General features: G+C 64.7%; 47 protein-coding genes, 1 tRNA gene and 4 pseudogenes (1 of these 52 running past the window's edge). 24 read left to right on the top strand and 28 right to left on the bottom strand.

What is annotated here, in order from left to right:
• Positions 1-131: the end of a recombination mediator RecR gene (gene recR / locus BO39_RS18715; protein WP_084698247.1), read on the top strand. 514 nt of this gene lie to the left of the window's left edge; the window shows 131 of its 645 coding nt (coding positions 515-645); its start codon lies beyond the left edge, outside the window; its stop codon occupies positions 129-131.
• A gap of 9 nt (positions 132-140) precedes the next feature.
• Here the strand turns inward: recR and BO39_RS18710 are convergent, their stop codons facing one another.
• From BO39_RS18710 to BO39_RS18685, 6 genes are all read right to left on the bottom strand, one after another.
• Positions 141-1,343: a NupC/NupG family nucleoside CNT transporter gene (locus BO39_RS18710; protein WP_281175576.1), complete on the bottom strand. Its 1,203-nt coding sequence runs from the start codon at positions 1,341-1,343 to the stop codon at positions 141-143.
• A 32-nt stretch (positions 1,344-1,375) separates the two neighbouring features.
• Positions 1,376-1,747, bottom strand: coding sequence for a gamma-butyrobetaine hydroxylase family protein (locus BO39_RS18705; RefSeq protein ID WP_043836243.1), 372 nt, complete (start codon positions 1,745-1,747; stop codon positions 1,376-1,378).
• A 6-nt stretch (positions 1,748-1,753) separates the two neighbouring features.
• Positions 1,754-1,966, bottom strand: coding sequence for a Trm112 family protein (locus tag BO39_RS18700; RefSeq protein WP_043836240.1), 213 nt, complete (start codon positions 1,964-1,966; stop codon positions 1,754-1,756).
• A gap of 22 nt (positions 1,967-1,988) precedes the next feature.
• On the bottom strand, positions 1,989-2,651 hold the full coding sequence (locus BO39_RS18695) for an LON peptidase substrate-binding domain-containing protein (protein ID WP_043836239.1): 663 nt from the start codon (positions 2,649-2,651) through the stop codon (positions 1,989-1,991).
• Between the two features lie 156 nt (positions 2,652-2,807).
• Positions 2,808-3,734, bottom strand: coding sequence for a tetratricopeptide repeat protein (locus BO39_RS18690; protein ID WP_043836237.1), 927 nt, complete (start codon positions 3,732-3,734; stop codon positions 2,808-2,810).
• 72 nt (positions 3,735-3,806) lie between these two features.
• Positions 3,807-4,328: a prolyl-tRNA synthetase associated domain-containing protein gene (locus BO39_RS18685; RefSeq protein ID WP_043836236.1), complete on the bottom strand. Its 522-nt coding sequence runs from the start codon at positions 4,326-4,328 to the stop codon at positions 3,807-3,809.
• Between the two features lie 75 nt (positions 4,329-4,403).
• Between BO39_RS18685 and BO39_RS18680 the strand changes: the two genes are divergently transcribed.
• From BO39_RS18680 to BO39_RS31230, 3 genes are all read left to right on the top strand, one after another.
• Positions 4,404-4,478: transfer RNA gene (locus tag BO39_RS18680), tRNA-Gly, on the top strand.
• Positions 4,479-5,069: 591 nt separating this feature from the next.
• Positions 5,070-5,309, top strand: a complete 240-nt coding sequence (locus BO39_RS18675; RefSeq protein ID WP_156963753.1) for a hypothetical protein — start codon at positions 5,070-5,072, stop codon at positions 5,307-5,309.
• Between the two features lie 1,478 nt (positions 5,310-6,787).
• Positions 6,788-7,240: a DDE-type integrase/transposase/recombinase gene (locus tag BO39_RS31230; RefSeq protein ID WP_084698246.1), complete on the top strand. Its 453-nt coding sequence runs from the start codon at positions 6,788-6,790 to the stop codon at positions 7,238-7,240.
• Between the two features lie 248 nt (positions 7,241-7,488).
• Here the strand turns inward: BO39_RS31230 and BO39_RS32710 are convergent, their stop codons facing one another.
• From BO39_RS32710 to BO39_RS18655, 5 genes are all read right to left on the bottom strand, one after another.
• On the bottom strand, positions 7,489-7,824 hold the full coding sequence (locus BO39_RS32710; RefSeq protein WP_156963752.1) for an NYN domain-containing protein: 336 nt from the start codon (positions 7,822-7,824) through the stop codon (positions 7,489-7,491).
• 17 nt (positions 7,825-7,841) lie between these two features.
• Positions 7,842-8,720 carry a DDE-type integrase/transposase/recombinase gene (locus BO39_RS18665; protein WP_043836364.1) on the bottom strand — a complete coding sequence of 293 codons (879 nt, stop codon included), beginning with the start codon at positions 8,718-8,720 and terminating at the stop codon, positions 7,842-7,844.
• 46 nt (positions 8,721-8,766) lie between these two features.
• Entirely contained in the window at positions 8,767-9,882 is a 1,116-nt protein-coding gene (locus BO39_RS18660; protein ID WP_084698244.1) for an XRE family transcriptional regulator, read from the bottom strand.
• Between the two features lie 3 nt (positions 9,883-9,885).
• Complete coding sequence (locus BO39_RS32705; protein WP_156963751.1) at positions 9,886-10,431, bottom strand: hypothetical protein; 546 nt, start codon at positions 10,429-10,431, stop codon at positions 9,886-9,888.
• 79 nt (positions 10,432-10,510) lie between these two features.
• On the bottom strand, positions 10,511-10,741 hold the full coding sequence (locus BO39_RS18655; protein WP_043836228.1) for a hypothetical protein: 231 nt from the start codon (positions 10,739-10,741) through the stop codon (positions 10,511-10,513).
• 820 nt (positions 10,742-11,561) lie between these two features.
• On the opposite strand from BO39_RS18655, the gene BO39_RS31225 reads away from it, so the two are divergent.
• Both BO39_RS31225 and BO39_RS18645 read left to right on the top strand, forming a co-directional pair.
• A complete protein-coding gene (locus tag BO39_RS31225) occupies positions 11,562-14,582 on the top strand; it encodes a site-specific DNA-methyltransferase (protein ID WP_169742786.1) in 3,021 nt (1,006 codons plus the stop codon).
• A 4-nt stretch (positions 14,583-14,586) separates the two neighbouring features.
• Positions 14,587-17,775, top strand: a complete 3,189-nt coding sequence (locus BO39_RS18645; protein WP_052402298.1) for a DEAD/DEAH box helicase — start codon at positions 14,587-14,589, stop codon at positions 17,773-17,775.
• A gap of 423 nt (positions 17,776-18,198) precedes the next feature.
• Here BO39_RS18645 and BO39_RS18640 read toward each other — a convergent pair whose 3' ends face one another.
• The 4 genes from BO39_RS18640 to BO39_RS18625 form a co-directional block, all read right to left on the bottom strand.
• Positions 18,199-20,658 carry an SIR2 family protein gene (locus BO39_RS18640; protein ID WP_052402297.1) on the bottom strand — a complete coding sequence of 820 codons (2,460 nt, stop codon included), beginning with the start codon at positions 20,656-20,658 and terminating at the stop codon, positions 18,199-18,201.
• Between the two features lie 162 nt (positions 20,659-20,820).
• On the bottom strand, positions 20,821-21,276 hold the full coding sequence (locus BO39_RS18635) for a hypothetical protein (protein ID WP_052402296.1): 456 nt from the start codon (positions 21,274-21,276) through the stop codon (positions 20,821-20,823).
• Positions 21,273-22,637, bottom strand: a complete 1,365-nt coding sequence (locus tag BO39_RS18630) for a recombinase family protein (protein ID WP_156963750.1) — start codon at positions 22,635-22,637, stop codon at positions 21,273-21,275. Before BO39_RS18630 ends, BO39_RS18635 begins: the two co-directional genes overlap by 4 nt.
• Positions 22,634-23,098: a DUF2924 domain-containing protein gene (locus tag BO39_RS18625; RefSeq protein WP_245615258.1), complete on the bottom strand. Its 465-nt coding sequence runs from the start codon at positions 23,096-23,098 to the stop codon at positions 22,634-22,636. Before BO39_RS18625 ends, BO39_RS18630 begins: the two co-directional genes overlap by 4 nt.
• Before the next feature lie 439 nt (positions 23,099-23,537).
• Between BO39_RS18625 and BO39_RS32700 the strand changes: the two genes are divergently transcribed.
• From BO39_RS32700 to BO39_RS18605, 4 genes are all read left to right on the top strand, one after another.
• The gene (locus BO39_RS32700) at positions 23,538-24,374 is read left to right on the top strand and encodes a hypothetical protein (RefSeq protein ID WP_156963749.1); all 837 of its coding nucleotides are present in this window, start codon (positions 23,538-23,540) and stop codon (positions 24,372-24,374) included.
• Between the two features lie 103 nt (positions 24,375-24,477).
• The gene (locus BO39_RS18615) at positions 24,478-25,884 is read left to right on the top strand and encodes a phage/plasmid primase, P4 family (protein WP_052402295.1); all 1,407 of its coding nucleotides are present in this window, start codon (positions 24,478-24,480) and stop codon (positions 25,882-25,884) included.
• Between the two features lie 205 nt (positions 25,885-26,089).
• On the top strand, positions 26,090-27,355 hold the full coding sequence (locus BO39_RS18610) for a site-specific DNA-methyltransferase (RefSeq protein WP_043836225.1): 1,266 nt from the start codon (positions 26,090-26,092) through the stop codon (positions 27,353-27,355).
• Between the two features lie 58 nt (positions 27,356-27,413).
• Positions 27,414-27,758, top strand: a complete 345-nt coding sequence (locus BO39_RS18605; RefSeq protein ID WP_052402294.1) for a hypothetical protein — start codon at positions 27,414-27,416, stop codon at positions 27,756-27,758.
• Positions 27,759-28,051: 293 nt separating this feature from the next.
• Here the strand turns inward: BO39_RS18605 and BO39_RS18600 are convergent, their stop codons facing one another.
• On the bottom strand, positions 28,052-28,276 hold the full coding sequence (locus BO39_RS18600; protein WP_043836224.1) for a hypothetical protein: 225 nt from the start codon (positions 28,274-28,276) through the stop codon (positions 28,052-28,054).
• 167 nt (positions 28,277-28,443) lie between these two features.
• Between BO39_RS18600 and BO39_RS18595 the strand changes: the two genes are divergently transcribed.
• A complete protein-coding gene (locus tag BO39_RS18595; RefSeq protein WP_043836222.1) occupies positions 28,444-29,439 on the top strand; it encodes an IS481 family transposase in 996 nt (331 codons plus the stop codon).
• 165 nt (positions 29,440-29,604) lie between these two features.
• Here the strand turns inward: BO39_RS18595 and BO39_RS18590 are convergent, their stop codons facing one another.
• The 4 genes from BO39_RS18590 to BO39_RS18575 all read right to left on the bottom strand — a co-directional run bounded on the left by BO39_RS18590 (position 29,605) and on the right by BO39_RS18575 (position 33,652).
• A complete protein-coding gene (locus BO39_RS18590) occupies positions 29,605-30,342 on the bottom strand; it encodes a Crp/Fnr family transcriptional regulator (protein ID WP_052402293.1) in 738 nt (245 codons plus the stop codon).
• 88 nt (positions 30,343-30,430) lie between these two features.
• Positions 30,431-30,619: a hypothetical protein gene (locus BO39_RS18585; RefSeq protein ID WP_043836220.1), complete on the bottom strand. Its 189-nt coding sequence runs from the start codon at positions 30,617-30,619 to the stop codon at positions 30,431-30,433.
• A 218-nt stretch (positions 30,620-30,837) separates the two neighbouring features.
• Entirely contained in the window at positions 30,838-31,893 is a 1,056-nt protein-coding gene (locus tag BO39_RS30165; RefSeq protein ID WP_169742785.1) for a phosphatase PAP2 family protein, read from the bottom strand.
• Between the two features lie 31 nt (positions 31,894-31,924).
• On the bottom strand, positions 31,925-33,652 hold the full coding sequence (locus BO39_RS18575; protein ID WP_043836219.1) for an adenylate/guanylate cyclase domain-containing protein: 1,728 nt from the start codon (positions 33,650-33,652) through the stop codon (positions 31,925-31,927).
• Positions 33,653-33,835: 183 nt separating this feature from the next.
• Here BO39_RS18575 and BO39_RS30160 point away from each other — a divergent pair, with 183 nt between their 5' ends.
• Positions 33,836-35,302, top strand: a complete 1,467-nt coding sequence (locus tag BO39_RS30160) for a S8 family serine peptidase (RefSeq protein ID WP_156963748.1) — start codon at positions 33,836-33,838, stop codon at positions 35,300-35,302.
• Between the two features lie 407 nt (positions 35,303-35,709).
• Here BO39_RS30160 and BO39_RS18565 read toward each other — a convergent pair whose 3' ends face one another.
• The gene (locus BO39_RS18565) at positions 35,710-36,414 is read right to left on the bottom strand and encodes a recombinase family protein (RefSeq protein ID WP_052402290.1); all 705 of its coding nucleotides are present in this window, start codon (positions 36,412-36,414) and stop codon (positions 35,710-35,712) included.
• On the bottom strand, positions 36,414-37,157 hold the full coding sequence (locus tag BO39_RS30155) for a DUF3489 domain-containing protein (protein ID WP_052402289.1): 744 nt from the start codon (positions 37,155-37,157) through the stop codon (positions 36,414-36,416). Before BO39_RS30155 ends, BO39_RS18565 begins: the two co-directional genes overlap by 1 nt.
• A 457-nt stretch (positions 37,158-37,614) precedes the next feature.
• Between BO39_RS30155 and BO39_RS18555 the strand changes: the two genes are divergently transcribed.
• A complete protein-coding gene (locus BO39_RS18555; protein WP_084698240.1) occupies positions 37,615-38,601 on the top strand; it encodes a cyclase family protein in 987 nt (328 codons plus the stop codon).
• 176 nt (positions 38,602-38,777) lie between these two features.
• On the opposite strand, the gene BO39_RS30150 is transcribed toward BO39_RS18555, so the two are convergent.
• On the bottom strand, positions 38,778-39,530 hold the full coding sequence (locus BO39_RS30150) for a DUF3489 domain-containing protein (RefSeq protein WP_052402288.1): 753 nt from the start codon (positions 39,528-39,530) through the stop codon (positions 38,778-38,780).
• A gap of 543 nt (positions 39,531-40,073) precedes the next feature.
• Between BO39_RS30150 and BO39_RS18545 the strand changes: the two genes are divergently transcribed.
• Positions 40,074-40,895 carry a Bug family tripartite tricarboxylate transporter substrate binding protein gene (locus tag BO39_RS18545; protein ID WP_169742784.1) on the top strand — a complete coding sequence of 274 codons (822 nt, stop codon included), beginning with the start codon at positions 40,074-40,076 and terminating at the stop codon, positions 40,893-40,895.
• 20 nt (positions 40,896-40,915) lie between these two features.
• On the opposite strand, the gene BO39_RS30145 is transcribed toward BO39_RS18545, so the two are convergent.
• Together BO39_RS30145 and BO39_RS31215 are read right to left on the bottom strand one after the other, a co-directional pair.
• Entirely contained in the window at positions 40,916-41,725 is an 810-nt protein-coding gene (locus BO39_RS30145; protein ID WP_052402286.1) for an alpha/beta fold hydrolase, read from the bottom strand.
• Between the two features lie 191 nt (positions 41,726-41,916).
• Positions 41,917-42,207: pseudogene (locus tag BO39_RS31215) on the bottom strand (DUF3489 domain-containing protein); the annotation flags it as partial.
• An 836-nt stretch (positions 42,208-43,043) separates the two neighbouring features.
• Between BO39_RS31215 and BO39_RS18535 the strand changes: the two are divergent.
• Positions 43,044-44,510, top strand: a complete 1,467-nt coding sequence (locus BO39_RS18535) for an oligosaccharide flippase family protein (protein ID WP_281175570.1) — start codon at positions 43,044-43,046, stop codon at positions 44,508-44,510.
• Between the two features lie 135 nt (positions 44,511-44,645).
• Here the strand turns inward: BO39_RS18535 and BO39_RS18530 are convergent, their stop codons facing one another.
• Positions 44,646-44,948, bottom strand: coding sequence for a transposase (locus BO39_RS18530; protein ID WP_281175575.1), 303 nt, complete (start codon positions 44,946-44,948; stop codon positions 44,646-44,648).
• Between the two features lie 245 nt (positions 44,949-45,193).
• On the opposite strand from BO39_RS18530, the pseudogene BO39_RS33670 reads away from it, so the two are divergent.
• Positions 45,194-45,376: pseudogene (locus BO39_RS33670) on the top strand (IS5/IS1182 family transposase); the annotation flags it as partial.
• 237 nt (positions 45,377-45,613) lie between these two features.
• Here BO39_RS33670 and BO39_RS32690 read toward each other — a convergent pair.
• Positions 45,614-46,594: a hypothetical protein gene (locus BO39_RS32690; RefSeq protein ID WP_156963746.1), complete on the bottom strand. Its 981-nt coding sequence runs from the start codon at positions 46,592-46,594 to the stop codon at positions 45,614-45,616.
• 352 nt (positions 46,595-46,946) lie between these two features.
• Between BO39_RS32690 and BO39_RS32685 the strand changes: the two genes are divergently transcribed.
• From BO39_RS32685 to BO39_RS18495, 7 genes and pseudogenes are all read left to right on the top strand, one after another.
• Positions 46,947-47,084, top strand: a complete 138-nt coding sequence (locus BO39_RS32685) for a hypothetical protein (protein WP_156963745.1) — start codon at positions 46,947-46,949, stop codon at positions 47,082-47,084.
• A 178-nt stretch (positions 47,085-47,262) separates the two neighbouring features.
• Positions 47,263-49,347 carry a hypothetical protein gene (locus BO39_RS18520; RefSeq protein ID WP_043836211.1) on the top strand — a complete coding sequence of 695 codons (2,085 nt, stop codon included), beginning with the start codon at positions 47,263-47,265 and terminating at the stop codon, positions 49,345-49,347.
• A gap of 227 nt (positions 49,348-49,574) precedes the next feature.
• Positions 49,575-50,761 (top strand): annotated as a pseudogene (locus BO39_RS31210) (transposase).
• 214 nt (positions 50,762-50,975) lie between these two features.
• Positions 50,976-51,762 (top strand): annotated as a pseudogene (locus BO39_RS31205) (IS5 family transposase).
• A 529-nt stretch (positions 51,763-52,291) separates the two neighbouring features.
• A complete protein-coding gene (locus tag BO39_RS18505) occupies positions 52,292-52,531 on the top strand; it encodes a hypothetical protein (RefSeq protein WP_043836209.1) in 240 nt (79 codons plus the stop codon).
• A 222-nt stretch (positions 52,532-52,753) separates the two neighbouring features.
• Positions 52,754-53,857: a mandelate racemase/muconate lactonizing enzyme family protein gene (locus tag BO39_RS30130; protein WP_156963744.1), complete on the top strand. Its 1,104-nt coding sequence runs from the start codon at positions 52,754-52,756 to the stop codon at positions 53,855-53,857.
• 62 nt (positions 53,858-53,919) lie between these two features.
• Positions 53,920-54,876: a tripartite tricarboxylate transporter substrate binding protein gene (locus tag BO39_RS18495; protein ID WP_043836207.1), complete on the top strand. Its 957-nt coding sequence runs from the start codon at positions 53,920-53,922 to the stop codon at positions 54,874-54,876.
• 362 nt (positions 54,877-55,238) lie between these two features.
• On the opposite strand, the gene BO39_RS18490 is transcribed toward BO39_RS18495, so the two are convergent.
• Positions 55,239-55,715: an NYN domain-containing protein gene (locus BO39_RS18490; RefSeq protein WP_169742783.1), complete on the bottom strand. Its 477-nt coding sequence runs from the start codon at positions 55,713-55,715 to the stop codon at positions 55,239-55,241.
• A gap of 151 nt (positions 55,716-55,866) precedes the next feature.
• Here BO39_RS18490 and recD2 point away from each other — a divergent pair.
• A partial coding sequence (gene recD2 / locus BO39_RS18485) for an SF1B family DNA helicase RecD2 (protein WP_043836203.1) occupies positions 55,867-57,671 on the top strand: 1,805 nt, incomplete at its 3' end.

Raw genomic sequence — 57,671 nt, 5'->3', positions numbered from 1 at the left:
TGGTGGACCGCCTGCGGCCGCTCTCCGTGCCCGTCACGCGGCTGGCGCAGGGCGTGCCGATGGGCGGGGCGCTGGACGTGCTGGACGATGGCACACTGGCGGCGGCGCTGAGGGCGCGGCGGCCGGCCTGAGCGGAGGCCTCAGGGCGACAGCAGGCCCACCGTCGCGCCGGTCATGCAGCAGGCAATGGTGGCGGCGAGCAGCGAGGGCAGGCCGAGGCGCACGATCTCGGCCCGGCGCTCCGGGCAGAGGGCGCCCATGCCGGAGACCATGATCCCGACGCTCGCGAAGTTCGCGAAGCCGCAGAGCGCCCAGGAGAGAATGAGCTTCGTGCGCGGGGCTAGCGCCGTGCCGCCCTCCCCGGCCATGTCGAGATAGGCGACGAACTCGTTCACCACGCCGCGGATGCCGAGCAGGCGGGCGGCGGCGGTGGCGTCCTCGGGGGCGATGCCCATGGCGAAGGCGAGCGGCCAGAGGAGGACGCCGGCGATCGCCTCCAGCGTCGTGCCCGCGAGGGGTTGGAGGATCATGTTGATGAGTGCGACGAGCGCCACGAAGACGATCAGCCCGGCCATGATGTTCAGCAGCAGCGAAAGCCCGTCCGAGATGCCGCGGGTGAGCGCGTCCATGCTGCTGTCGTAGAGGCGCGGGGCCTCGATGTCGGCGGCCTCGGGCGCGGTCTCGCCGGGGATCATGAGGCGGGCGGCGAGGATGGCGGCAGGGGCGCTGACGAGGCTGGCGGCCAGGAGCTGGCCGGCGGCGTCGGGCACGGCGTTGGCGAGCATGGCGGCGTAGACGACGAGCATGTTGCCGCTGATGGTCGCGAGGCCCGCGGTCATGACCACCAGCAATTCGGAGCGGGAGAGGCTGGCCAGCCAGGGGCGGATGAAGAGCGTGGCCTCCACCATGCCGGTGAAGACATTCGCCGCGACCGAGACTCCGCAGGCGCCGGAGATGCCGAAGGCCGAGCGCAGCGCACGGGACATAAGCCGCACGAGCCCCGGCAGCACCCGCCAGTGGTAGAGCAGTGCGGAGAGGGCGCCGACCAGCAGGACGATCGGCAGGGCCCCGAAGAAGAGGATGAAGGTGCCACCCGGCCGCGCTTCCGCGAAGGGCAGCGGTGCGCCGCCGAGATAGCCGAAGACGAGGCTCGTGCCCGCCTGGGTCGCGCGCGCGAGGGCGTTTACCGCGTCACCGACGAGGGAGAAGGCGGCACGGAGCGGCGGGATGTGCAGGAGGGCGGCGCCGAGGGCGATTTGCAAGGCGAGGCCCGCCGCCACCGCCCGCCAGGGAATGGGGCGCGCAGCGCCGCCTGCTACCCAGGCGAGGGCGGCCAGGGCCAGCAGGCCGAGGGCGGATTGGAGCTGGAGCGGGATCAGCCCCTCCCCCTCCCGCGGAGGTCGCGCGACAGGCCCTGGGCGGCCAGCGCCGCCTCGTATTCCGCCCAGCGCGCGGGGTATTCGCGCCCGAGGCGGTGCAGGGTGTCCCAGGTATAGATGCCGGTGTCGTGGCGGTCGTCAAAGACGAGGCGCACGGCGTAGTGGCCGACCGGCTCCACCGCAACGATCCCCACTTCCCGCTTGCCGTGGACGAGCGTCTTCTGCCCGGGGCCGTGGCCCTGCACCTCGGCGGAGGGGCTCTCCACGCGCAGGTACTCGGCCGGCAGCTGGAAGCGGCTGCCGTCGTCGAAGGCCACGTCCAGCCGGCGTTCGGCGCGGTTCAGGCGGATCTCGGTGGGGGTAGGCACGACGCCTCAGTCAGCGAGGCGGCGGGCCTCGTCGGGCAGCATGATGGGGATGCCGTCGCGGATGGGGTAGGCGAGGCCCGCGCCCTCGCTCACCAGTTCGCCGGCGCCGCGGTCGTAGCGCAGCGGGCCCTTGGTGACGGGGCAGACGAGGATCTCCAGCAGGCGGGGATCGACGGCGGGGGATTCGGTGCCCGCGGACGGACCGGATGTCTGGCTCATGGGTTCTCTCTCGGCTTTCGCCTCAGCTCGGACGCACGTCTTGGCCCGTGCCGGGCAAGCTGTCCATCCGGAGCATCGCAACCAGCATCGTGGCGCGGGCGGCGGGGTCGGGCGCCTCCAGCAGTGCCTGCTTCTCCAGGGGCTCGAAGGGGCAGACCATGCAGAGGGTAGTGACGAGGGCATCGTCCTCCAGCCGCTCGATCGCTTCCCAGTTCGCGTCGATTCCCTGGGTGCGGAAATAGGCGCGGAGCGCGTCGAGCAGCGCGGGGCGGTCGAGCTCGGCCGAGGAGGCGGGATCGTCCAGGTCCGCCGCGAAGGTCGAGTAGTCGGCGCGCACCCGGCGGTAGCCGTCGCGCCCGGGCAGTTCGGCCGCCACCTGGAAGCGGATGGTGCCGGTGAGGCTGATCAGGAAGCGGCCGTCATCGGTCTCGGAGAAGGAGGAGAGGCGGCCGAGGCAGCCGACCTTGTAGAGGCCGGGTGCACCGGCCTGGGCGGCGGCGGCGGGGTCGGGCTGGATCATGCCGAAGGACCGGCCCTGGGCGAGGCTCGCCTCCACGAGCGCGAGGTAGCGCGGCTCAAAGATGTTCAGCGGCAGGCGGCCACCGGGGAGGAGAAGCGCGCCCGTCAGGGGGAACACCGCGATCTCCGCCGGCAGGGCCGCGAGGCCGGAGGGCTTGAAAGGCATGGCCGGTCTTCCCGTTCGCCTGCGTGTAGGTGGGGCAGATGCGCCGGATGGGCGGCTTGTCCAGGGCACTGGCCGCTGCCCAGCGCCGCCTCCGCCCGGGTTGATCGCCGGGCGGTTGCCCGGGTGCCTTCGTTGGGGCACCCGGGCGGGGCTGCCTCAGCTGAAGAGCATCGAGGAGAGCTTGCGGCGGCCGGCCTTGGTCGCCGGATCCTCGAAGCCCCAGGCCTCGAAGAACTTCAGCAGCTGCTTGCGGGCGGCCTGGTCGTTCCAGGCGCGGTCGCGGCGGAAGGCCTCCAGCAGGGCGTCGGTGGCGCCGGCGCGGTCGTCGGCGGCGTTGAGGGCGATGGCGAGGTCGATGCGGGCCTGGTGGTCGTCCGGGTCGGCGGCCAGGCGGGCCTCGTACTCGGCCAGCTTGCCGCGTGCCTCCCGCCCAGCCGCGGCCAGCTCCAACGCGCTGCGGACGGCGCTGACATCGGGGTGTTCGCTCAGCTTCGGAGAGAGGCTTTCCAGCACCTGGGTGGCCTGCTCCTCCTCGCCCAGTTCCATCAGGCTGCGAGCGACGCCGGCATAGGCGGCGGCGTTCTCCGGCTCCTGCTGGACAAGGGCGCCGTAGAGCTCGAGCGCGCCCTGGTGGTCGCCTTCTTCCGCCGCCTGCTTGGCCTCGGCCAGGAGGTCGGCGGAGGGCATCTGGCCGCCCGCCATCTTCAGGAGGGTCTCGGTGAAGCGCTTCACCTCGCTCTCGGGCAGGGCGCCCTGGAACATGTCGGCGATCTGGCCCTGCCAGAAGGCGGCGACCGTCGGCACGGATTGCAGTGGCAGGCCGAGCTGGGCGAGCTGCTGGACGAGGGCGCGGTTCTTGTCGATGTCGATCTTGACCAGCCGGACGCGGCCGCCGGCGGCGCGGACCACCTTCTCCAGCGTGGGCGTGAGCTGCTTGCAGGGGCCGCACCAGGTGGCCCAGAAGTCCACCAGCACCGGCACCTCGCGCGAGGCCGCGACGACGTCCTGCATGAAGGTGCGCTGGTCGCCGTCCTTGATCAGGTCGTCGGCCGTGGGCTGGGTTTGGTCGAGAGAGGTGCTCATAGCGGTTCCAACCTGGTCGTGAGGAGCGTTTCGGGCGATCTGCTCGCCCCCATAGATGCGCCGCGCGGGCTCTCAGGCAAGCGGGGACGCGGGGGCCTCCGCAAGGTCTATCGCCTCGGGCGGGTGGCCCAGGCTTTCAAGGAAGCGCCGAAGATCAGGAGCCGCGATCGCGGTGGTGGCCGTGTTGGTGAGGGGGTGGAGGTTCACCGGCCCCTCCCCTTCCAGAAGGCGTCGGTCCATCACCAGGCGGACGCTGCCGGCAGGGGCGTTCACCAGGGCGAACGGGGTGACGGAACCGGGGCGCACGCCTAGCCGGTCCCACAGTTCCACCTCGCTCGCCATCGAGAGGCGGCCGGTGTCGAGGCGGCGGGCGAGGCCGTTGATCGAGAGCGGCGTGTCCTCTTCTGCGACGACGAGAAGGAAGGGGTGCGGGGGCCTCGCGCGGAGGAAGAGGTTTTTCACGTGCAGGCCAGGCAAAGCGCCGCGCAGCACCTTGCTCTCCGCGACCGTGTGGAGTGGTGGGTGTCGGTGCGTGGTGGCTCGGATGCCCGCGGCTTCGAGGCGGGCGAGGAGGTCTTCTGGAGTTTGCGGCATTTCCAGCGATTTTCCTGCGCAGAGAGGGGGTTGCAAGCCCCGGCAGCCCGTGTCATACGCCGCCCCACACGGAGCGCGGGCGTAGCTCAGGGGTAGAGCACGACCTTGCCAAGGTCGGGGTCGAGGGTTCGAATCCCTTCGCCCGCTCCAACTTTCCACGAGACAACTATTCTCTGGCAGGTTGGGATCGCGCTTCTCCGTGTGTTCTGGCCTCATTTTCCGCACATAGCTTGATACTTCGATCTCGGAACGATCGCCGTTTTCTCTCTCCGGAGAGGCCGTTGTCTCCAAAGCTTGGGACTTGGGCGATTTAGTCTACAAGGTTTATTGCCTTGTAATCGTGTGATTTTCTACCGCCGCGTTCGTGCAAAGTTGGAGATGCTGTCGCTCAGGCGATTGCGCCTTCAGCACAAGCAGACGCTTCAGCCCCGAGCCCTGACGTTGCGATCTTCACGCCTAACCACGGCGTGGTTGCTTCGTTTTCTCCGTCATCCCCCACCGCCTTCACGAGACACCATCATGGCCAACCTCCCTCCCCTTCCGCCCGCCGGCCGCGCCCCTCAGGGCGGCAAGAGCGCCCCTGGCGGTAAGGCTAATCCAAAGGACGCTCGTGCGGGTGGCAGCAGCGGCAAGGGCAACCAGGGCGGCGTAAGCAAGGCCACGCAGAGTGGCCGCAGCCAGGGCGACCGCTGAGCAATGCGGCGCCAGTGGTCTTCACATACACCGGTAGGGTTCTGACAGATGGTCAAGCGTCGCAAGCAGGAAGAGATTGCCGGGGTGCTCGAGTTCGCGGGGAGCTCCGCTGAGGACCCGACGTTCAAGCGCTGGGTGGCCGAGCACCGGGCCCAGAACGGCGGGAACCTCCGGATGAGCAAGGGCGCTACCGGCGTTCGGGTGATGTTCAGCAAGGAGGCGGATATGATCTTCTGGAAGGAACGCTCGGAGATGGAGGCGAAGGGCCGCAAGCCTCACGCCGCCTGAGCCTCGGGGCGGCTACTCGTGCGGTGTTAGCGGTGTGCGGTGCGGCGCAGACATGGGTAAGGATCGCACTCAGGCCCTTCCATCCAGGCGCTGGTGTACGAACCGAATGGCGGCACGCCTTCGGCCCGATGGTCAGACGAGCGCCAGATCTGCGATGTAGGGATTCAAGCTGTGAAAGGCTGTAGCTGCCCCCCGCAGCTCACGACTGGCATGCGCCCAGTATAGCACCATCACCGCGAAGCCGTCTGCACGAGCTGCGTCATCGTGTAGGCCCGTGGTCGCTGTCGCCGGCCACCAACGTGATCCGGTCCCGCCGCCACCGAGCGGAAACCCCAATGGACAGGGGTCCCGCAGGCGCCGCGACACTCAACTAGCAAGTGAGCCGCGTGATAGTGGCCTAGCGAGCGACTTCCTGATTACATAGTTAGCCATCTTCTGCCACGGATCCTCTGCGGGTTCGGAGCCGCATCGAGCAACCAGTCCAAGTGCAAAAACTCGGAGTCGCCCGGGCGATAGACCCAGTAGTCGTAGCTGTTCCCACCAGTGTGTAGCATGCGAAGAATTGCTGGGCGTGGAGGCCCAGCATCGCCAACCTCGACAGTCCAGTTGTGATCATGCAACACAACTTGCCTTTCCTCGGCAAGCCCACCATTCTTCTGGTCGCTCAAGACAAACGAAGGAAGATAATCACCGCCGGCGTCTAGATCGATTTCGAAATAATTTGCCCACACGTTCTTGGGTGGTTGTACCTGAGTGACTCTCCTACCGCCCTGCTCGAAGGTCAAATCCATAATAAGCGTTTTCATGTTCTGGCTCTCGTCACCGTATCTTTTCCGTCACCACCCCCGAGGGTAGGCGTAGCCCGATTCCCTTGGACGCCGCTTCTAGATGAATGACAAATTTTTCTGTGAGCAACAAGCGTGCTGGCAGCGGGCCGGACCTGGCGAGCTCGACCAACCTGAGGGTGGGATGCTCGAAGCAACTAGCTGTTTAGTTGCGAATCATCGTTGGGACTCGGTCTGCCTGGCCCCTGGCCATAGTAGACTGCGCCTACCAATTCCAGCGCCTGAAGAACGCTGTGTAGGGAGGAAGGTGAGCCAAGCTCCAGATCCATCCCGATGCCCCCCTGCCGTCCGGACCGAGACCGCTTCCCCCATCAAGGCTTTGGGTGTCCTGGCTCTCCACTTCGGGATAAGCAGCGAGACCAACCGCAAATGGCGCAAGCGAGGACAGTTGGACTGCCTCGACCACTCGGCCCGGCCTCACAAGCTGCCCTTGAAGGCCTCGGAAGAGGAGCGCGCCGTGGTGTGCGCCCTACGCCGGGTCACCAACTTTCCCCTCAATTACCTCATCTTCGTCGTCAATCACTTCTTGCCGCACCTGAACCGCGACAGCGTCTGGCGCATTCTCAGGATGGAGGACCTCAGCCGCGGGCGCCCTCCCACCTCTGACCGGTCCATCCGAAGTAAAGGCACCTTTTGGGGGAATACGACCTCGGCTTCGTCCACATCGACATCAAGCACGTTCATAAGCTGCAGAACGCTTATGGCGAGCGCCACAAATGCTACCTCTATGTCGCCATCGATCGCCGATCCCGCTCCGTTCACCTGGCCGTCAAGGACGATGATACAAAGCGCAGCGCCACTGCCTTCTTGCGCGAGGCCGCAGAAGCTTTCCCCTTCCGCCTCACTCATGTGCTGACCGATAACGGCAGCTGCCTCACCCTAACTTTCGCCGAGGTCTGCCCCAAACTTGGTGCCGAGTACCGCCACACAAGGCCCTACTCGCCCCAGACGAGCGGTATGGTGGAGAGGTTCAACGGCCGAGTGGGTAGTGAGGCCATCGGCATCACCATCTGGCCGCACGCCGAACTGGTAGTGTCTCAGTCTGAAAGTTGGATCAGTGCCGAGACGACGCGTTCTTGTGCATGAAATGTGTCGCCCTGGTACCTGTGCTCCCCGCCCTTCACGAAAGTCACTGACCAATAGTACGGGTCCAAAGAATTGACATGAACGCGTCCCGGCGCCTGGCGGGCAAGAGGAGCGTATCTTGCTGTCAGCTGTTCATGCCAGGACCAGACTTCCACCGACCATCCATGTTTGAGAGGCCGAGCAGCCTGCTCCGTAAAGCTAGTATTGTAATCCGACACTTTACCGTCGCCGCTGGCGATCACCAGTGTTTAGGGTGCGGGGTAGTCCAGGATGGTATTTGCGATCTTGAGGTGCAGCATCTCGTCAACACCCTGCTCGCCAAGCCTGCCGTTATCGCGTTCGACCTTGCGCAGTAAGTCGGTGTTATATCCGAGGTCGCGTGCAGTCTGCCACAGCAATTCATTCTCGGGTGGCACTGAACCACTAAGAACTCGCGTTTTGACATCACCCTGACCCTCAATAAGGCGAAACAAGTTACGGTAATAGATGCGGACTGCAATCCAAGGCGCATTGGGTTCTATGGTTTCGGCGGCTCGTCGCGATCCACCGTATATATTCGAATTATCAAAGAAAATATGCCTCAACGGACGCTCCTCTCTAGCTAAGCAGTCTTCTTTTTGTACGAGCCCCGCTTGGTCGGGGCCGCTTCTCTCGTCTGGAGGAGCGCCACCACGTCCTCCATGCTCCACAGCCGATCCGTAAGGCCGGCGGCCATGGCGGGCGTGCAGCGCAGCGTCTTGTGAATGCGCACGAAATTGTACCAGCAAGTGTAGAGCGCCACCATGTGAGCGTGGTTCAACGCCTTCTTGCTGAACCCGTTGGTCAGCCGCGTGAACCGGCGCATCTGCATGCGCATGGTGAGGTTCTGGCGCTCTACGTAGGACGTAGAGACGTGCTTGGCGTCAGGTCGGCCCTCAATCGTGAGCTTGCGGATGCCGGTGCACTCGGCCGGGCTGTAGCGGCCCTTGGCGCTCTCAGGCAGGTCGCCATAAAGCTTGATGAGCTGCGCGTAGTCCACGTCGCCGCCAAAGGCTGCCTCGGTCGCATCGAGGTAGGCGCGGAGCCCGTCGGTGGTGAGCTGCACGCGATCGGCGAGACGATCCGCCACGTCCTGCATGAAGACCTGCGCATAACCCGCATCACGTCCACCGATGAGGTAGGAGATGATGAGCTTGCTGTCGGCATCGAGGGCGGTCCACGTCCAAGTGTCGCCCGCCGCGTCCGGCGCAGCTTTGGCAGTGGGGACGTTCTTCGCCTTGGCATAGGTGAAGGACCAAATCTCGTCGCACTGGACGCGCTTAGCCTTCACGCCCCGCACCGCCTCGTCATGGTGCGCCGCGCATGCCTCTCCGGCGTCCACCAGCAGCTTCGCCACTGTGTTGATAGACAGGCCCACCACCCGCGACACCGAACGCATCGAGGAACCCTCGCAAAGCATCGAGAGAGCCTGGACGCGCTTGGCGAGGGGGAGCTTGTTCATGCCGGTCATGATGCTGCATCCTATGCTTGCCGGCAAGCATAAATGTTCACTCTACGAGACGCAGCGTTGGCCGTTGAGGTGCAGCGGCCTCCGACGCCCCAAGCATCTCCGGCCCGTACATCCGGTCAAACTCAGGTAGATTGATAAATAAGGCAGATGCCAATTCCTCTCGCGAATATTTCAGCACACTGAGATGGTGATCGATCAACCGGCTGATTTTCCGCGGCAGCTCCTTTTTCGGCTCATACGGTTCCGCTTTTCTGTATCCAAGTTTGCTCATTTCCATAAAGAATGACTTCTTCTGATGAGGAGAAATCATACCAAGGCGGTCGGCTCTCATCGCAATGGACGACATGGATACTTTCCAGTGTTTCTTGAGAAGCGCAATCTGCCTCAGGTCAAATCTGGTCAATTGAGCGCGCATGCTTTTTGCTGGAACGAGAAAAGACCCCGCAAAGATGTCAGCCTCTTCCTCCATCATCTCGTCATCGAGCAAGGTCGTTGTGTGCAAAACCATATGAGCCAGCTCATGACAAAGAGTGTGGCGTATACGGTCAGCGGGCGCATTCATGTTCACGAAAAACAACACCGGAAACCCGTCGATTCTTTGGCTGACGGCATCTATCAAGTCACTGTCGAAGTTGCACGGCACAACAATGCCGCCATGTTCCTCAAGCAGGTCTGTCACGTTATCAATTGGTCCGTCCGGCAGCATCCATAGCTCCCGAAGGTGCCGGGCCGCATCCTCAACGTTGAACGCGCGCGCCGTGGAACCTTGGTATTCATCTCGGTCGATTTCCGGGATGAAGCCGTTTGTCCTACCGTCATAGGATCGCAACAGGATGCGCAGCTGAATTCGCCGAATGTTCATTTCGGCGATCATCCTATCTAGAGGCTTTTGACCAAGCTTCTTCCGCCGCCGATAGTGGAACGGAGGCATTCCATACGGCCGGCCCGTCTCATAGAAAAACTCGGGCCGGTATTTCAGCACACCCGCCAGATCTTCGATGAACTCTCGCGGCGGATCATTCACGCCCGCTTCAAATTTGGAAATGGTGCCTTGTGCCACATTCATACTATGCGCAAGCGCGGACTGAGTTAGTCCGCGCGAATCCCGCGCAAGGGCCATCATGTGGCGGTTAAACTGCTCTACCGCTTTCATCTTCTACAACATTCGACTTTGCCGGGTGACCTCGTACCAAGCCGCCTCGTCAGCTTCGCGGGTCGCAACCGGTATGATGGCAGCGCACCACATGGCGCCGCGGTTTGTGGGAAGCGATATCTGCGAACGCATATAACCCAAACCGGTCGCGTCAAGCAAATACCCGGCAGTGACACGAGTTGGCTGCTGCGGCAGGCCGGGAATTTCGTCGCCCAAATCGAATGCCTGCGCTTGCGACGTTGGGTAGTTTGACGAAACGCCGTCCTCATCCGTTTTCTTGAAGCGCAAAACGGTGTTGGCTGTTTCGATCAGCCAGAGATTTTGACCCCTTAGCTCGATGTGCCGAATGTTCGGAAGGCCGTCCAGGACCCGATGCGCTTCAGCGAGCGCATGCCGGTTGGTGCAATGCGCCTGCGTACTAGCGTCGTGGTCGAGGGTAATTTCTGGCGAGTAGGTTTCGTATACGGAGTGACCATGCCGAAGGATCGCGTCCAGCCGATCCAGATAGGGAGACAGCGTTCCCATGACGACATCGATATCAGTTTCCACGGCGAGCCTCCAAGAGCCTGTCTGCTCCCGCTGAGGATACGCCGACGAACGACCAAAAAGAAGAAAATTATTCCGAAAATTATTCCTGGGGCGCCGCCCACCGCTTCGCCGCCGCCTTCCTGGCGATCTCCGCTCGTCGCTCCGGCGTCATGGCCTTGGCCCGCGCCTCGCCGCCCTTCCGCCCCAGCTCGGCGGCGGGGCTGAGCGGGGGCGGGTTTTCCTCAACCTCGCCGGTGGCGATCCGCATGACCGCCACGGCGTTGCCGATCAGGTCGGCGGGACGCTTCTCTCCTCGGGGACCTTTGGGCATGGCTACTTCCCCATCTTGCCGATAAGCCGCTCCAGAGCCCGAACGTCGTAGATCTCGCCACTTCCTACCTCTTGCGCCTTAACGTCGAGCACCCCTCCAGAGGAACGACGAAGCTCATCCAGCGCCTCGGACGCAGTAAACGTGCTCCCGCCGGCAACGACCCCAACTGAAGACGCTCGAACAATTCGGAAAAGCATGTGCGTGCCTCGTTGCTTGCCGCCAAGCATATAGAACGTGCAGGCGGCATGACGAGGCCGATGAGGGGAGCGGCCTGTCAGGGGCCAATTTTAAACTGAGACACTACCGCCGAACTTGAGCAGTTGCTTCGCGGCGTCAACGCCACCTACAACGCTCGCCGTCAGCGCGGGCTCGACGGCAAGACACCCGACCAAGTCGTTAAGGAGCGCCTCGGAGCACGACGAAAGCTCGCCCGTGCCAAGTCCGACCAGCCCGAGGTACGCGCCGGACCCGACGATGTCGCCCCCGCACGCCTCATCGCTGAAGCTGCCAAGGATGTCTCACCACCAGACACACGACACTATCCGATGTCTTGCCGAACAAGAGCGGTCCAGCCTTCTCCCAAACCGCATCGCGCACCCCAGACCGGTCCTGATCCATCCTGCCGCCACCTCCCAAAGGCAAGGTTGAAGCACAGCTTGGCGGCGACAGGAATCCTGGATGTCAACGGACCCTAGGATCTAGCTGGTGGACGGCGCATGCCGCGGAGCTTACGCGATGCCCGAAGAGCACCACTCCCGAGATGAGAGAAAATGCGGTACCGTCTCGCCCTGCGCAGAGATGCATCAGAGGCAGTACGCGAATGGCAGCACCGAAGAGACGCAGCTCAGTGACTCGGCACGACCAGTTTCCGATCGATGACTACCGCCATCCGACTGCCAAGCGTTCTAACAACCCGCCGGCCGCCCTTGCCGCGGAGGGACGCAGTCCAGCTTCACCACGCATTTCTTACGACTACTCTCCCCGCCTCGATCCAACATTGCGGTTCGATGCCAGCGGTCAAGCGGACGCCCTACAAGATCTCCTGGAAAAGGCGACGCGGGAAACGCTGACCAGGGACGAGGTAGCCGCTCTTGCTGAAGCTTTGCGACGGCATGAACCCTGGTTGGAATGGGCGGGCAAGCGAGAGAAGCTGGGCTTTGCCGTAGATCCGGTCGCGCTACATATTCATGAGCGTGTCAGCACCCAGGCAATCCTGCGCGCCGCTGCTCGCCAGGACGTGACGCGAGATCTTTTCGCTGACCCTGCGCTTTCGTACGCAAAGGCAGTGAAGTTCTACCAGCACGATGTAGACTGGTCGAACCGGTTAATCCTGGGCGACAGCCTACAGGTGATGGCGAGCTTAACACATCGCGAGAATCTCGCCGGCAAGGTCCAGATGATTTATCTGGACCCACCTTATGGCATCCGGTTCGGTTCGAACTGGCAGCCGACCACGAAGCGCGAGCAAGTTAACGACAACGCTGCCCACCTTTCACGCGAACCTGAAATGATTCGGGCCTATCGCGACACATGGCAACTTGGCGTTCACTCCTATCTCGAATACTTACGGCAGCGCCTTGTCGCTGCGCGAGCGCTCCTCACGCCCACCGGAAGTCTTTTTCTGCAGATCGGCGACGACAACGCCCACCTAATTCGCTCAATGCTCGACGAAGTATTTGGCAGTCGGAACCATATCGCTTCGATCGTCGTGCAAAAAAAGGGTAGCCAGAAGGGTGACTTCCTCCCGCCCATCAATGATCATCTTTTCTGGTATGCGCGCGATCGCGATCGCGCAGCTTATTACCCCGTGCTCGAACCGAAGGCCGAGGATGGCGAAGAGTACGATTGGATTGAACTTCCGAGCGGCGCGGAGCAGCCGCGACCAGAAGAGCTGCCAGTCGACGCCCGCGAATTCGTCCCGAACCCGCTTACTAGCGGAGGCGACCGCGCCAACCAGTCGCTTCCATTTGAGTTTAACGGCCGCACGTTCAATCCTGGCGAAGGTAACTGCTGGAAAACGACTGCACGTCCGGTCGGAGAGTCCCAGCTCTCGGGTATGGATCGCCTCGCCGGCGCAAATCGACTTTGGATCGGCAAAAACCAACTCCGGATAAAGTCATATCGTTCCGATCTTGGCGCGAGAAAGCTCACCAATCTGTGGACAGGTCTGGGTGGGCCCAAGGACCCCGTCTATGTCGTACAGACGAATCATGTCGTCATTGAACGCTGCCTGCTGATGACGACGAAAGCGGGCGACTTGGTGCTCGACCCGACATGTGGCTCTGGCACAACCGCGTTTGTTGCAGAAGAATGGGGGCGCCGTTGGATCACAATTGATACATCGCGGGTTGCCATCGCCATCACCCGACAGCGTTTGATGACGAAATGCGATTATCCCTACTATCGATTGAAGGACGACGCGAAGGGCGTTGCGGGGGGATTTGTCTGCAAAACCGTCCGGCACGTTACGTTGGAATCAATTGCTCAAAACGCGGCGCTCGATCCGATCTTCACGAAGCACGATCCAGTCCTGGACGATCTCCTCCTCTCCTTAGACGATGCGGCGCGCGCGGTTACTGATACGCTGCGCATAGCATTACTGGGTAAGCTCGCGGCAAAACAGAAAACCTCTGGCAAGCGGTCAGTCACCGAAGCGGATCGGCGCCGCTGGAATTTACCGAAGGCATCCGAGCGGTTCCGCCACTGGACGGTACCATTCGACTCTGACTCCGACTATCCTACCCCAATGGTCGCAGCCATCGCCGCGTACCGCGCCGCTTGGCGTGCCAAACAGGACGATGTCGACCGCGCGGTTGCTGCCGCGGCAAAGCCGGTCGATTTGCTTACGGAACCCGAAGCGATCCGAGGCATCACGCGGGTCTCCGGCCCATTCACGGTGGAAGCCGTGCAGCCCGCCGAAACTAGCCTCGACGAGGCCGCGCACGAAAGCCCGATCGACGGCGCGCCGGAAACCCTTGATGAAACGTTCGCCGGCGATGCCGCAGAGCGTGCAGCGGCGGAGCCCCAGAACGCGGAAGCTTATCTTGACCAGATGCTACGCCTACTGAAAATGGACGGAGTGCGCTTCCTCGACAACCGCGTGATGAAGTTCTCCCGCCTTGAACCGCTGGGCACCCGCTCGCAGGCCATTCACGCTGAAGGGCGGTGGGTACTGGAAGGCGACACGGACGCGGACCCCGAAGGGCGCGCCACGGTCGCCATCGCCTTCGGGCCTCAGTACGGGCCGGTCACTGCCAAGCAGGTTGAGCAACTGATTCGCGCCACGTCCCGCCGCGGCTATGACGAGTTGGTCATTGCCGGCTTCGCCTTCGACGGCGCTGCGCAGGCGGCGATTGAGGAAGCCGAGCACCCCGAGCTCCGCGTTCACATGGCGAACATCCGGCCTGACGTAAATCCGGGTATGGCTGGCCTGCTGAAGGATGCGCCAGCCGCGCAGCTCTTCACCGTCTTCGGCAAGCCGCGCTCGACGTTAGAGTCGGTCGGCAAGGACGAATGGCGCGTGGTGATGGAGGGTGTGGATATCTACGATCCCGTCTCCAACACAGTCACGCCAAGCCGCGCCGACAAGGTGGCTGCCTGGTTCGTGGACAGCGATTATGACGGCCGCAGCTTCTGCATCACCCAGGCCTTCTTTCCGGATAAGAATGCTTGGTCAAAGCTGAGCGCAGCGCTTAAGGGCATCGTGGATGAGGAAACCTTTGTCGCTCTCTCCGGCACAGTCAGCCTACCCTTTCCGAAAGGGGAGCATGCCTGCGTGGCGGTGAAGGTGATCGACCCGCGCGGCAATGAGGTGATGCGCCTACATCGGCTGGGGAGCTGAGGCGGTGGCGAAGGCTCCTCCACAGCAGCAGGATATCCCAATCCAGCCGGTCGAGCGGCCCATCCTCTGCTCGCCCTACAAGGAACCGAACCAGCACTGGAAGTACGATACCCTCACCGGTGTCGCGCGAAAGGAGCCAGGCCGCCGCCCCGCATCCTATTGGTACAAGACGGAGCGAACCGGCAGCGCGCAGATGTCGCTGCTGGCGCAGGAACAGCAGGACGACCTTCCTTTGCCCAACCTGCTACGTGATGATGTGCGCCGCTGGCGGGAGGCCGACTACCGCGGTGCCACGCTGGTGACGCGCGAATTGCTTCGCCATTGGGGGCGCGAGGATCGCGAGCGCCGCCTGTTCTTCGGCCAGCGCGAGGCAGTGGAAACGATCATCTACCTGGCGGAAATGCGCTTCACCGGCCGTACCAGCCGCCTGCGCTTCGCACCGAAGATGACAGAGGAGGATCTCGGTAGGCTGTTAACCGGCGTCAGACCCGGCCCAGCATTTCAGTTACCGCAAGGCGCGGATTTCTTCCCGACCCTGGTGGATAAGCCCGCCGACTTGTCACTGAGGCCACTACGGCGACTGGCCACTAAGCTCGCGACCGGAAGCGGCAAAACGCTGGTCGCAGCCATGATCATCACCTGGGCCTTCGTGAACCGCGGCATCAGCCCGGAGAGCCGAGAGTACCCGGACGTCGCGCTGCTCTGCGCGCCGAACCTGACAGTGAAGGAACGCCTCGGCGTGCTGCGGCCGGACGCGCCGGACAACTACTACGACGCCTTCGACCTTGTGCCAGCGAAGTGGCGGCTGCTGCTCCAGCGCGGCACCGTCATCGTCGAAAACTGGCATCGCTTTGCACCGGAAAGCCCGCACAAGGAGGGCGACAAGACCTATGCCGTCGTGGACAAGGGCGAGGAAACACCAGCGGATTTCCTGCATCGCATTCTGGGCAGTGTGTCGGACCGGCTGCCAATTTTGGTCATCAACGATGAGGGTCACCATTGCTGGCGGCCGGCGGCCGGTGCGGCGGTCGGCTCAGGTCTGACCGGCGACGACAGAGCGGCGTTCGAGGATCAAGCGCAGGAGGCGACCGTTTGGGTCGACGGGCTCGATCGGCTGAACGCGGCCGGTGGCGATGCGCCAGGCATTTCCATGGTGGTGGACCTCTCGGCCACGCCCTTCCGCATCAAAGGCAGTGGGTATCCCGAGGGCCAACCCTTCCCCTGGATTGTCTCCGACTTCGGACTCGTGGACGCGATCGAGAGCGGCATCACCAAGATCCCCCGCCTGCCGGTGCAGGACACGACGGGCCGGCCGGATCCGCGCTACTTCCGCCTCTGGGAAGCGATCCGTGACGGGCTACAGCCTGGCGAGAAGTTGCCCGGGCGCTCCGGTAAGCCAAAGCCGGCTGTGGTCTGGCGCGAAGCGCAGGGCGCTCTGGTGCAGATCATGGGCCAGTGGAAAGAGCGCTTCGAGCGCATCCGGGCAGCGCAGCCTGGCGTGGACCGGACGCCCCCCTGCATCATCATCGTCTGCGATAATACGGACATCGCCGAGGAGTTCTACCGTCGAATCAGCGGCGAGCAAGTGATCGAGACGGTCACAGAGGCCGAGGTGCAGGAAGTCCTCGAAGAGCACGACAGCGAAGAAGAGGCGCCTGCCAACAAGCGCGGGAAGAAGCTGAGGCCACGCATCGTCTATGGGCGGGGCGAAGTGTTCTCCGACATCTTCAGCAACACGGCAGAGCGGAAGGTCACCATCCGCATCGATAGCAAGCTGCTGGCGCAGGCCGAAGCTGGCGGCAGCGGGACAGGCAAGAAGAAGGCCGACACGGCAGAGGAGCTGCGCCGCGTCGTTGCCACAGTCGGCAAGGCTGGCGAGCCCGGCGAGCACGTTCGCTGCGTCGTTTCGGTGGCCATGCTGACCGAAGGTTGGGATGCCAACACAGTCACGCAGATCCTCGGGCTGCGTGCCTTCACGAGCCAGCTTCTGTGCGAACAGGTGGTGGGTCGTGGTCTGCGGCGGATGGACTACAGGCCTGACCCCGCTACCGGGCTACTGACTGAGGAATACTGCGACGTCTACGGCGTGCCTTTCTCCGTCATCCCGTTCCGCGGGAGGCCGGTGAACAAACCCGAGCCCGACGATACCCCGCTCAACTTAGTGAAGGCGCTGCCTGAAAGGGCTGCGATGGAGATTCGCTTCCCGGTCGTGGAGGGCTATGCCTTCGCGCTCCGCCGCAACCTGATCCGCTGTGATATCGGCGCGATGGAGCCGCTGCGCATTGAGCCGAACCGCGAGCCCACCGGCACCTTCGTGCGGCCACAGGTAGGCGTGCAGGTCGGTGGTAGCATGGCGGAGACACAGTCGCCCTTCGGCTTTCACCAGCAGGACCGGGAGGCCTACTACGCGTCGGTCCATCTCCAGACGATCCTGTTCCAGGCGGCGCAACGCATTGTCGAGGAGTTGACACAGGCGGGTACGGCCGGCGCGGAGGGACGCAAACAGCGCGTCTTCGCACTGCAATCACGCCACGCACTATTCCCGCAGGTGTTCCGCGTAGTCGAAGAATACGTGCGTCGGAAAGTGGACTTTAACGGCGCTCCGAAGCCTGAGCTTGGTCTCGAGAAGTATGCACGGCAGGTAGTAGAGCGGGTGCGCGACGCTATCCAGCCGGACGACTCATCGGGCGAGGCGCCGCTACTGCCCTTGTTAAACCGAACGCAGGAGATCGGCAGCACCATCGGAGTGGAATTCCGTACGAAGCGCCCGGTTTTCGCGACAATGGCGAGCCACATCGGGCATGTCGTCGCCGACACGGCAGCGTGGGAGCAAAGCGCGGCGTTTCGTCTGGAGCAGGCGGCGCAGCAGGGGCTGATCCGCTTCTATGCACGGAATGAGGGGATGGATCTCAGCATCCCCTATGAGTTCCTCGGGGTCGATCATGGCTACGAGCCCGACTTCATCGTGCGCATGGCGATGCCGGATAGCGAGATGGACCTGACGCTGGTGCTGGAGGTGAAGGGCTTTGAGGACAACCAGACAACTGCCAAGCACGAAGGCGCGCGACGCTGGGTCCGGGCAGTGAACAACTGGGGGAAGCTCGGGCGATGGGCATTTCATGTGTGCCGGAACCCGCAGGTATTGGAGAAGGAGCTGTCCTATCTCCTGGAGCAATCTCGAAAGGCAGCCTGAGACAGGTCGGACACGACAGAGAACTTCCGGGATCTCTATGTGCTTCTTGGGGTGCGATCCGAAGCGCTATTTGGCGAAGTAAAGGTGCGTTCCGCTGCATGTCGAAGCGTTACCAGCGTCACCTGAATCCGGCTGAGGCGGAAGGTTCGGCCGCGCGGTTCCGCCTTCCCACCGAGGCATTTGAGTTGCTCTCCGATCCCACTTGGCGCCGACACTATGACCAGGAACGGCAACGAGCCCGCGATTGCGAGAATTCACCTGAGCCAAGGGCTCAGCGGGGTAGAGATCAGGGAACTTCAACGGGCTGGCGCAGCTTCAATAGAAGCCACCCTGCAGCAGATAGATCGCCTCCTCCCGAGCCATGCTGGCTAGACCAGATGTCCGTCTGAGGCGGGGGGCCGCCAAGGTCGACACCCCGACCATTTAGGTCCCAAACCGAACGCCTGCCTTCTCCAGCCGCGTTAGGCAGTCAAGGGCGCGGGCCCGCTGCATGCCGTCGACGACCACACCGCTCCGTTGCCGCGCGTACTCGCATATCTGAAGGAAGAGCTTCAGAAGTGCGTCAAGCTGGACGGATTCGAGGAGCGTTCCCTTCCTCTCAAGGAGAGTGAAGACCATCTCGATCGTCAGGTACGGATGGTGACTGATTTCACGCTCCCCAAGCAAGCGGCGGACGACATCCAAGGCTTCCCTTGTATCCCTAAACACGTCCGATCCGGGCCGCTGTTCCTGTGTGGCCCGTTCGATTAGGAACTTGGATCTGCGGTCCTCCAACTGCTTCCGGTTGTATTTTTGTTCTGATCTCTGATCGAAATTGTCTGCCGCCGTGTGGCCCATCCTGAGGTAATCCTCGGCCTTGCTCCATCTCTTCTGTGCCGCCATCGCCATGTGCCATTGCAGCCAGAATAGCGGCATTCTTCGAAACTGATCGATCTTGGAGATGTGGTCGAAGAAGCGGTCGATCTCTTGCTCGTCGAACACCACGGTCTGAAGAATTGAGTAGCGCATCAACTGCCTGAAGATGTGCGACTGTAGGTCCGACCGGTTTGGCAAATCGGCGAGCTTTTCCAGAATCAGAACGGTCGCGTCGACAACGTGCCGCGGAGCTACGACGTGGCCCAGCAGATTGCGCGCACCGATGGACGGCACGGCCTGTACTAAGCCGCCATTCACCGTGACGAGTCTCAACGCGCCACTACGAGCGGAAATACGCTCCAGCGTCGCCGCGAAGTCCACCTCAAGAATGTCGCTCAAAAGGAATACGGGGACGCTGAGACCGATGTTCGCCAAGAGCAAGGAACCGAGGACCACGTTACGTTCATGGTCATCCTTGTAGACGACTTTGTTATATTCTTCCTTGTATCTAGCCTGAACATAGGAGGAGCGGAGGAGGTGAAGAAGAACGGACGGGATCAGCCCGTTGCATTGGGTCATGACAAAGTCGCGCCGTTGCATAGGCGAGAACGCGCGAAACTCACGCCATCCGGCAATCTGGTCGAGCAGAATGATCAGCGCGTCTACCTCCGATACCTGTAGCGCCCCCACCCGAACCTCGGAGAATGCTGGGATATCACGTAGCGCCTTGAGCTTGGTGGCATCTCCCTCCGCCGAGATGTTCCGCGCCGTCAGAATCAGCCCACCGCCACTCGCCGTCACCTGACGCGCCACACCCAGGAGTCGGTTCTCATGCAAGGCGAAGCAGTTCTCAGCGACAAAAACGGCATTGGGGTACACTGATAGGATCGCTGACGTCTCGTCGAGCAGATCCATGTAAGAGTTGTGGAGGCGAAAAATCGGCCTGCTCGCGAAGAGGCCATTGATGGCGTCCGTCACGACGAGTGTTTTACCATCGCAAATATCACCGTGCACTAGAACCACCGCGCCCGGCTTGGAAAGACGCTCAGTGACAACGGGGGTCTCACCCCGAAGCACGTGGTAGTCGGAGGTGGAAAGGCTTTGATCCCGCCTGAGATGGGCGTCCACTACGGTTCCCCAGATGAACAATTCCTCAATGTGCTGCGTGGACGGGATGGCAGTGCTGGGCAGGACGGCCTCATATCTCTGGAATGACATCAGCGCCAGCTCGGCGGAGGCACGATCTTCGGCGGCGCGGACTGCGCAGGCCGCAAACTCATCGCGACCGATGTAGAGCGGCTGGCCGAACTCCTCCTGTGTCGCGTGCTCGTCAACGTCCGGCGTAATCGTGGGGCGATTGATGAAGAACGCTTTAGAACGTAGCCCCGACGTATCGAAGAACACCCGACTAAGATGAAAGTCCGCAGCGCTGAAGCCCACGAAAACCACGACGCTGGCGCGCTCGATGTCGTAGCGGAGCTGCTCAAGCCAATTCTTCACGCCAGAAAGTCGGTGATACGATCTCGAATCAAGCACGCAGCTGTCTTCGAACGTCGCACCGGTCCATTTCTCGGCGTGGCCGTGCAGATGGATCACCGGCGTCCCGGTGACATCCGCATTGGGCGCGTCGAGATTGTTGAGCGGAGTGTATCTGCGCCCTGCAGTGCGCAGAGCGATCTCGATACCGCTGTCGTAGTTGGTCGTGTAGATCCTGCTCCAGGGGTAGCGCATGATGTCGACAATGGACGCTGAGACGTTTTTGAGGTGAAACCGCTCCTTGAGGAGGTTCATTAGCCGATGGGCGCCGAAATCGCTCCGGAACCGCTGTGCCGCGTTCTTGATCTCCCTGTAACCACTCGCCCTTCCTTGCACGTGGAGCTCCTCATTCAAGAGCTTCAGCAAATGCGCCGTGACGCCAATGGTCGCGTCGTCCTCGAAGCTGAGGCAATCCGCCGTCAAACCAGCGCCGCAGAAGAGAATGGGATGGCCCTTCCGGCCACGGCTCAGGGACGACACCAGCATGTCCATCGACGCGTATCCGTTTTTCGGCTCTGTTGATGCTACTGGCCTGGCATAAAAAACTGAAGCCGTCCTCCGAACAAAGCCAGTTGCGGCAGTTCTACGCCAGCTCTCAACCCCTCCGCCCCGGAGTATGGCAAGGGATGCGTGTCCGCTTTTCAGCGGCGCCGGTTATTGCTCGTGCGTCAGCTTCGGGCACGACTGGGCAGCCGACAAATCTGCAGCGCCCTGTGAAGGTTCTACTCGGCCCTGGCGCTCCCAGCTTAATGGGAGTGGCTTCAGCAATGACGACAGGCCGAGCTGTTCGGGCTGCCGCCCATCCAGCAGTGCTTCGACGAGGTTTGGCGCGAGCAGCGTCAGCTGCAGTAGCCGCCCCATGTAGCCGCGGTCCAGCTTCTCCGCTTCGGCCATCTCGGTGATGGACGCGTGGCGCCCCTCGTCCAGCAGCTTCTGGTACCGAAAGGCACGGGCCAGTGCCTTCACCAGCGCAGGATCAGCGCGGGTTGGGATAGTTGGCGCCGGCGTGGTTGCACCCACCATCCCTTCTGGTGTGACTACCGTCTTGCGTCCTGGCCGCCGCCGTATGGCCAGGGGCACCTGTACCGTGAGGCTGGCAAGGGTACTCATTCCACAGCCTCCAGGACGGGGGCCCTGTCCGTGCCTAAGTCCCGCACGAGGCTCGCGAGCCCCTCCACCCGTAGCCGGAGATCCGCCCCGGTGCTGGACACCGTCACCCGCTCCACCAGCATCCGCACGATCCGCGCCTGCTCCGCCGGGAACAGCTCATCCCAGAGCGGCTCAATCTGGCGCATGGCGTCCCGCGTCTCCGCCTCGGTCAGGTTAGGGTCGCCGGCCCTCGCCGCCGCCCAGGTGCCCACAATGATCTCGGGCTGGCGCAGGAGGGCCCGGATCTGCCCCACCACCACCGCCTCGATCTCCGCCGCCGAGATGCGCCGCACCAGGGCGGGATCCTCTGCCCCATTGCTACCCTTCAGCGCCGCCTGGCTGACGTAGTACCGGTACAGCCGTCCCCGGCGCCGGGTGTGGGTCGGCGAGAGCGCTCGTCCATCTGCCCCGAACAGCACGCCTTTCAGCAGCGCCGGCGTCTGGTTGCGCATGCCGTTGCCCCTCGTGTGCGGGCTCTCCTTGAGGAGGGCGTGCACCTTGTCCCAGAGCGTCCGCGCGATGATCGGCTGGTGCTCGCCGGGATATATCTTCCCCTTGTGCGCCGCCTCGCCGACGTAGGTTCGGTTGTTCAGCAGCTTGTAGACGTCGCCCTTGTCCAGCAACCGCCCCGACCGGCCGGTCAGGCCCTCCGCCTGGAGCAAGCGGGCGGTCTCCGTGCCGGATCCGGTGTCCAGGAAGGTGGTGAACACCCGCCGGATCGTGGTGGCCTCCTCCTCCTTGACTAGGAGCTTCCTGTCCCTGACCTCGTAGCCGAGCGGCACGTGCCCTCCCATCCACATGCCCCTGGCGCGGGAGGCGGCGAACTTGTCCCGGATGCGCTCACCGATCACCTCCCGCTCGAACTGCGCGAAGCTGAGCAGGATGTTCAGGGTGAGCCGGCCCATAGAGGTGGTGGTGTTGAAGGACTGGGTGATGGAGACAAACGTCACCCCGTGCGCCTCGAAACTCTCCACCAGCCGGGAGAAGTCCATAAGGGATCGGCTGAGGCGGTCGATCTTGTAGACCACCACCACGTCCACCCTCCCCTGCTCGATGTCGCGCAGCAGCCGCTGCAGGGCCGGGCGCTCCAGGGTGCCGCCGGAGAAGCCGCCATCGTCGTAGCGGTCAGCCACCAGGGTCCAGCCCTCCGCCCGCTGGGAGAGGACGTAGGCCTCGCAGGCGTCCCGCTGGGCATCCAGAGTGTTGAACTCGCGGTCGAGCCCCTCGTCCGTGCTCTTGCGGGTGTAGACAGCGCAGCGGAGCCGCCGGATGGGGGTGGGAGGTCGCACCACCTCGGCCGCCCTGCCCTGGCGCCGGCTCATGCGCCCCTCCCCTGACCCTTGAGGCCGAAGAAGGTCCAGCCGTTCCACCGGGTGCCGGTGATGTGCCGCGCCACCGCCGAGAGGGAGCGGTAGGGCCGCCCTTCGAACTCGAACCCGTCTGCCAGCACCGTGACCGCGTGCTCCACCCCCTGCCACTCGCGTAAAAGGCGGGTGCCGGCCAGAGGGCGGCTGTCGGCCCGGATGCGCCGGAGGACCACGTTACCGCCGTCCAGCTGCTCCCCGAGTGCCTCCAGGCGGGCGCGGGTCTCGGGCCTCAGCCCACCATAGGCGAGCTCCTGGATGCGGTAGGCGAGGCGGCTCTGGAGGTAGGCGCGGTTGAACGGCGGCGGCTCCTTGCCGAACAGCTCCCGCCACTGCTGCTTTAGGTGAGCCGTGGGGGCGCTCTGGAGGGCTGCCAGGCGGCCCAGCACGTCGGCGGGCGGGATAGCAGGGAACGTCACTGCCGGACGTGGAACGGGAGCCGGTTGGGCGGTGCGACCCTGTCCGATGCCTTTACCGCGCCATTCTGTCGATTGCTGCGTCATGCGTGTCTCCGAGTTTGTGGAGGGACACGACCGCTCTGTTCGGGCCGGAAGTGTAGCGAACTCTCTCCCAGGCCCTCGGCCTGCCCGATGTCGCGGGCGAGATCCTCGGCACTGTGGGCACGGAGCCGCACCAGCCCGGCTGCGAGGATAGTGCAGACGTCGCGCAGGTGCGGGGGAAGGTAAGTGTTGGATTGAACAATAAGGAAGGCATGGCCCTTGGGAGCGGGCTTGAGTTCGGGTTCAATCGCGTGCCGCCGAGATGGACTGATCAGCGGCGCAGGAGGGAAGCACGATCTCATGCGTGGATGGCCGAGCACGAGCAATAAGGGACCAACGCCGTTCCGGGTGTTAACCAATGTCCGCTGAACAAGAAGAATTGCCTCTTTCCGATGCGCTCTTGCGGTGGTGCCATCGCAGCCTCATCGAGGCTGTGCAGGACGCCACACGAAATGCAGACGAGCAGGATGAAGCGATTAGGCAACGCATGCTGGATTTGCAGCGAGAGCGGCTTGAGGGAACCTTCCGTGTTCTTCCACAAGCGGAGGTGTTCAACGACGAACTGGAGGTTCTCCGTTCTCATGAACTGAAGTCCGCACTTCAAGCTGCCAACAAACGGCTGGAAGCCGATTTCCGCGCGATGGTAGAACGTGGACATCTTACCATGAGCGGCGTGCAAACCAGCCCCGAGCGCGAGGCAACAAGGGGACCTATCCCTAGTGAATGGATTTTGGATTACCGTATCGATACCGCCCAAAATGTTGTGGAAGTGGAGAGCTTCCGCTGGGTTAGCGTGAAAGCTTCGCGCGTCCAGTCCACCGAACCGTCCACTGCACACACAGCCACGCGAACTCCGGATGTCACAAGCATTCTCCAGAAGGATGGTGTCCGGAACATGAGTGATGAAGACATCCTCACTGTCTTGGAGGAACACGCCAGGCGCGTAGTCGACGATCAAACACCGCTCAGTCCGAGCGCTGGCGTCTCTTTGATGCCACTCATAAAACGCAAGCTTCAACACCGTGCCGAAAATGGCGAGATGCTGCCATCCATTATAGGGGAGTCGGAGGCCCTTGAAAGATGGATCAAAGACAAGGCGCCGTCTTTCCATACACCCTCCGCCAAGCCGATCGAGAACAGCATCCGATCGGATTACAATCGCCTCAAAGCACAGTCCAAGGGCATTAAGGCATAACTCCGAAGCACATCTGCTCCGCAAGCCAGCTGACTATGCTGCTCGCATATGCTTCTTCGATCCTCTCCTTTGACGACCCTCATCACTGTTGTGGAGGGCGTACATGTCTATCAGGGGCGCGAGGAAGCTGCAGCCGATCAAGCGCTACGACCAAAGCAAGCGAAGTTCAAAGCTAGCCGATGAGCCTATCACTGAGGACAGTGTTGCTGCTGTTCTGGCAAAAGCGCACAGCGGCCAGTTGAAGTTCTGCCATCACGCCGGCAGATGGTACTTCTGGAGCGGTTCAGTTTGGCGCCCGGAAGAAACTCGCCTCGTGCTGGATGTTGCCCGCACACTCTCCCGCAGCTGCGCGGCTGGTGGCACGGAGCGGATGATTGTCGCCGCTGGAAGAGCCGCATTCGCCGCGGGCGTCGAGCGCCTCGCGCAGGCTGATCGCTCTTTTGCGACAAAAAGCGATGCTTGGAACCGCGATCCGTGGCTGCTCGGTACGCCGGACGGAACCGTTGACCTGCGGACCGGCGTACTTCGGGCTTCCTCTCAGGACGACTTGATCTGCCTCAGCACGGCGGTCGTGCCCTCGCGAGAGATCGATTGTCCGGTCTGGTTGTCGTTCCTAGATCAAGCCACTGCGCAAGATGCCGATCTGATCGCATTTCTGCAACGCTGGTTTGGATACTGTCTTACTGGCGACACGCGAGAGCATGCGCTAATCTTCGTCTACGGCCCTGGCGGAAACGGCAAAGGTGTCCTGCTCAATACCGTAGCCAGCATCTTCGGTGACTACGCAACCAGCGCTGCGATGGACACATTTACCGCTTCAAAAGGCGACAAGCATCCAGCTGATCTGGCGCTACTGAATGGATCTCGCCTTGTGATGACTACGGAAACGGAGGAAAACCAGGCCTGGGCTGAGCAGCGAATTAAGACGCTCACCGGTGGTGATCGGGTCACAGCTCGCTTTATGCGCCGGGATTTCTTTACCTACACGCCGACGTTCAAGCTCACCGTCAGCGGCAATCACAAGCCAGCGCTCAGGAACGTCGACGATGCTGCTCGCCGGCGCTTCAACATCGTGCCGTTCGTTCACAAGCCGCTCAGCCCCGACCGCGAGCTGTCCGAGAAGCTCCGCAGAGAGTGGCCGGGGATACTACGTTGGGCGATAGAGGGCTGCCTCGTCTGGCAGCGCCAGGGCTTGCAGGCGCCCAAAGTGGTTAGAGAGGCGACTGCTCATTACTTCGATGAGCAAGACTTCATTGCGCAGTGGATTGAGGAGTCCTGCGAAGTTGGAAGCGAGTACGGCGACACGAGTTCCAATCTTTTTGCATCCTTCCGAAGCTTTGCTCAAAGCCGGGGAGAGGAGCCGCGCAACGCGAAATCGTTCGCCACCATGCTGGAACGTCAGAACTTTCGTCGAGCAAAGGATTGCAGCTTATTTCGTGGGCGCGGCTTCCTCGGTCTTCGCGTGAGGCCCGATCTAGTGACTCACAGCTGGCAGGAGAATGACCGATGAAGCGCCCTGTTTGTTCCACAGCGACACTAGCGACATGTGCGACGCATTTTCTCGTTTGTGCGCCATACACGCGCACGTATAGCGGCTCGTACGCAAAGACTGTCGCAACCGTCGCTGCGTCGCCGGAGCATCACGAACTGAGAACGGCAATGGTGTCCGCAAGACGCTCTCTTCCCCGCATCCGCTACTCGGCAGGAGCTTTGCCGTGACCGACTGCCGCGCTGTCTCAGCGACCTTCCCCTCCTACAAAGCCGCCCTTGTCTCCGAGCTGGTGCCCTACGCGCGCAATGCGCGCACCCACTCGCAGGCGCAGGTGGTGCAGATTGCGGCGAGCATTCGCGAGTTCGGCTTCACCAATCCCATCCTCGTGGATGGGGAGCGCGGCGTCATCGCAGGACATGGCCGACTGTTGGCCGCTCGCCTGCTTGGCATGATGCAAGTTCCGACCCTCGAGCTGTCCCATCTCAGCCCGGCTCAGCGGCGCGCGTACATCCTGGCAGACAATCGCCTGGCCCTCTCCGCTGGGTGGGATGATGAACTCCTGCGTATGGAGCTTGGTGACCTCCAGGCGGAGGGCTTCGATCTGGCGCTGACCGGCTTTGATGAGCTGGAGATCGCGGGCTTCCTCGCCGATCCCACCTCTGGGCTGACTGACCCCGACGCGGTGCCGCCCGTCCCGGACGTGCCGGTCAGCCGCCTGGGCGACGTCTGGCTGCTGGGGCGCCACCGCCTAGTCTGCGGCGACTGCACCGACCCGGGCGTTGTCTCGACGGTCCTTGGTGGCGTGCGTCCCCACCTGATGGTCACAGACCCGCCCTACGGCGTGGAGTACGATCCCGCCTGGCGCAATGAGGCGCTGGATAACAGCAAGACCGCCCGAACGGGCAAGGTGCTGAACGACCACCGGGCGGACTGGCGCGAGGCCTGGGCACTCTTTCCGGGAGATGTCGCCTATGTCTGGCACGGTGCCCTGCACGCCAGCACCGTGGCTGAGAGCCTCACCGCCAGCGGGTTCTCCATCCGTGCCCAGATCATCTGGGCCAAGGAGCGCCTGGTGCTGAGCCGGGGCCACTATCACTGGCAGCACGAGCCCTGCTGGTACGCTGTACGGGAGGGTGCCAAGGGTCACTGGGCCGGTGATCGCAAGCAGACCACGCTCTGGTCCATCCCCAGCCGAGATCAGGACGCAGACACCGTCCACGGCACCCAAAAGCCGGTCGAGTGCATGCGGCGGCCGATCGAGAACAACTCCTCGCCCGGCCAGGCCGTGTACGAGCCCTTCTCGGGCAGTGGCACCACCCTCATCGCCGCCGAGATGGCAGGGCGCGCCTGCCATGCTGTCGAACTGAGCCCGGCCTACGTCGATGTGGCGGCGCTCCGTTGGCAGGCTTTCACTGGCCAGGAGGCTCGGCTGGAGAGGGATGGCGGCAGCTTCGCCACCATTCAGGCTCAGCGGGCGGAGGTGAGTTGAGATGGCGCAAGGCTCCCTCTTCCAGCCCACTGAGGAGCAGAGGAGGACCGTCCGGGCGATGTCGGGCTACGGCGTGCCCCATGACGACATCGCCACCCTGCTGGACGTCGACCCCAAGACGCTGCGCAAGCACTTCCGGCGCGAGCTGGACCGCGGCTCCATCGAGGCCACCGCCAAGGTGGGGCAGAGCCTCTTTCGCATGGCCACGGAGGGCAACAACGTCGCCGCGGCGATCTTCTGGATGAAGGCTCGTGCGGGCTGGCGCGAAAAGCATGATGTGACCGTCAGCGCCGGCGGGGGCGCGCCCCTGGTGACGATCTACCTTCCGGAGAACGGGCGTGATCCTCCGGCCACTGAATTCAGCATCGAGGGGACCGCCACCGAGGCGCCGGACGAAGACTGACGCGGATCAGGGTCGCACCAGCCTGCCTGCCTATGTTCAACACCAAGCAAGGACCGTTGCTCGGTGCTGAACACCCCATGGGCAAAGGAAAAGGCAAGTGACGCAGGTCCGCTTTGCGCCCATATCGACCACCAGCACGTCGGTACTGCCTTCCCGGAAGCGGACTGACGTGCCGAGATTTACGCCGGCACCCAGCCAAGTATTACGAAGCCGAACACCGCCACGGTCCCGTCGACATGTCGGGCCCAGCCGCCTGTGCTGGTGGCCAGGCCCGAGCAGAGCAGGGCAAAGGTTCAGTTGCTCTGGGTCGAGAGCTCAAAGTTCGCCAGCGTGGGGCTGACGCCGGCATTAGGGCCGGGCAGCGTGCAGTTGCCGGAGCCGGCGAGCGGCGAGCGGGCGTTGGGCTGAGTCCAAGTGGCAAAGGCGGTGGGGCCCGCGACATAATCGCCCTCGGCGAAAGAGGGCGTCGCACCGGCGACGGCGAGGGCGGCGAGGGCGGCGGCGAAGAGCTTGCGCATGGGATATTCTGCCTTGAATCGGTGCGGCGGTATTGCCGCCTGCATGGGGTAGCCCACGTGGGAGGCCGTCCGCTGTGCGCCAGCGCACGCCCGGCGCGCGGCCGGCCTAAGATGTTGATCCCAGGGTTTGATGGTGCGGTCTTTTCCCCTGAGTGGAAGGACGCACTATGGGGCAGCTTCTCCACGGCAGCACCACGACGACGGAGGCAATCCGTCGAGCGATACAGCATAGTCAAGAGAGCCTGAGAGGGCTGGCCAAGCGCTATGGGGTGAACCCGAAGACCGTCGCCAAGTGGAAGGCGCGTGGGTCTGTTACCGACCTGCCGACTGGGCCGAAGGAACCGAAGTCCACGGTTCTCTCGGTCGAGGAGGAGGCGATCATCGTCGCCTTTCGCCGCCACACCCTGCTGCCGCTCGACGACCTCCTCTACGCTCTGCAACCCAGTCTACCGCAGCTGACCCGGTCCTCGCTCCACCGCTGCCTGGTGCGTCACGGCATCTCCCGACTGCCCGAGCCGGACAGTGCCTCGACCGCCAAGAAGCGCTTCAAGGTCTATCCCATCGGCTACCTCCACGTGGACATCGCCGAGGTGCGCACCGCGCAGGGGCGCCTCTACTTGCTTGTCGCCATCGACCGAACCTCCAAGTTCGCCTTCGTCGAACTGCGCGAGAAGGTCACTCGCCGCAACGCCGCCGACTTCCTCCGGACGCTCATCAAGGCCGTGCCCTACCGCATCCACACCGTGCTCACGGACAACGGCACGCACTTCACCTCACCGGGCAACATCCGCTCGACGGCCGCGCAGATCAGGGAAGGCCATGGACAAGGGGAGCTCTTTCGCGCCCATGCCTTCGAGTATGTCTGCGCCGGGAACAACATCGATCACCGGCTGACCAAGCCCCGGCATTCGTGGACGAATGGGCAGGTCGAGCGGATGAACCGCACGATCAAGGAGGCGACGGTCAAACGCTACCAATACGAGACCCACGACGAGCTACGACAGCACCTCGACCAGTTCGTCGCTGCCTACAACTTTGCACGCAGGCTCAAGACCCTGAAGGGCCTCACCCCCTACGAGTTCATCCTTCGTACCTACCAGATCGAGCCGAAACCCTTCACCGCCGACCCGCACCACCAAATCCCGGGACCAAACATCCAGTGACGTGGCCGTTGCGACACGCGGGCGGGAGCGAGGACTGCTCGCGCTATTTGTGTAGGCGGATGGCGTGCCGAAGGTCAGGCGTCCGCCGCGATGCCGGCGTGCGCCATTCGGCGGCCTCACGGTCGGGCAGTCTCCAGGTTGCCGTGGATCGGGCCGAGGCGTGGGCTACGATCCCGGGCGCGCGCCGTAGCTCAGTTCGACCTCTGTTTGTAGGGCTTCGGGGCGCGACAGCACGATGCCGCCCCGGGTCGTTTCCAAAAGGCCTTCGCGGCGCATAGCGCCAAGCGTGCGCGAGACTATCTCGCGCCTTGCGCCGATGCGCGACGCGAGTTCGTGGTGCGGGCGCGGTGGCGAGACGATCCGCCCTCCGCCCTCTCGCGGGCGCGACAGCCGGAGCAGCAGCGCCGCCAGCCTCGCGCGCACTGGGAGGACCGTGAGCTCTAGCAGCTGCAGGTCCTTGTCGCGCACGAGCGCGGCGAGACGCCGCATAAGGTGGTGCGAGGCCCCAGGCGTCGACAGCGCAAAGGTCATGAAGGGCGAGGCCGCGACCGCGCAGACACGGGCCCGCGTGAGCGCGACGATGGTGGCCGAGCGCGGCTCTCCATCGACCGTCGCGATCTCGCCGAAGATACTTCCTGGGCCGAGCTCGTTCAGGATGATCTCGTGGCCGCCGCTGCTGCGCGCGATCACGCGCAACTCGCCCTCGGCGATAAAGCACACCTCCTGCGTCGAGTCGCCCGCCTCGAGCACGGTTTGGCCGGCGGAGAAGTCGCGCCAGTGCGCGACGGCCGTAAGGGGCTCCAACTCCGTGCGACCGAAGGGACGGAAGAAGGGGAGGCGACTGAGATCGTCCATGGGATCGGCTCCGTGGGCTGGCGCGACGCCCGGTGTGAAGATGACCATCCTCCTGGTTCCTGGCTCAAGGCGCCGGTGGCCCTGCCGGAGTCCTCTGCCGATCGTTCGGCCGGCCTAGCCGTCAGGCAGGGTAGGCCTACCAGTCGGTAGCCGCCTCGGCCTCCGCGGAGAGGAGCCAGTCTGGGTCGGCGGGGAGACCGGCCGGACCGGAAGACACGGGTACCGAGGCGGGCGAGCCCGGGTTGGTGCCTGGAATCCTCTCGGTCTGCGGGATGGTAAGCACGAAGAGGCAGAGCATGGCGAGGCGAAGGGAGATCCTGCTCATGACGTATCCTCCGGCGCGGGCATTTCCTCCGCGGCGATGTGGTCTTTGGGCACCGACTCTGGCGGCACGCCAGCTGGCCGTCAGTGCGCCAGTGCACATCGCGGCGGGGAGGGATTCCGGGTCTCGGGCGCAGGGCCGTCCCCTCGCGCGGCGCTGCCAGTGCTCCTGGTCCCGCCCGCGTTATCTCCGGGACCGGGGAAGATCCAGAGGCGACCCTGTCACGCCCATTCGGCGCGGGCGGCGGAGAGCAGGCCGCCGGGATGGATTGTGTTGCCTCCGACGGCGACGATCTCGTTGGGCTTGCCCTTCGCCAGGGTGACGGGGTCCTGGGGCCACTCCTGCTCCGGGGGCACTGGGGCCGCGGCGGCTGTGCTAGGCTCGGGGGGCTTGCCTCGCACAGTCGGGGCGGAGAGGAAGAGCGGCATGGCGCGGGCGGCAAGCTTGAAGCCACAGAACGTGTCGCTGGGGTAGTGCAGGCCCAGGACCTCACGGTTGCGGGCGATACGCCGGGCCATGATCCGCAAAGGGCCGGCCTCAGCCGTTCCAGTCGGAACGAAGGTCGCCGGCAGCACCTGCTCGAGGGTCAAAGCGACCATCATGCCTTCGCAGGCATGCCCGCTCGGGTAGGCGCTGTGGCCCGGCACCTCGATCGGGGGAATGATGGCCGGGTCGATGCGCGAGGGGCGCGGGCGCTGAAATACGCGCTTCCAGTACATGTCCTGGAACTCGGCAAACTTGAAGGCCAGCATGCATAGCCTGTAGGTCGCGGGGTGCGAGTTCTCGGTGAAGTTCAGGATGCCACGCATGTAGGTCAGCATTCCTGCGCGCTGCGCCATGGCCTCGTCGAATACGGCGCCGCGATAATCGATGAGGCTGCGGAGTTCCTCCAGCTCCTTCTGCGTCCCGGTCTCATCGTATTTGTCGTTGTCCCGGTCGAGGAGGTTGCTCCAGGTCCTGGGCTGCGTGGTGCCGATGGATTGCTGAACGAACTCTCCTAGCACGGCGGTCACGAACTTGCTTAGCTCCCAGTCGGTGTCACGGGACTTCGCCTGCGGGAGGGTTGGCCATCCCGCGCCGGCAAGGCCGGGCCAGGCCTGCCCCGGGAAGACGGGGAGGGTCTCGGGCAGGTTTTCTATCGGTGTCGTGCCGGGCGAAATCAGGAGGGGACGATTGATGTCGCTGCCGCCGGCGGTGCTGTCCGGGCCGACCACAATTCCGGTGCCGCTCGTGCCGCTGGTGCCGCTGGTGCCGCTGGTGCCGCTGGTGCCGCTCATTGCGCTCATAACGTCCTCCGCTGATGGGGATTCAGGTGGGCAGGCCCGCATCCCGCAGGTTGCAGGTGAACCGATCCCGGATGGCGGGATCTTGGAATGGCATCCTCCGGGCGCGGTACTCGGCGATGCGGAAACCGGGCTCCAGTTCCATCATGCGCTGCGCGGCACCGTGCGCCTCCTCCTGGCGCCCCTGGGCCGCGAGGATGGCAGCCTGCATTCGCCAGCACGAGGCATGCGCCGCGTTGCCGGCAATTGCGAGGCGGCCATGGTGCTCGGCTTGGTCGAGGCTGCCCTGGGAATAGTGCGCAATAGAAAGGAAGTGCTGCTGGTAGTAGCGCAACGGGTCGTAGGGCGAGAGGCGGATGCCCTTTTCGGCATGGCGGGCCGCGTCCGCGCCGCGCCCGAGATAGCTGAGGGTCGCACTCGACAGCGTCCAGGCGACGGAGCTGTTGGGGCAGGCGGTCAGGGCCTGCCCGAAGCAGATCATCGCTGTGGCGACGTCGTGCCGCAGATACGCGGTGTTGTGGCCAAGGACGGCGAGAGCGAGGGCGTTGCTCGGCTCGAGCGCCAGGGCGCGTTCGGCGAAGCTGAAGACGGCAGCCGCGTCCTCGGCGCGGTCTTCGGACCAGCCCTGGCCCACCCGCAGGCTGTGCCAGTGGGATATCCAGGCGAGCGGGAGCGCGAAGCTCGGGTCCTCGTCCACAGCGCGGCTGAGGTGGCGGCGCGCGAGGACGAAGGCCGCGCGGTCGCTCGCCGCCATGAGGTGCAGTCCGCGGAGCATGTGGTCATAGGCGCTCAGGCTCTCCGGGCGCTTGCGCATGGCGTCGCGAAGCGCTGATTCTCGGATGCTCGGTGCGACTCCCGCGACGATCTGTGCCGCGACATGCTCCTGCAACTGAAAAATTTCGTGCTCGGCGGCGTGGATCCGCTCGCCCCAGAGATGCTCGCCCGTGGTGCCATCTGCCAGACGCAGCGAGACCTGCAGCCCGCCCCCTGCACGCTGCAGCCCGCCGGTGACGACGAAGCGCACGCCGAGGCTGCGCGCGGCGCGCTGCGGCGAAGGCTGGTGGCCGGCGAACATCCGCGCGCTGTCGGGCGCGACGATGAATAGCTCCCGCAGCCCGGCGAGGGAGGCGACGACGTCCTCAATGATGCCGTAAGCGAGGTACTCGTCACGCGGGTCACCCGAGAGGTTGAGAAGGGGCAGCACAGCCAGGGACGGAAGGTGGCTAGGGATGGGCGGCAGCGGGACCGCCACGCCTCCGGGCGGGTCGAGCGAGAAGGCGCGGGCGGCGCGCGACAGGTTGCGGAGCGGGAGTTCGCCGAGGTCCCGCGCGACCTCCCTCTCGGTGTCGGGCAGCATGGCCGCCACCTCGGCTGAGAGCAGGGTCCCACCGGGCGTGCAATACTCCTGCAGCCGAGCGGCCATGTTCACCACGTCCCCGAAGATGCGTTCGCCCTCAACGATGACGCTGCCGGTGTGGATGGCGATCCGGAACACAATGGGGAGGTCGGCGCCGTCGCCGGGCGACTGGCGGAGGCTATGCAGCGTCCTAGCCCATTCGAGCGCCGCGCCGACATTGCCGAACTCGGCGAGGGTGCCGTCCCCCTGCACGTCGATGATTCGGCCACCCAGCCGCTCCGCAGCGGGGGTGACGACCTCGTGGAAGATGGCGAGCCATCGCAACGTCGCGCGGTCCTCGTCGGTGGCGATAAGAACCGAGAACCCGACGATGTCCGCGAAGGCAATCACCGCCATCCGGCGGCTCGTCCGGGCGGCGGCACGGGGCTGAGTATCGCCGGAACACATGCGTGGAGCCGTTCAGCTGCCGGATTTTTCTATCGTTGCAAGGGGCAGATTTGCAAGCCTCCACTGGTGGGCCTCCCGGTCCAGTGGCGGTCCAGGCACGAAGCCCAGCGAAAGGCCAAGGTGATGCGCGTCATGCTGCTCATCCCGAACGAGGAACCGGCAAGGGAGGCCTATCGCGCGGCGATTGGGCCGGAAGGAAGAACCGAGGGCCTGACCAGACGGCTAGGCCTTACGGGCATCCGCTTCGCCTACAGAGCCCTTCCCTCCTTGCGGCGGACCTTCCGGCCGGAGGACCGGGACTTGCACTTTGAGGAGGAGGCGCTGCGGCGCTCTGAGGAGCAGCTGCCGGCGCTCGTGCTTAGCCTAAAGGTCGCCGACGTGGAGGCGCTAACACGTATCAACGCGGCGGCTGAGCTGGTGGGCGCGAGGATCGGCCTCGACTTGCCGGTGGCGGCCTTTGAGGGGTGGTGTCCGGGCCATGACGGCCCTGCTTTCTTCAAAACGCGTAGCGCGGCATCGGCGCTGATTGGGGCATGGGCCCTCGAAGGTCACGCGCCACCGCTGCTGGGCGCCGGCGTGAACCTCGTCACTGTCGATCTCGGCTTCAACGCGGCTGCGCTAGCCGCCTTCGAACCGGCCGTGAACGTCGCCGGTGCCTGGGAGGTCAAGCAGGGGCTTCCACCGATGTGGGCGGGCCAGGGCAAGCCTGTGCATTTTGGCAGCCACGGGACGATGGTGGCGCGCAACGTCCTCTCCCTCGCCCCGGCCGCGAGACTGTTCGACTTCCCGCTGCTGCCCGACCGGCTGGCGGGCGTGGTCGGCTGGACCAGCTGGGCGGCGGCGGCTTTGCTACAGATGCAGGCCGATATCACTGTGCTGCTCGGCCCGCGGTTTCCCGGACCATGGGTGCTGTGCAACGCCTGGGGGGTCTATGACCGCCGGCAAGAGAGCGTCCCAGCCAACGATCCCATGAACTACACGGGCAATCCCCGCCATCCACTAAACCAGCTAGTGGCGGATCTGGACGACGCCGGCCACGACCAAGTCTTCGCCGCGGGGAATGGGGGGCACCAGTGCCCCCACCCGCTGTGCGGCCCAGGGGACACGGGGCCGGGGAACAGCATCTTCGGGGCGAACTCGCATGCGCGCGTGCTGACGGCGGGCGCCGTGCGAGCGGACGGGATGTGGCTTGGTTATTCGTCGGAGGGGCCGGGGCAGCCTGGCTTCCGCGAGCCGCCGGCACCCTTCTCCGAGAAGCCTGACCTCTGCGCGCCGAGCCAGTTCGCCGAGGATGCGGACGCCTACCTGCTCAGCAGCGGCACGTCCGCGGCGTGCGGCCTCGCGGCCGGCGCTCTGGCGGCTCTTCGCGGGGATGGCTCGCCCCATGCCGGCCTGTCGACCTCGGGGCTGCGGGCGCACCTGCGTGGGACCGCGCGCAAGCCGCCCTGGGCGGCTGCCGGCTACGACCTCCGCTGCGGCTGGGGCATCCTGGACTTGGCGGCTGCCGTGCATGGGCCGGGCATAGCGGCCGGGGCTGGGCCTGAGGTCGTCACGGCGGGAGGCTGCTGGAGCGGTCCTGAGCGCCTGTCCGGCGCCTAAACCAAATGCCCGAGGTGACCGGCGTCACCCCCTTCAGCTTCAGCCGCGCACCGGCGACGAGCCGCGCATTGAAGGCGTGGCCCGTGTCGAGGTGCTGCACGAGCAGCCCGGCGGCCTACTCAAAATTGCTGCCTTCAGCCGATCGAGGATGGCCAAGTGTTCGACAGAGTGGCGGGCCAGCCGTGCCCGATGAGGCGACCGCGTTAGTCCGCCACGAGGCAAAATCCAATACTCGCAGCGCTGCCTTGGTGAGGGTTGCAAGGCGCACCATCCCGTCGAGCCACGCAAACTGACGTCCAATTGCGTCCGCTTCCGAGTGATGTTGCCTGAAAGCCGCCGTTCCGCTTCCGGCCAGGCTCGGACATACAAGCTACGATCTACTCAGGGCGGACAAAACCAGTCTGTAGCTATACTCCGAGCCGCTCGATAACCCGCGCGACAGTGGTGTGAGTCCACACTGCTCGTCCCCGCGGCGTTGCTACCTTTCTCGCCGTCAGCGCTCGCGCAAGCCCCAGGTGGGTGATGATCCCTTCGGCCCGGAGTACCTCTAGTTCCAGCGCCAGCCGGTGTGCGGTGCGGATCGCCTCCTCCTGGCGCGCCTCTGCGGCTGCAGCAGCACAGGGTGGAGCAGGCGGCCTCCAGCCCCTGTCCCCTCCCAGCACCGCCCCTCGCGCTCGTGCCGCCGCCAGCGCCGCCCTCGTGCGCTCCGAGATGAGCTCCCGCTCCTTCTGAGCCATCGCGGCGTAGACTCGCATCATCAGGTCGTCGGCACCGGGCATGTCGGCGGCCCGAATGGAGATGCCCTCCTCCAGCAGCCCCGAGAGAGTGTGGGCGCGCCGGGTAATCCGATCCAACCGCGCCGCCACCAGCACCGCGCCGAGCTGTCGGCAGCGAGTGAGCGCCGCCTGGAACCCGGGCCGGCGATCGTCTTTGCCCGAGGCGATGTCCTGGTGCTCGGCAACGAGGGTCCAGCCCTCGCGCTCGATGAAGGCGCGGACGCTGGCCTGCTGCGCCTCCAGGCCGAGGCCCGAGTGCCCCTGCTCGGCGGTGGAGACCCGGTACAGCGCCACCGCGTAGCGGGTCTGGGTCGAGTGGCGACGAGGAGCGGCCATCAGCCCTGCTCCCCGGCCGCAATGCGGTAGACGCTGTAGCTCCCCTTCACACCCTGCGATCCCGGCCCGACCTGCCGCACCCGCTCCAGCACCTCGACCGTGTGGCCCCTCTTCTTCAGACCGGCGAGGAAGCCGCGGACCGTGTGCTGCGCCCAGCCGGTGGCCTCCATGACCTGGGCGATCGTGGTGCCCTCTGCCCGGTATAGGAGAGTGAGGACAGCCTGCTGCTTGGTGCCCTCACGCAGGCGGGACGGAACGGCGGGGTCATGTGCCGGCCGACCGGCCCTGCTGCGGCTCAGAGCAGCCCTGAGCGCTTCAATCGAACCCGGCAGGGCGGAGCGTTCCACCCCCGCATCCCAGGCCGCCAGCAGGGCGGTTGCAGCGTCTCGTAGCGTGCTGCGAGGCTGCGGCTGGGCAGCGGACGGCACCTGGACCTCCAGTGCGACCGTGCTGGTCTTGCCTGCCTCCTTGCCCTCCTGCGCCACTTGAGCGGCCTCTCCGGCCAACTCCGCCGCCCTCGGCTCACCCACTGCCGTCAGCCCGGCTGCGGAAATTCGCCACATTGTCGTAGCGCTGCCGCGCGGATTGGGAACCTCCTCCACCAGCCCGGCGCTCACCATGCTCCGAAGCACCGAGGTCCGGGCGGCGGCCGGCAGGTTCGAGGGCGCCTCACCCAGCCCGTCCGGGTGCCGCGCGGCGACGTTGAGGATCTGCGTTTGGGTCGGGGAGAGCGGTTTCGTCATCGTCAGGTCTCTGGCTCGGACCCGACCATCGGGTCCTACGACCCGAAGCCCTGCCGAGAGCCGGTCAGGGTGGCGCGGGAGGGAAGTGCAGCAACCCGCAACCGGTCATTCGCTCTGGTGTGAGAACCAAGCAAGCGCCTGCATGCCAGTCGAAGCCTTCTACTTCTTTATTGCTTGACCAGGTATGATTGCTGGAGTGGCCAGGTAGGCAGGCCGCCACGCACAACGCCAACTTCGTGCTAACGCGGCTGTAGGAGCACTATTGTCGTGCGTGCCCGAACTCAAAATAAAGTGCCGCGGGTGGCTGCCGCGCTTGCGTCAGGTCTGCGCCCGTTGCGGTTACCGATCTGCGTAGGATTCGGTTGGTCAACTTGTCAAGCCGTGCTCATCCTTACTTCCAGGCTCGCCCGACGCTGCAATCCGCAGCCGGAGAGCGCGCCACTGGAGGCCAAGGCTGATGCATTCCTTCTCTCGCCGAAGTGCCGTGTTCGGCGCAGCCTGCGCCTGCGTCGGCGCACATGGCCTCTTTGCGACCGCTGTGGCGCAAACGCCCCAGCAATGGTCCCCGCCGGCGAATGCGGACCGCTGCCCCTCCCGCTGGGGCGCCGCCGATCGTCGTGGCTCGATGAACCTTATGACGCCCGAGCGCGCCAAGCGTGCTGCTACCCTCATACGCACCGGCGAAATCGTGGAGTGCGGCCAGACACTTAATCAGCAAATGCCTTTCTTCGGCACCCGTCGCTTTGACGTGCACCTCAAGCAGACCTTCATGAACCCGGAAGCTAACCGCCGCGGGTCGAACGAGGAATTGGTCGTTGCTGAGATCGGCCAGGTTGGCACTCAGCTCGATGCCTTCCCTCACCAGACTATCGGTGATGAGGGATACAACTGCGTCAACATTCCTCGTATCATGAGCCGTAACGGCTTTACCGAGATGGGTGTCGACACCGTTGGCACAATCTTCACACGGGGCATCCTGATCGATGTAGCCGCGCTTAAGGGTGTTCCTACCTTACCCGATACCTACGAGATCACACCCGACGACCTTCAGGCAGCACTCACCCGCCAAAATACGCGGATGGAAGAAGGTGACGCTGTGATCATTCACACCGGTTGGGGTCTGCTTTGGGGGCGAGAGAACGCCCGTTTTGTTGCGTCCTGTCCTGGCTTGGGGGTGGCGGCCGCCGAATGGATCCTGCGGCAGAACCCGATGCTGATGGGGTCGGACAACTGGCCGGTGGAGTGCTCGCCATCCAAGACCCTGCCGGATGCGAGTCTGCCCGTGCATCAGCTTGCGCTCGCTGTCTACGGCGTCCACCTGCTGGAGAACATGAAGCTCGACGTGCTCGCGCAGCGTGGCCAGCACGAGTTCGCCTTCGCGGTGCAACCTCTGAAAGTCCGGGGCGGCACAGGTTCAACGGTGGCGCCGTCTGCCTTGTTCTAAGACGGGCAAGCTCCGGTCCTCGGCGACCAGTGTCCAGCCCTCGCGCGCGACGAAGGCGCGGACGCTGGCCTGCTGAGCCTCCAAGCCCAGCCCAGAGTGGCCCTGCTCGGCGGTGGAGACCCGGTACAGGGCGACCGCGTATCGGGCCTGGGCGGAGGGACGACGCGGGGCCGCCATCAGCCCTGCTCCCCGGCGGCGATGCGGTAGACGCTGTAGCTGCCCTTCGCTCCCTGTGCCCCAGGCCCGACTTGCCGCACCCGCTCCAGCACCTCAACCGTGTGGCCCTTCTTCTTCAACCCGGCCAGGAAGCCCCGTACCGTGTGCTGGGCCCAGCCGGTCGCCTCCATGACCTGGGCAATGGTCGTGCCCTCTGCCCGGCGCAGGAGGGTGAGGACCGCCTGCTGCTTCGTGCCCTCACGCGGGCGGCGCGCAGCGGAGGGGTCACGAACCGGCCGACCTGCCCTGCTGCGGTTCAGGGCAGCCCTTAGAGCCTCGATGGAAGCCGGCAGGGCGGAGCGTTCCACCCCCGCATCCCAGGCTACCAGCAGGGCCACTGCGGCGTCTCGCAGCGTGGTGCAAGGCTGTGGCGGGGCAACGGGTGCAATGGGCGGCATCTGGGCCCCTGACGCGGCCGTGCTGGTCTTGCCTGCCTCCCTGCCCTCCTGCGCCACTTGAGCAGCCTCTCCGACCAGCTCCGCCATACTCGGCACACCAACTGCCGCCAGCCCTGCTGTGGTGATCCGCAAGACCTTCGTTGGGCTGCCGCCTGGATCGGGGGCCTCCTCCAGCAGCCCAGCCTTCAGCATGCTCTGGAACACCGCATTCCGGGCGGCAGCGGGCAGGTTTGGAGGCGCCTCGGCCAGCTTGGCTGGGTGCTGGGCAGCGGTGGTGAGGATCTGCGCCTGAGTGGGGGAGAGCGGCTTCGCCATCGGCAGGTCCCTGCGTCGGATCCGATGAGTCGGGTCCTACGACCCAAAGCCCTGACGAGAGCCGGTCAGGGTGGCGGCAGGGCGTCTGCTCCTTGCACGGGTGATGCTTCGCTCGGTTTGAAGCCATAGCCAAGCAGATTGCGAGCGCATTCGGACCGAGGGCAGAGCCCTCCTGAGGATCAGCTGCATGTATGATGGGCCGCCAAGCGGCTTTGTGGCGGCAATGCACAATGTAGCGCTGCGGGCACCAAGCAGGTATTTGAAAGAAGGGAGCCTCGGCGCTCCAGGACACGTTCCACCAAGATTGGGGCGGGAGACCCGAGGAGATTTGGCAAACGCGCACGACAGGTACAGCATACTGTCCAAAACGAATTGGGAGGAGCCAACATGCTGGTGTCACGACGAGCTGCCGTGCTGGGGACGGGAACGGCTACTCTAACCCGTCCGGCGCTCGCACAGCGAGACGGCCGGTGGCCCAGCCGGCCGGTCCGCCTCGTGCTTAGTTTTGCGCCCGGTGGGATCGGTGACATCACCGCTCGGTTGGTGGCAGCGAAACTCGGCGAGGCACTTGGTCAGCCCATCATCATCGATAACCGGCCCGGCGCCGTCGGGTTTGTGGCAGCCGAGAACGTCATGCGCAGCCCTGCCGATGGCTACACGCTGCTGCTGCTGACCACCTCCAACACCACCGCCGGGTCACTCTACCGCAACGTGCCCTATGACATCGCGCGCGATTTCTCACCGGTGGGGCGCCTGACTACCTTCGACCACGCTTTCTTCACGAGTGCGAACAGTCCTCACCGCACCCTGGGGGACGTGCTGGCCACTGCACGGGCGCAACCCGGCCGGATCAATCTTGGCTCGATCGCTGTCGGCAGTGGGCAACATCTGGCTGCGGAGCTGCTGCGGAGCATGTCCGGGGTGGACATGACGAGCGTGCCCTATCGCTCCACACCGGACCTGATGAACGCCACGACCTCCGGCGACGTCCACATTGGGAACGAGGTTCTGGCGCCTCTGATGCCCCAAGTGCAGGCCGGACGTCTGAGATTGCTGGCCGTCTGCTCGGACGCGCGGTTCCCGCTATTGCCAGAGGTTCCAACCGTGATCGAGGCCGGAGTACCCGGGTACGTGGTGGTGTCGTTCAACGGGGTTGCGGCACCGAAGGGCACGCCGGACGTCATCATCGAGCAGTTCAGTAAGGAGATGAGCCGCGTCGTGACCCTACCAGAGATCCGGGAGAGGCTACTGGAACTGAGCGTGCGGCCCGCGCCGATGGATCCCACGCAGTTCAGGACATTCCTTGCTGACGAAACGGCCCGCTGGGCAGGTCTTATCGAGGCAGCCGGTATCCCGAAGCAGTAGCGCCGGTGCTCCTTGGCGGATCAGGCAGGCGTCTCGTCCACGAAGGCGATGGCGGCGGCGCCAACCTCATGGGCCCGCTCCCACGTCATGCAGAAGCGAGCGTCAGGGATAATCTTCAGGCGGGCACCATCCACCTGCCGCAGCATCTCATCCCTATGCTGAATGAAGTAAAAGTTCTCGCCAGTTAGCATGAGCACCGGGCACGCCAAACGGCGCAGCCCGGCCTTCAGGTCGTACAGGTGAAGGGCATCAATGGCTTGCCATCGTTCCCGCCCGGCCTCGATCTGCGCCACGTTGATACGGTCCATCCAGGATTGGGTCGGGTACATGGGCGCGTGTTCGGGATCGTTCTCAAGAAGGTATTCAATCGTACGGGTCAGCGGAAAGCCCGAGGCATCTCCTGGCCGCGTTTCTCGAGGGATGTCTCCGTCGGTCCCCTTCGGTCTGGCGCCTGGCACGAAAGGGCAGTTCACTAAGATTGTCTTGCCAATTCGGGCCGGATAGGCTCCCGCGACCTCCGTTGCCACCAGGGAGCCGACCGCCTCGCCCAGAACATGCGCCCGCTCGATGCCAAGATCGTCCATCACCTCGACCGCAACTGCGGCATAGTCGCCAATTGTTGGCTGCTCCGTTACGTGGTCCGACATGCCGTAGCTCGGGTAATCCATTGCCACGACCTGAAAGCGCGCAGCCAGCACCTCCATCAGCTCTAGCATGAGCGCAGAGGACTGCTGGTTGATGTGGAACAGCATGATACTTTCGCCGGATCCAGCCCTGCGGTAGTGGATCTGGCCAAACTTGGTTCTCGCGAGACCACGCTCCAAGTTCATGCGTTTCTTCTCCCAGCGGCAGATCTGCCGAATAGACCATGCGTCCAGCGCAGAGGTTTATCGAGCGACGGATCGAGGTCAACTAAGCACTGTCTGGCTCCGAGCCTTGTCCCACCGCAGCGCTCAGCAAACTTAATCCGCTATAGTTCAAGAGCGTTCTTCCCCACTGGGTGATTGACTGAGCCGCGCCGTCACCAGCACAGCCCCGAGTTGCGGCCATGAGCGGGGAAGCGACGCGGTACCGGCATCAAGCCTGCTCCCCGGCGGCGATGCGGTAAACGCTGTGGCTGCCCTTCACGCCCTGTGACCCTGGCCCGACTTGGCGCACCCGCTCCAGCACCTCGACCGTGTGGCCCCTTCTTCTTCAACCCGGCGAAGAAGCCGCGGACCGTGTGCTGCGCCCAGCCAGTCGCCTCCATGATGTGCGTGATGGTTGCGCCCTCAGGGTGGCGCAGGAGGGTGAGGATGACCTGCTGCTTCGTGCCCTCGCGCGGAGGGCGTGGCGCGGTTGGATCTCCGGGTCGCGGGTTGCTTCAGCGCGGCCAGGGTGGCACGCAAGGCTTCAACGTTACCGGTCAGAAAGGCCGTCCGTCCCCGGCATCCCCGGCTGCGAGCAGGGCCGAGGCCGCGCTACGGCGCGACGCACGAGTCTGAAGGGCGGTAGCGAACGTAGCAGGCGCCTTCTGAGTGTTCGGCAGGGTCGATCGTGCTCCCCTGCTCCACCCTGCCTCCCTGCGACCTCTCGCGTCGCCTTCGGCAAACCGGGCTCCACCTCCATGGCTTAGACCAGCCGGCATCTGTTGAATGGCGGCGGGTACCACCAGGCCAACGCCGCACTCCACCGTGTCGTGGTCGTGCGTATGCTCACCCACCAACCGATCCTCGGCTACGTCCAGCGCCGCACCGCCGAGGGAAAGAGCAATCCGGGAATCATCTGCTGCGTCAAGCGCTTGGTCGTGCGGGAAATCTTTGGCGATCTTTGCCGCACTCCCCACCCCACCAATTCGGCCCAAGTTCCTGCTTGATCTCTATAGGAGCACCGGTGCCGTAAGCCCGTATCCGCCGTGAACCGCCCGCGCCTCCAAACTGGTCGGTGCAACGCAGTCCCAGAAAGGCTCTTCGGTAAACGGCCTCACAGCCGGCCGGAGAGCGCCCAACGATCACGTTCACAGGAGAACCAAGTGGTCACCGTGACGCGACCGTTGCGTTGTCGTTTTATGTCGGCACGTCCTGCGACTTCGCTCGACCAAGAACGTCGGATCGGCCGCTCCACGGCCAGCCAAATGACGGATGTGATCGGCTCATAAGGAACCAGTGCGTGGCGTCTATAAGACAAGGCTTTGCGTGGATGACGATGTCGCAGGGCAGCCTGTTCGTCCTCCAGTTCGTCGTCTCGATCCTCATCGCGCGCCTACTCGGCCCCTATGAGATGGGGATCTTCGCGATTGCGCTCTCGATCGTAGGCCTCCTCTCCATAATCCGCTCCTTCGGCCTCGGCTCCTACTTCATCCGCGCGGTGGAGGTGACCGAGCCGCTGAGGCGAACACTCTTCACGATCAACGGCATTCTCGCGGTCGCCGTCTCGCTCGCCATCCTGGTCCTGAGCCTTCTCGGCGGCGCGCTGCTGAAGGAACCGGGCGTGGAGGACCTCCTCCGCGTCATGGCGATCCTGCCGCTGGTCGGGATCTTCGACTTCATCCCCGCCACCTCGATCGAGCGACGTGGGGATTTCCGCCTCGTCGCCATCATCAATATCCTCCGCTACTCGCTCGCGAACGCGGCGACGCTGGCCTTCGCCTCTGCAGGCCATGGGTACATGAGCCTCGCCTACGGCCAGCTAATCATGGCCGTGGTCGCGGCCGTCCTGAACAACCTCTTCGCGCGCGATACGATCGTCTTTTCCCCGAGTTTGAGGGACTGGCGGGACGTCGTGCGCTTCGGGACGCAGATGCTCGCCATCTCCGCCATCAACGGGCTGCAGGGCAGGATGGCAGACCTCGTGCTCGCGAAGTTCCTCGGCCTCGCCGCCTTCGGCATCTATTCCCGCGCGACGAGCCTGACGGGCGTGCTGTGGGAGAACATCCAGATCATCGTCCTGCGCGTGCTCTTCGTGGACTTCGCGGAGCAGAAGCGACAGGGGATCTCGCTGCGCCACAGCTACCTGCGGCTTACGCAGGTGCTGACCGGCTTCCTCTGGCCGGTCTTCGTCGGCATCGGCGTCGTCTCCGGGCCCCTGGTCCTCGCCCTCTTCGGCGAGAAGTGGCTCGACGCGATCATGCCGCTAGGCATCCTCTCGCTCTCGGCGGCGCTCTTCGTGCCGATCATGGTGGCCTATGACATCTTCGTCATCTCCAACGAGACGGCGCGCCAGACGCGGTTGGAGATGCTGCGCGCCCCGGCCTCGCTCGCCCTCTTCACCCTCGGCTGCCTTGTCAGCCTTGAGGCCGCGGCGGCAACGAAGGTGGTGGAGGCTGTTATCATGTACCTCGTCTACCGCCCGCACCTCGAGCGCATGACGGACACGCGATGGGCCGACTACGTGCCGATCTACGGCCGCAGCCTGCTGCTCGTGGTCGCCGCTGTCCTGCCGGCTGCCGTCGTGATGCAGTTCTACGGATGGTCGCCCCTGGCGCCGCTTCCGGTGGTTCTCGCGGGCGTAGCGGCCGGCGGCCTGGCCTGGGCCGCCCTCCTCTGGGCGCTGCGCCATCCCCTTTTCGAGGAGGGCGCCCGCCTTCTGTCGAAGCTGCGCCGGCCGGGCGCTGAGGGCGCGGCGCCCCAGGCCTGAGGCTTAGAGCTTTCCACTTCACTCGAACGCATAGCCTGAGTTAGCGAGGTAGTTCCAGCATTCGATTGGCGTGAAAGTGTCGAGCAACTTGCCGATGGTGGTTCAGACGGTCTTGCGGAGTCGGGCTGCGGCCTTTCAGAGCAGGGCCTTCAGCTTGGCAAAGGCTTGCTCGATGGGGTTCAGGTCCGGGCTGTAGGGCCGCAAGTAGAGGAGGCCGGCGCCGGTGGCGCGGATCGCCTCGCGTACACCGGCGACCTTGTGGGCGGGAAGATTGTCGAGGACCACCACGTCACCCCTGGTGAGGGTGGGCGCGAGGAACCGCCCGATGTAGGCGAGGAACGCCTCGCCAGTCATAGAGCCATCCAACACGAGAGGGACAACGAGCCCGGTGCTACGCAGCCCCGCGATGAGGGTGGTGGTGCGCCAGTGGCCGTGCAGCCCGGCATCGACCAGGCGCTCACTCCGCAGCCCTCAGCCGTAGCGGCGGAGCATGTTCGTGGCGGCGCCGGTCTCGTCGATGAAGACGAAGCGCTCGGGATCCATGGTGCGCTGCCAGACACGCTAGTGGCGCCGATGGGCCGCTACATCGGTCCTGTCCTGCTCGGACGCCCTCAGGGTCTTTTTTATGCGAGTGCCCGAGCCGCTTCAGCATGGACCAGATTGCCATCAGAGACACCGGTCCACGCCGCTGGAGCGGCTACCATCGCCGCAGCCTGGCCGAGACAGCGATGTCACGCATCAAACGTCTCGGCGAGCGGCTCGCGGCACATGATCCCGCCCGCCAAGTGGCTGAGGTGCAGATCCGCTGCGCCATCCTCAACACCTACAACCGGCTCGGCATGCCCAACTCCGTCGCTGTCGCCTGACCAAACCAGAATAGAGGGGCATTCGTGCTCATCACCCGAATTGCGCAACAGGGTCTGAAGCAGGCACAAGGACAGATAATTGATGCAGCAGCGGATTGCATACTCGAACTGAAGCCAAATTCATCTGCACTGCGCACTGCGTCTTCGAGGTAGACGCCATGCTCAATACCCCCGCGAACTGTCGAACTTGTATGGACGTTGGCTCGTAGCTCCACCAGTACGCTCGCAAGAGCCCTCCTAAGCTTGAGCTCGTTCGAGGCCTTGCTTTCCGAGTTTTAGCGCAAATAAGGCTGGTCGGAAAATAGACGTTTTTCCTAACAGTCGCCGAATCGCTGCCTTGCTCATCCGAGTGTACACACCGCTTTCGTAGCGATGGCACCCGACAAAATGTATCAGCGCAGCTTGACTGGTATCGCGCGAAAGGCCGAATGCAGGAAAGCGATGCCACGGCAGTATTAGCGGGTCTGTGCCGCTGTTCGCGATCAGGAAATTCGATGCTACCTGCTCTGACCCCCACGCACTCCAACGATCCCCCAAATGTTGTCGCATGAAGTTCGAGAACGAGGTTATAGTCATCGGAGAGACACAGCGTGGAAATCCGGCAAATCCTGCGCAACCTCGCGCATAGCGCAATGCGTGGGCATCAGGCATTTGATCTAATAACTGCTCAGCAGCAATCTGAACATGCGAATAGCTCACTAGTTTGGCCTGCTCCGCAGCTTCGCAGGCCGTCGTGACCATTGCACCTTGTTCCCCTGAGAGGGTGAAAGCACGGTTAGCAGCTATGGCCGCGGTTACCTCGCCAAGCGGAAGGTTCACTACGACGTCAGCATCAACTTGCACTACATAGTAGTCTGAACAAAGACCAAGGATTGCCATCAGCCGTTCCCAGCAACCGCCACTTGGAACCCCCTCCATAGGAACTGCGACGATCGGCAGAATGCGCAAGCCTTCCACATGCCGACGAAGAAGCTTGTAATCGTTTTTGGTAAGCGTCCCGTCATCCAGCACCGTGAACTCGCCAGGCCCAACCACTTGGGCCACGGACTTGATCGCAACCAACCAGGACCGTACATCGCGGTGGCAGATTTGACTAAGGTACATGAGGCCTGTGGCCTGCGCCTGCAGTTGAGGAGTGCGTTCGATCGCAGCGATGCGGTGATGGTGCATCTGTGCTGGAATTTGCCGGAGCTTATGAGGAAAGCGAAAAGTTCTCATGGCGGGAAGAACTGTCCTTCAACGACGACTGTTCGCGACGGCGGGGACGCCGGCCGCATCAATCCCTTTTGGTTCTTCGCTATGCTGCGGCATCGTAACGGATCACGTCAACTAAAAACTCACTTTTCGGGATGAAGGATCATTTTTGAGATGCCCGTGCGTTAGCTTGCCTGACAGGCCGTCATGAGGTGCTCTCGGTTGGAGGCAATACCCGCCCCACGAACTCTTGACTCATGCGTGTGAGGTGACGCGCGGACTGGTTTGATTCGGTGCTCTGCGAGGCGGCGGGGGGCACAGAATGGGTGCGACGGTTGCGATCTGAACTGACATGGAGGCGGGGAGCCTCCGGCAGGTGGCCGGGCGCGAGCGTGACGGGCGGGTCTCGGCCCTGCTGATCGCGTTAGCGAACGTGCTGGACGGGATGAGCCGCGAGGCGGCGGCACAAAAGTTTTTCCGGCTCAATCTCAGAAAGATTGATCCTTCTCATTAATGATATAGAGTCACGCGGTATTCCAGTCACCGTCAAAGACTTCAGTTCCGTCGTGTTCGCCGTCTTATGTCCGGCCTGACCTGCTGCGATGGCTCCGGGCCCATGCTTATCGTCTTGGCTGGTGCAAGACGACTGCTGTGCAACTCGCCCTCCTCCACCGGGTATAGGGAGCCTAAGGATGACGCGTCTGAACCACCCCTTTCGGCATTCGCTGGGGCGCCGTGCCGCCTTAGCACTCGGAACGGGGGCACTTGTTCGACCGGGCCCTGCCGAGGCCGCCCCGGCCGTGCCCTGCCCCGCCGCGCCGGGCGAGATCGTCGGCCTGGTACTAGAAGGAACGGGCGCGCCAAGCGGGACCGTCACGGTCTTCGGGCAGGCTTTTCAGCCCGGCCACGTGCCGCACGGTGCCGTCCTTCGCGCTCGCGATGCCAACGGGCGCGAGATTCCAGCGCAACTCGACGTCATCGCGGCCCATCCCGACGGCTCGGCGCGGCTCGCCGTCGTCTCCCTCGCTCCACCCGCCATCGCCAAGGGGCAGGAGCGCGAGGTGATGCTGATGTCCGCCACCGGCAGCCCCGCGGAGCCGCTGAACATCGCTGCCGGCCGCTGGGGGCGTAGCGCGGTGCTGGAACTGGCAGCTGCGGCCGGGCAGGTCTGGCGCCTGGATCTTCTCTCAGCCTTCCGGTCCGCGCCGGCCGACCAGGCTTGGCAGTCCGGTCCGTTGGCCGTGCAGCGGCGCGTCTCGGTTGATGTGCCCGCGTCCTCACTGGCCGGCGTGACCTCGCTCCGGGTCGTGGCGGATGTGTCGGTGCGGAGCGACGGCACGATCTGGACGGATGTCTGGCTGCGCAACGACGCCGCCATGCGCCCCGGCGGCGGGGCCGTTTCCTACGGGGTACGGGTGCTGCTGGACGGGCGGGAGGCGATGCGGACCGGCCTTCTTCACCAGTGGCATTACACCGGTTGGGGCCGGCTGCTGGCCGCCGACCACGGCAAGCCTGCGGCCGAGCCACCCCGCCCGCGGCACGACACGAACTACCTCGCCGATGCGGGTGCCGTGCCGCGCTACAGGATGTCAGGCGGTACAGTAGACCGGGCGCTCGGCCGGCTCGCGCAGCAGGTGGGCGAGGGCAACTGGTCGGCCCCGCTGGAGGCGCGCGGCATCACCCGCGCCATGCCCTCCACTGGCGGGCGGGCGGATATCGGGCCAGTCACCGAGCCGCAAGCGCTCTGGCTCGGCACGGGCGACCAGCGGGCCGCCACTGTGTCCATCGGGCAGGCGGAGGCGGCGGGGTCTGTGCCCTGGCACATGTGGGACCCCTCCGTGAACGGCTGGCTGGACGTGAAGAAATGGCCGCGCCTCTGGGTGGACGGCCGGGGCGGCCCGCCGCCGGGTGGTCTGATGCAGAACGTCTCCAGCGACACCGGCTGGACGCCCGACACGGCGCACCAGCCCGATCTCTCCACCGTGCCGCTCGTGCTGACCGGCCGGCGCGCCTTCCTGGACGAGCTGCTGGCGCAGAGCGCCTGGAACATCATCAGCCTTTGGCCCGCGCCGCGCGGGGAGGGGGAGGCGAACATCGTGCGCGGCGTGCAGGTCCGCGGCGCTGCCTGGAGCATGCGCCAGCTCGATAACGCCGCCTGGGCCGCTCCACGGGGAGACCGCACCGGCGACTACCTGCGCGGGGTGGCCGCCAGCAACTGGGCCTGGATCCGCGCGCAGATACCGGAATGGACGCGGCGCCAGGGCGAGGCCCATGGCTGGATCCCCGGCGAGTACGGTACGTCCGGCGCCTTACCACCCTGGCAGCAGGACTACTTCGTCTCCACCGCGGCCCTCTCCGCCCGGCGGGGAAACGCGGATGCGCGCGCCGTGCTCGACTGGATGGAGAACTTCATCGCCGGGCGCTTCCTCTCGGGCGACCGCGGCTTCAACCCGCATGACGGCTGCGCCTATAACCTCGCCATCGCACCCGAAGGCCAGCCGCAGTCGCCTTTCAGCACCTGGGCGCGGATCGGCCAGGAGACGCGGGCGCGCAACCTGTCGAACGGCAACGGCTGGGCGAACAGCGAAGGCGTCTACGGCATCCTCGCTATTCAGTCGCTTACGCTGCTGTCGGAACTCACCGGCACGCCACGCGTCCGGGCTGCCCTCTCTTGGATTCAGAACGCGGGAGCGCCCTACACGGCGCCTGCCCAACGCGCGGCGCAGTTTGACATAGCTCCGAAGGAGGCGACCGGAGGCTGCCAGCGCCGTATGTGAACCAGGGCACTGCTCACCATGCCGTAGGCACTGGTACCAGAAGGCCGTGGCCAACGCCCTCAAGCAGGCGGAAGCCACGCGCGTCAAAATCGTGCGGCTGGACAGGGGTGGATCAGCTCTCGCGCGGTGGCGATCGTCGTCCGATTGGACTTATACCGGCTCATGGGCTTGTTGAGAAAGTCACTGCGTCCTGATTCGCTGCGGTGTCGGCGGATCGGGGCAGTGGGATGCTGGGACATCGAGCACGAGGCCAACACGAGCTGGCGTTTGCCGGTTCGCTGCGGAACTTGATCCCGAACGATCACGTCCTCGCCCGTGTCGACCGGGTTCTCGATCTTGGCTGGCTGCAGGCAGAGGTTGCGGAGTACTACGCGGCAGGCAGCGGACGAACAGGTATCGACCCGGAGGCGGCGGTCCGGCTGATGTTGGCGGGCCTGTTACTCGGCATCGTGCACGACCGGCGGCTGATGCGAGAGGCGACGGTCAATATCGCCATTCGCTGATTCGCCGGCTTCGGGCTGGCCGAGGCGCTGCCTGACCATTCCAACCTGACGCGCATCCGCCAGCGCTGGGGCGCGGAGCGGTTCTGACGCATCTTCACGCGCACCGTCGAGGCCTGCGTCGCGGCCGGCGTTGGAAAGGGCGAAGTGGTGCACATCGACAGTTCCCTGGTGCGCGCCGATGTGAGCTGGGAGACGATCGCGCGACGGCACACGAATGTGGTCGAGGTGGCGAACGGCCCTGCCGAGCCGGTCTGCCGGACCGACCCAGCCGCCAGTCTGGCGACTAGCAATCGGGCGTGCCGGGTCGAGCCCGCCTACAAGCAGCATATGGCCGTCGATGCTGCGGCTGGCGTGGTGCTCGACGTTGCGATGACCACCGGCGCGCAGCACGACACCAAGGCTGTCGAGGCCCAGCTCGACACGATCCAGGCGGCGACCGGGGTGCCCATGGGGGTCGCCACGATGGACGCGAGCTATGCCATAACTCGCGTCCTTGCCGCTCTCGAGCAGCGCGACATCGAAGCGGTCATCCAGACTGCGAGCCCTGCCGCCTGCGTGCGATCCCTTTCAGCACCACCATGCGCCGGCGCGCCATCTTGCTGCACAAGGACCATCCAGCCCTGCTGCGTGCCCGCCGCAAATACGCCGGCTGGGGACCGCGCGAGCGGGCGCTCTACCACCGCCACCGTGGCCTGGTCGAAGGCGTCCACGGCGAGGCGAAGACCTGGCATGGCCTTGCCCGCGCCGTTCGGCGAAGCCTCGCCAACATGCAGATCCGGGCCTTCCTCACCGCCGCCGTCATCAACCTCAAGCGGCTGGCAGGCGCCGTTCTGATGGTGCTCCTTGCCGCGCTCGCCCTCGGTGCCGCGCACGGCGCCACCCGGTACCGACACGCCGCACCTACCAGCTGACCCACCGCCCGCTACCGCATCCAACCCTTACCAGCGGTTCCTCAAAAGGCCCTTGAGCCGAGTATTACACCATATTGCCACGGTGCCGGCGTCGGATCCGGGTAGCTCCAAGTCGGCGCTCCGCCACTTGATGTCCAGCCCGGAAATTCTCAGGCCTGTTAGCGCCTGAATCCTGGGTGTGATGCCCGCGATCTCTCAGTTCTCGGAGAACGGGATGGCGCCGACGGAGGAGCAGTGGACGTTGCTGAAGCCACTGATCGAGGCTTGCCACCCGGACGCCAAGGTGCCGCCGCAGCACCTGCGCCGAACCATCGGTGCGATCCTCTGGCGGCACGACAATGGCGCGAAGTGGCGAGCCCTGCCTGCGAACGAGGGGCCGTAGTGGATGGCGGATCAGACATTCATCCGCTGGTCACGCCTCGGCGTCTGGGAACGCTTGCTCGCCTTGGTACAGGAGAGAGGCATCAGGCTCGGCATGAGCTTCCTCGACGGCACCTCGATCCGTGCACACCAGAAGGCGGTAGGGGCAGCCAAAAAGGAGCGACAGCGCCGGAGCGAGGCGAGCGTGAGGCGCTTGGCCGGTCCGAAGCAGTGCTTCAACCCGTGGTGGCTTCAGTACCAAGGTCTGCGTGATCGCCGACAGTGCGGGCCGCACCGTCGCCTTCTCCCTCGCACCGGGCCGAGCGCACGAGCTGCCCCACGCCGTCCCTCTTCTCGCCGCCCTCCCTGGTGTGCCGCTCTGGGTTGTGGGAGACCGCGGCTACTCCAGCCATGCCTTTGGCGAGCACGTCTGGAGCCTCGGCGCACGGCCGACGATACCGCCCAAGAGGAGCGAGGCCCCGGTCGCCTGTACAGATTGTATTACAACAATTGCAACAGGGTCGAACGTCTCTGAGCCAGGCTCAAGGAGTGGCGCGCTGTCGCCACGCGCTACGAGAAATCCGCCGTCCTTCCTTGGCGTCCTGCACCTCGTCGCCACCCTCGACTGGCTCAAGCGCTAACCGGACCTAGCATGCGCGGCAGCACCGCCGAAATTTTCTGCGCCCTCCTACCTGCCTCCTGGCGCCCAGAGAATGTTTGCGCCCAGTTCCTCTCGCTGCTCCAACTTTCCACGAGACAACTTTTCTCTGGCAGGTTGGTATCGCGTTTCTCCGTGTGTTCTGGCCTCACTTTCCGCGCATAGCTTGATACTTCGAGTGCGGAATGAGCGCCGTTTTCTCTCTCCGGAGAAGCCATCGTCTCCAGAGCTTGGGACTTGGGCGATTTAGTCTACAAGGTTTAGTGCCTTGTAATCGCTTCATCTTTGGTCGACGTTCCCGTCCGGAGTTGGTGTTGCTGTCGCCCAGGCGATTGCAGGTCCCGCATCCGCGGGCACTTCAGCCCTGAGCCTCACACGTCATCCCTCACCAGCTTTGCGCAGGGGTGCGTCTTCCGTCTCGCCATCTGGTTCTTCGTTGAACGGTGTTAAGTGGGCGGCCGGTGAGCGGCATGCGCCAGCGTTCTTCCCATACACCGGTAGGGTTCTGACAGATGGTCAAGCGTCGCAAGCAGGAAGAGATCGCCGGGGTGCTGGAGTTCGCGGGCTGCTCCGATGAGGATCCGACATTCAAGCGCTGGGTGGCCGAGCACCGGGCTCAGAACGGCGGGAACCTCCGGATGAGCAAGGGCGCCACAGGCGTTCGGGTGATGTTCAGCAAGGAGGCGGACATGGCCTTTTGGAAGGAGCGCTCGGAGGCGGAAGCCAAGGACCGCAAGTCGCACGCAGCCTGAGCCTTGGGACAGCTGCTCGTGGGGCGTCACAGACCGCGATGTGGCCCGGTCCAAGCCATGCAGCGAAGCTGCACCTGAGCATCCCTCCGCAAGCGGGTGATCCGCGGTTTGACCTTTCATGAGCGATATGACCGCTCACCCGTAGGCTGAAGGGCGACGGAGATGCAGCCTCGCTGGCTAAACGCTTTACGCATGTATCAGATAGGTCATATTGCTGAATGATTGATTGAAGCCGTGCAATTGATGCGGCTGGAGGAAACGATGCCGATCGTTACGGCTGCACTGCGCCCCTGCATTCAGCGGCAGGAGGATGCGAACTGGAAGTTCGCGCGCGCTACCGTGCCGGAGCTCCGCGGCTGGGTGCTGGTCCTAACAGACGAGAACGGCATCACTGGCCTGGGCTACTGCCACGCCATTCCGGCCATCACCACGCATGGCGAGGGGGCAGAAGCCGGGCTGCGCTTTTTTCTACCAATGCTGGAAAGCCGTGAACCAGAAGATTTCGCAGCATTCATGGACATGGCCGAGGCAACGCTCGCCGGCAACCGGTCCGTTAAAGCTGCGATCGATATGGCGCTACACGATCTTGTCGCGCGCCGCGCAGGGCTACCGTTGTCGGTGCTGCTGGGCGGGTGCTTCCGCACCACCATTCAGCAGTCCCGTATTCTCCCCATTAAAGCACCGGCCGAGATGGCGATCGCCGCCGCTGCGCTCGTGGCGAAGGGGTACGCCACGCTGAAGTTGAAGCTCGCCGGTGACGCCTCACTCGACGCGCGCCGCGTAGCCGAAGTGCGTGCGGCAGTCGGGCCAAAAATCGCGCTGACGCTCGATCCGAACCAGTCCTACAGCGCAAAAGGCTTTATCGCCGCCTGGAAAGCTATGGAGGCGCACGACATTGCACTGGTAGAGCAGCCTGTGCCCGCCGCCGATTGGGCGGGACTTGCCCTTGTCACCCGCACGTTGCCTGTCGCCGTCGAAGCCGACGAGACGGTGGAGACCGTGGCTGACGTGCTTCGTGTCATTGAGGGACGAGTGGCGGACGTGGTGAACCTGAAGATCACCAAGCTCGGCGGCATTCGTAACTTCGTCACTGCGGCGCGCATGCTGGAGGCCGGGCAAATTGCGCCCCGCATGGGCGCGGCCTTTGGCCCGGCGCTGCTGCAGGCCGCCTCGGCGCACGCTGCCGCCTCACTGCGTACCCTGCCCTTTGCCTGCGAGCTGTCCGAGCACGACCACATTCTGGACGATCCGTTCACGCCCCTTCCAATCGAGGCTGGCGTGATCACGGTGCCCGCCGGGCCTGGTTGCGGGGTCACCTACGCCTGAACAGGGGTGAGCTTCGACCGCCTGTCTGCACACGATACCGCCGCCCGTAACGGAGGTTACCGATGTTTCGTCCCGTCATTCTCAGCCTTCTCATCCTGCTCGCCGCATCGGGAGCGCAGGCGGAGTACCCGGAACGCCCGATCCGGGTGATCTCGCCCTTCGCCGCTGGCGGCGGGGCCGACTTGCAAGCACGGCTTATGGCCGCCGCCATGGCCGCCCAGCTCGGCCAACCCGTAGTGGTCGAGAACCGCACCGGTGCGGGCGGAAATATCGGAACCGCGCTCGTCGCTGCAGCGGAGGCCGACGGCTACACGCTCCTAGCAACTACTCCGGCCACGGCGATCAACGAAACGCTGTACGCGCGGCCCGGCTATTCCATCGCGCGCGACTTCCGCGGTGTATCGCCCTGGGCGACGTCGCCCATGACCTTTGTGGTAAATCCCCGTTTGCCGGTCACCACGTTACGCGAATTGGTAGACTACATCCGCGCCCATCCAGGGGAGGTCACCTACGCCAGCGGCGGCTCCGGCCTCATTACCCACGTCGGACAGGAACTGCTGAAGTACCAGGAGCGCCTGGACATGGTTCACGTTCCCTACCGTGGTCAGGGTCCGGCAATCACCGACCTTATTGCCGGTCAAGTGCAGATGAGCCTTGATTCACCGATCAGTTCGCTTGGCTTTATCCGTGGCGGTCAGCTCCGCTCCCTTGCGATCACCAGCCGGGAGCGCTCCGCCATCCTGCCCGAGGTGCCCACTGTGGTGGAAGCCGGCTTTCCTGACCTTGTTGCGACTGTTTGGTACGGACTGGCAGCGCCAGCACGAACTCCGCCGAGCATTATCGCCCGCGTGAACGCAGCCGTTGCATCGGCTCAGGCATTGCCCACGACGCGTGAGGCGCTAGCACGATCAGGTGCAGAGGCCTCGGTCTCCGGATCAGCAGAGTACGACCGCTTTATGCACAGTGAGGTTGTGCGCTGGGGCAAGGTCATCCGAGCGGCAGCCATCCGTGTGGAGTAGAGGCGTGTCACCGCGGCCAAGGGCCAGGCTGCACCCGCCGTTCCAGGCCTAGCTGGGCCCGCAGGCACGAGTTCGCGGGATGCTCCAGCGAGGATCCGACGTTCAAGCGCTGGGTTGCCGAGCACCGAGCGCAGAACGGCGGGAACCTCCGGATGAGCAAGGGCGCCACCGGCGTTCGGGTGATGTTCAGCAAAGCGGCGGACATGACCTTCTGGAAGGAGCGCTCCGAGGCAGAGGCGAAGGAGCGCAAGTCGCACGCCGCCTGAGAGGTGGGCGGCGGTACGCAAGGTGGCCTAATCCAAGCCATCCAGCGCAACGGTCCAGCCCGGCCGCGGTGAGGGGGTGCGCCTTCGGCCACGCAATCAGGCAAGCGCCAGATCTGCGATGTAGGGGTCTAAGCTGTGGAAGGCCGACGCTGCCTCGCGCAGCTCCCGACTGGCATGGGCCCAGTACAACACCGTCACCGTGAACCCGTCCGCGACCAGCTGCTTCACGACCGGTTCGTAGTCGCCATCGCCTGCCACCAGCGTGATGTGGTCGCGTCGCGGGTCACCGAAGCGGTAGACATCGCGGCAAAGGCGGGTGACCAAGCTGGTGTCCATCCGCTTCTCCTTGCCCGAGAAGCCCCGCTCTACCGTCACCACCTCAAAGCCCGCATTTGCGGCATGGCGCCACAGGCCTTGATTGGCGTCTGTCACGCTGCCGAACACCACTGCCTTCGTCTCACCCGGTGCCTGCCGGAGCAGGGTCATGAGGCGGTAGAGGTCCAACCGGTATGCGAAGTCGAGGAGCCCGCGCTGCCGGCCGTCCTCCAGGCTGCGCGCCATACCCTTCGCCACGGCGCTCACCTTCTGCCCCTCGATGACCGGTTGCTGAGGTCCACATAGGCGAGATGGGTCACACGAGGTCCTCGTCGAGCTTGCCGCTACCGGGACCGGGGCCCCTGCCCTCCCCTGCCCCTTTGGCTTCGCTGCCGGGCGCATAGAGCAAGTGGGCCAGGCAGCTACCCAGAGCGCCTCCACGTCTGCCACAGTCTCCACCGAGGCGCTGGCCGGGCTGGTGGAGCGGGTCACCTACCACAATGCCGAGAGCGGCTTCTGCGTGCTGCGGGTGAAGGCGCGCGGGCACAAGGACCTGGTCACGGTGGTGGGGCACGCCGCCACCATCGCCGCTGGCGAGTGGGTCCAGCTCTCGGGCACCTGGTTCAACGACCGCACCCACGGACTGCAGTTCCGGGCGGGGTTCCTCAAGGCAAGCCCGCCCACAACGCTCGAGGGCATCGAGCGCTATCTCGGCTCGGGCATGATCCGCGGCATCGGCCCGGCCTATGCCAGGAAGCTGGTCCGCGCCTTCGGCGAGGCGGTGTTCGACCTCATCGAGGCCGAGCCTGGGCGCCTGCGCGAGGTCACGGGCATCGGCCCCAAGCGGGCGTCTCGCATCGTCGCCGGCTGGGCCGAGCAGAAGGTCATCCGCGAGATCATGCTCTTCCTCCACGCCCACGGGGTCGGCACCTCGCGGGCGGTGCGGATCTACAAAACCTACGGCACCGATGCCGTGCAGGTGATCACCGAGAACCCCTACCGGCTCGCCCGCGACATCCGCGGCATCGGCTTTCGCACCGCCGACCTCGTGGCCCAACGGCTTGGCATCGAGCCCACCGCCATGATCCGGGTGCGCGCCGGCATCTCCTTCGCGCTCGCCGAGGCCACCGGCGAGGGCCACTGTGGCCTACCGCTCGCGGAACTCACCGCCCAGACAGCGGCCCTGATCGAGGTGCCCCCTCCCCTCATCGAGACCGCGCTCGAGCTGGAGCTGGCCGAGGGCGACGTCGTGGCCGATACCCTAGAGGGGGAGCGCTGCGTCTTCCTGGCCGGCCTCTACCGCGCCGAGCAAGGCATCGCCGAGCGGCTGCGGGCGCTTACCCAGGGGGCGCCGCCCTGGCCCGAGATCGATGCCGAGCGGGCGATCCCCTGGGTGGAGGGCAAGACCGGCCTGTCGCTCGCCCCCAGCCAGCGGGAGGCCCTCACCCTCGCCACCCGCTCCAAGGTGCTGGTGATTACCGGCGGGCCGGGTGTGGGCAAGACCACACTCGTCAACTCGGTCCTGCGGGTGCTCCGGGCCAAGGGGGTGGAGGTGGCGCTCTGCGCCCCCACGGGGCGGGCCGCCAAGCGCCTCTCCGACAGCACGGGGCTGGAGGCCCGGACCATTCACCGCCTGCTGGAGACCGACCCCAAGACGGGTGGGTTCAAGCGGGGGGAGGAGCGGCCCCTGGAGTGCCAACTGCTGGTGGTGGACGAGACCTCGATGGTGGACGTGCCCCTCATGCGCGCCCTGCTGCGGGCGCTGCCAGACGAGGCGGCGCTGCTGCTGGTGGGCGACGTCGACCAGCTGCCCTCCGTTGGGCCTGGGCAGGTGCTGGCCGACATCATCGGCTCGGGTGCCCTGCCGGTGGTGCGGCTCACCGAGGTGTTCCGCCAGGCGGCCGAGAGCCAGGTCATCGTCAACGCGCACCGGATCAACAGCGGCCAGATGCCCGAGCTCCGCCCGGGCGAGGGATCGGACTTCTTCTTCGTGGACGCCGCGGGTCCGGAGGAGGGCGTGCGCAAGCTGCTGACGGTCGTGCGGGAGAGGATCCCGGCCCGCTTCGGGCTCGACCCCGTGCGCGACGTGCAGGTGCTCTGCCCGATGAACCGGGGCGGCCTCGGCGCGCGGTCGCTCAACATCGAGCTGCAGAAGGCGCTGAACCCGCCGGGCGAGCTGCGGGTGGAGCGCTTCGGCTGGACCTTCTGCCCCGG

This window comes from Roseomonas aerilata DSM 19363, assembly GCF_000711725.1.
GTDB classification, from domain to species: Bacteria; Pseudomonadota; Alphaproteobacteria; order Acetobacterales; family Acetobacteraceae; genus Roseomonas; species Roseomonas aerilata.
Note: the sequence above shows the minus strand (reverse complement) of the source record. Positions and strands in the feature narration are given on the sequence as shown.

Bases quoted from the DNA above. Each gene is read 5' to 3' on its own strand.
- BO39_RS18700 (WP_043836240.1), bottom strand. From the start codon at position 1,966: ATGAGCCAGACATCCGGTCCGTCCGCGGGCACCGAATCCCCCGCCGTC.
- BO39_RS18695 (WP_043836239.1), bottom strand. From the start codon at position 2,651: ATGCCTTTCAAGCCCTCCGGCCTCGCGGCCCTGCCGGCGGAGATCGCG.
- BO39_RS18690 (WP_043836237.1), bottom strand. From the start codon at position 3,734: ATGAGCACCTCTCTCGACCAAACCCAGCCCACGGCCGACGACCTGATC.
- BO39_RS18685 (WP_043836236.1), bottom strand. From the start codon at position 4,328: ATGCCGCAAACTCCAGAAGACCTCCTCGCCCGCCTCGAAGCCGCGGGC.
- BO39_RS18675 (WP_156963753.1), top strand. From the start codon at position 5,070: ATGGTCAAGCGTCGCAAGCAGGAAGAGATTGCCGGGGTGCTCGAGTTC.
- BO39_RS18665 (WP_043836364.1), bottom strand. From the start codon at position 8,720: ATGAACAAGCTCCCCCTCGCCAAGCGCGTCCAGGCTCTCTCGATGCTT.
- BO39_RS18660 (WP_084698244.1), bottom strand. From the start codon at position 9,882: ATGAAAGCGGTAGAGCAGTTTAACCGCCACATGATGGCCCTTGCGCGG.
- BO39_RS18655 (WP_043836228.1), bottom strand. From the start codon at position 10,741: ATGCCCAAAGGTCCCCGAGGAGAGAAGCGTCCCGCCGACCTGATCGGC.
- BO39_RS31225 (WP_169742786.1), top strand. From the start codon at position 11,562: ATGGCAGCACCGAAGAGACGCAGCTCAGTGACTCGGCACGACCAGTTT.
- BO39_RS18640 (WP_052402297.1), bottom strand. From the start codon at position 20,658: ATGGACATGCTGGTGTCGTCCCTGAGCCGTGGCCGGAAGGGCCATCCC.
- BO39_RS18635 (WP_052402296.1), bottom strand. From the start codon at position 21,276: ATGAGTACCCTTGCCAGCCTCACGGTACAGGTGCCCCTGGCCATACGG.
- BO39_RS18630 (WP_156963750.1), bottom strand. From the start codon at position 22,637: ATGAGCCGGCGCCAGGGCAGGGCGGCCGAGGTGGTGCGACCTCCCACC.
- BO39_RS32700 (WP_156963749.1), top strand. From the start codon at position 23,538: ATGTCCGCTGAACAAGAAGAATTGCCTCTTTCCGATGCGCTCTTGCGG.
- BO39_RS18615 (WP_052402295.1), top strand. From the start codon at position 24,478: ATGTCTATCAGGGGCGCGAGGAAGCTGCAGCCGATCAAGCGCTACGAC.
- BO39_RS18605 (WP_052402294.1), top strand. From the start codon at position 27,414: ATGTCGGGCTACGGCGTGCCCCATGACGACATCGCCACCCTGCTGGAC.
- BO39_RS18600 (WP_043836224.1), bottom strand. From the start codon at position 28,276: ATGCGCAAGCTCTTCGCCGCCGCCCTCGCCGCCCTCGCCGTCGCCGGT.
- BO39_RS18595 (WP_043836222.1), top strand. From the start codon at position 28,444: ATGGGGCAGCTTCTCCACGGCAGCACCACGACGACGGAGGCAATCCGT.
- BO39_RS18590 (WP_052402293.1), bottom strand. From the start codon at position 30,342: ATGGTCATCTTCACACCGGGCGTCGCGCCAGCCCACGGAGCCGATCCC.
- BO39_RS18585 (WP_043836220.1), bottom strand. From the start codon at position 30,619: ATGAGCAGGATCTCCCTTCGCCTCGCCATGCTCTGCCTCTTCGTGCTT.
- BO39_RS30165 (WP_169742785.1), bottom strand. From the start codon at position 31,893: ATGAGCGGCACCAGCGGCACCAGCGGCACCAGCGGCACCAGCGGCACG.
- BO39_RS18575 (WP_043836219.1), bottom strand. From the start codon at position 33,652: ATGGCGGTGATTGCCTTCGCGGACATCGTCGGGTTCTCGGTTCTTATC.
- BO39_RS30160 (WP_156963748.1), top strand. From the start codon at position 33,836: ATGCTGCTCATCCCGAACGAGGAACCGGCAAGGGAGGCCTATCGCGCG.
- BO39_RS18565 (WP_052402290.1), bottom strand. From the start codon at position 36,414: ATGGCCGCTCCTCGTCGCCACTCGACCCAGACCCGCTACGCGGTGGCG.
- BO39_RS30155 (WP_052402289.1), bottom strand. From the start codon at position 37,157: ATGACGAAACCGCTCTCCCCGACCCAAACGCAGATCCTCAACGTCGCC.
- BO39_RS18555 (WP_084698240.1), top strand. From the start codon at position 37,615: ATGCATTCCTTCTCTCGCCGAAGTGCCGTGTTCGGCGCAGCCTGCGCC.
- BO39_RS30150 (WP_052402288.1), bottom strand. From the start codon at position 39,530: ATGGCGAAGCCGCTCTCCCCCACTCAGGCGCAGATCCTCACCACCGCT.
- BO39_RS30145 (WP_052402286.1), bottom strand. From the start codon at position 41,725: ATGAACTTGGAGCGTGGTCTCGCGAGAACCAAGTTTGGCCAGATCCAC.
- BO39_RS32690 (WP_156963746.1), bottom strand. From the start codon at position 46,594: ATGAGAACTTTTCGCTTTCCTCATAAGCTCCGGCAAATTCCAGCACAG.
- BO39_RS18520 (WP_043836211.1), top strand. From the start codon at position 47,263: ATGACGCGTCTGAACCACCCCTTTCGGCATTCGCTGGGGCGCCGTGCC.
- BO39_RS18505 (WP_043836209.1), top strand. From the start codon at position 52,292: ATGGTCAAGCGTCGCAAGCAGGAAGAGATCGCCGGGGTGCTGGAGTTC.
- BO39_RS18495 (WP_043836207.1), top strand. From the start codon at position 53,920: ATGTTTCGTCCCGTCATTCTCAGCCTTCTCATCCTGCTCGCCGCATCG.